We start from the raw sequence: 56,863 nt of genomic DNA on the forward strand, positions 1-56,863 counted from the left end.
GAGCGTCTGCCCGCGCAAACACTCCCCAAAAATGCAGAAAATCTCCTATCCCATGCTGGCGCTGCTGCTGGCGTTCCTGAATGCCATCGGTCCGTTCACGATCGATGCCTATCTGCCGGCCTTTCCGGCCATGCAGGCCTCTCTCACCACCGACGCAGTAGCCATGCAGCAATCGCTCACGGCTTACATGATCCCCTTCTCAATCATGATGCTGTGGCACGGCGCAATCTCCGATGCACTCGGACGCAAGCGGGTCATCCTCGCCGGCCTCTCGGTGTACGTGCTGGCCTCGGTCGTCTGTTCCCTCGCACCAAACGTTCACATGCTGCTGATCGGCCGTGCCCTGCAGGGCCTGTCAGCCGGCGCGGGGGTGATCGTCGGGCGCGCCATCGTACGCGACCTCTACGACGGCCCGGCGGCACAACGGCTGATGTCGCACGTCGCGATGGTCTTCGCGATCTCGCCCGCCGTCGCTCCGATCATGGGCGGGGCAATGGCCGAATGGTTCGGCTGGCGCTCGATCTTCGTCTTCCTGGCCCTGCTCGGGCTGGCCCAGATCTTCATGGCCTGGCGTCATCTGCCGGAAACCCTGCCCGCCGACAAACGCCAGCCCCTGCACGCCGGCAACATGCTGGCCGGCTATCTGGCCGTTCTCGGCAGCGGGCGCTTTGTGCTGATCGCGCTGTCGATGAGCTTCATCTTCCTCGGCTTCTTCCTCTACGTGATGTCGGCGCCAGTGTTCCTGATGCAGCATCTCAAGCTCGGCCCGACCGAGTTCGGCTGGCTCTTCGTGCCGCTGGTCACCGGCATGATCCTCGGCTCGCTGACCGCCGTGCGCCTGTCGCATCGCCTCAAGCCGCTGGCCATCATCCGTCTCGGCTTCGCCATCACGGCGGTGGCCGCGATCTGGAACCTCGCCATCAACTGGCTGCTGCCGGACAGCATCGGCAGCCGGATTCCCCAGCTGATGCTGCAGACCTTCGCCATGAATCTCGTCTTCCCCAGCCTGACCCTGCTGGCACTGGACATGTTCCCCGAGCGGCGCGGCATGGCCGCCAGTTGCCAGGGCTTCATCCACACCATGATCATGGCCGTGATGGCCGGCGTGGTGGCCCCGCTGCTGTGGGATTCGACATTCCAGATGGCCGTCGGCATGGCTATCATGTGGCTGCTGTCGGTCGGCTTCTTTGCATGGGGACGCAAGCTGGCCAGGGCAGGTGCCTGAAGATTTGACGTTGTAACGGCCGGCGCGCTTCCGCAGAGAGGCGCGGGGCCGCAGCCACACAAGGAGACTGGCATGGAATACCGTCGTCTGGGCCGCAGCGGCCTGAAGGTCAGCGCCCTGTCACTGGGCTCCTGGGTCACTTACGCCAATCAGGTGGATGTCGCCAACGCCCGCGAGATCATGGCGGCCGCGCGCGACCACGGCGTGAATTTCTTCGACAACGCCGAGACCTACGCCGCCGGCGAATCCGAACGGATCATGGGCGAAGCCCTGCGCCAGCTGGGCTGGCAGCGCGAGCACTACGTCGTTTCCAGCAAGTTCTTCTGGGGCCTGACCGACGACCCCAACGTGCACCACACCCTGAACCGCAAGTATCTGCTCGCCGCCGTCGACAATTCGCTCAAGCGTTTCGGGCTGGATTACCTCGACCTCATCTACTGCCACCGCCCCGATCCGAACACGCCCATCGAGGAAACCGTGTGGGCCATGCATGACCTCATCAATCGCGGCAAGACGCTGTACTGGGGCACCTCCGAATGGAGCGCCGACGAGATCCGCGCGGCCTGGGAAATCGCCGAGCGCCACCACCTGCACAAGCCGGTGATGGAACAGCCGCAGTACAACCTGTTCATCCGCAAACGCGTAGAACAAGAGTACAAGCGGCTTTACGAGGATATCGGGCTGGGCCTCACCACCTGGAGTCCGCTCGGCGCCGGGGTGCTCACCGGCAAGTACGTGAACGGCATCCCGGCCGGCTCGCGCGGCACCCTCAAGGGTTTCGAGTGGCTGCACGAGCGCCTGCTCGCGCCGGCCCGCACCGAAGCAGTGAAGAAACTGATGGTCATCGCCGAAGAACTCAACTGTACCCCCAGCCAGCTGGCCATCGCCTGGTGTGTGAAGAACCCGCGTGTTTCCAGCGTGATCACGGGCGCCTCGCGCCCGGAGCAGATCAGCGAAAACATGCGGGCGCTGGATGTCGTAGCGCAACTGAACGACGAAATCTGTGCCCGGATGGATGCCGCCTGCGAGGGTGTCGTTAACTGAGCGCTACAATCAAAGTCCGGTCATAAAAAAGTCTGTCATGACGCTGCTCTGGATTGCCGTTTTCTTCTTGCTGACTGGATTGATCGCAAACTTGCTGATGCGCCGGGAGCTGCGCTCCCTCCGCCGGCAGGGCATCTATCCACCGCCTGATCAAGCTTCTGACGCCGACGTGAGAAACTTGCTGGAAGCCGGCTACCCCGTGTTTGCCATGCGCTGTTTTCGTGACATCCACGGAGGCAGCCTGAAAGATGCCAAGACTGCTATCAACAGGTTGAAAGCCACGAATCCCGCCCCCTGACTCCTGCCGCCAGAGTCAGCCGCAACCGCCTGCAACCACGAACCTCAAGACCATGAAAAAACTCGTCCTCGCCTCAAACAACACCGGCAAGCTGCGTGAATTCCAGGCTCTCCTCGCCCCGCTGGGCTGGGAAGTGGTGCCCCAGGTGGAGCTGGGCGTGCCGGAGGCCGATGAGCCGCACTGCACCTTCGTCGAGAACGCACTGGCCAAGGCACGACATGCCTCCGAGCACACCGGCCTGCCCGCCCTGGCGGATGATTCGGGCATCTGCGTGAATGCCCTGCAAGGCGCCCCCGGGGTGTATTCGGCACGCTTTGCCGGCGTACCGAAGTCCGATGAGCGCAACAACGCGCTGCTCATCGAAAAGCTTGCCGGCGAAACGGATCGCCGTGCGCATTACGTATGTGTGCTGGCCTTCGTACGCAACGCCGAAGACCCGCAGCCCATCATCGCCGAGGGTGAATGGCACGGCGCCATCATCGACACGCCACGCGGTTCCGATGGCTTCGGCTACGACCCGTATTTCTACCTGCCGCAGATGGAGCAGACCGCTGCCGAGCTGGCTCCTGCCCTGAAGAACACCCTGAGCCATCGCGGCGCAGCCTGTCGCCTGCTGCTGGCGCGCCTGCAACTGGAAAGCTGAGCACCACCATGGCCGATCACAGCACCCTGCTCGCCGATTGCCGCACCCGCTTTGCGGACGCCCTGGTCACGGCGGTGACCGAGGTCGGCATCCGCAGCCCGGCGCTGATCGACACCCTGAGCCGCCACGCCGGTCTGGCTTTCGATGAGCTGGCCGGCCTGCATGATCAGGAGGAATTCAAACGCCTGCGCAGCATGACCGCCTCGCGCATCAGCCTGGTGCACCCCGAGGATATGGATCTGACGGTGGCCCTGATCAATCTGAGCCACACCCTGACGGATGCCTGCGAACGCGAGCTGCCGCGGCTGCACCTGCTGTTCATGCGCCTGCTCGGGCAGGACAGCTCCATCCTCGACCAGTTGCCGGTCGGCCCCGATGCCGCCTGCATCGCCCTGCGCGCGATGTGCGACGAAGGTGAGCTCACCGGCACGCTGCGTCTGGAGCTGCCGAACCGCGTCGAAGAAGCCCTGATCAAGGCGCTGCGGGCACTCTATTCCGCGCTGACCGACACCCTGCAGGCGGCGGGGGTGGAACCACAGTCCCTGCTAAGATCGGCCAGTGACGGGCCTCGCGGGGGCTATGCCTCGCCAGGCCAGGCTCCAAGCGGCTCTTCAGGCATGGGCTATGGAGAAGCAGGTCAGGAGTCGCTCTCCGAGGCACGCATTCCGGACAGCCCGCTCGGTCGCCTGCAGGGCGCCCTGCTGCGCCGGCGCGGCGGGAGTACTGGCGGCGGCAGTGGTGGCGGTGGCTTCGGCAGTGCCGGAGGCGGCGCCCAGATCGACCCGAGCCTGCTCGCGGCGATTCTCGAACGCGTGCTCATCTGGCTGAACGAGCGCCAGCAAACCGCCGCCGGCCTGCCCTACGGCAGCAGCGCCCCGGCCCCCGGCTTTGCCGAACTCAACAGCCTGCTGCCGGCTGACAACAATGCCGCGCTGGATGCCATCGGCCTGTCCTTCGACGTGCTGGCCGCCGACCCGCAGCTGTGCCCGGCCGTCAAACCCAGCCTGGAGCGCCTGCGCCTGCCCTTGTCCAAGCTCGCGCTGCTGGATGCCGGCGTGCTCATCGACCCGCAACACCCGGCCCGCCGCCTGATCGATGTGCTGCTGCGTCTGGCAATGAGCCTCGCCCCGGCCACCACGGCAGAGCATCCGGTCTGCCAAGCCATCGAGGAAGCCGCGCATCGCGTGCAACGCGAATTCGAGCGCGATGCCGGTGTGTTCGCCAGTGTCGGCGCCCCGCTCGAAGCTCTGGAAACGACCCGCAGCAACGACTTGGTGCAACGCATCGAAGCCCTGCTGCCACTGGCCGAGCAGGAAGCGCGACGCGAACATTCACGCAACCGCGCCGCCCGGGCGATCCGCGCCCTGTGTGCCGGGGATGTACCCGTGCCGGTCCGCGCCTTCCTTGAGCAACTGTGGGTCCGCGTGCTGGCCGCCATCCACCAGCATGCCGGCGAGAAATGCGAACCCTGGCTGCGCGCCCTGGCCACCGCCAACGAACTCGTCGACAGCGTGCAACCCAAGGCTGACGCCGCCGCACGCCAGGCTTTGCTGGGCAGCCTGCCCAAGCTGCTCAGCCAGCTGCGCGCCGGGCTGGATGCCATCGGCACACCAGAGCAATTGCGCGAACGCGCCTTCCAGAGCTTCGTTGATTGCCACACCGCCGTCATCCAGGGCAAGCCGCCGGCCATCAGCGGCGTGGACAAGCTGGAAGTCGCCACCGCCCCGCGCATTGAAACTGTCGCCGACACACCCGGCCTGCATGTGGTGCGCCTGGCACCGGATGGCGAACCGGAACGCGGCGTGCCGGAATGGATCAACCAGCTCGCAACCGGCAGCTGGCTGCAACTCACCTTGCCGGATGCAACGCAGCGTCGCCTGTGCGTCGCCTGGTGCGGCGGCACGCCCCGCCTGCTGCTGGCCGCCGAGCCGGGCAGCGATTTCGTGATCATCTTCCCGCAGCGCTGGCTCCAGGCTCGTGCGGCCGAGCATGCCGCGCAAGCCCTGCTGCCCGACGGCGTATTCGAACGCGCCGCCGAAGCCGCAATCGAACGCTATCATTGAATGACCGATTCCCTTCCCGGGAGCACATCATGAAAACCCAACTCCGCCTCATCCTTCTCGCCAGCACACTCAGCCTCGCTTGCAGCCTGGCCACCGCCCAAAAACGCGAGCCCCTGCCTGAGCCGCCACCTGCGCCGCCCAGCGCGCTGCCGGATCTTGGCGGCGTCGAACCCGAAGTCACCATTCGCAACCGCGGCGGCGATCGCTACGAGGAATACCGCGTCAATGGCCAACTCTACATGATCAAGATCACCCCACGCATCGGCAAACCTTATTACCTGGTCTCGAAAGAGCGCGGAGCCGGTTTCGAGCGCATCAACGACCTCGACCGTGCACGCTGGATTCCACAGTGGGTACTGTTCGAGTGGTAAGCGCTGCCACATGAAAAAAGCCGCCGATCTGGCGGCTTTTTCATGTCGGTGCGCCGGTCGGTCAATCGGCCCGGAAGCTATTTTCCGGATCCCGAATTGACGATCCCCAGGACAGAAATCCACAGACGCTACCGACACGTCCTCTCCCGAGCGGACGCGCGAAAGTCTGCTCATCGGCCTTTGCTGACGTTCGACTGTCTTCGCTACATCGACCGCTCTGTTGGATAAAGCAGCCCTCGGATGCTTCCACAAATTCAGCAGCGCCTGAAGCTCTAGAGCCCAACTCCCGGATTGTGTGTCCCCAGTGTTTCCGGAGCCTGCATCAGGCTTTCAGCCAAGTTATGGGCTTCGGCAAGCGAGCGTAGGGTGTTGCTGCCAGCAGACGTTTTCAGGGACGCACAGCTCGATTCGCTGTCAAGCCGGCAACCGCTGCTGAGCGGGCAGGCAGCGAAGAGCTCGGCCACCCAGTCGGCAAATACGCGCACTTTCGGCGACAGATGGCGGTTGTGCTGATAAAGCACCGAAATCGGCATCGGGGCCGACTGCAGATGTGGCAGCACCTCAATCAGCTCGCCGCGTTGCAGTTCGTGAAAGACCATGAACCGCGCCGGCTGGATCAGGCCGAAGCCCTGCACCCCGCAAGCGACATAGGCGTCGCCATCATTGACGGAGACAACTCCCCGCATCTTGATTTCGGTGGTTTCGCCATCGACCAAGAAATCCCAGTCGATGTTGCGACCGGTGCGGCTGGAGAAGTAATGCACCGCCTGGTGGTTTTCGAGCAGATCCTCGATCGAGGTCGGAATGCCGTGGCGTTCGATATATGCCGGGGCGGCGCAGACCACGCTGCGGAAGGTACCGATACGCCGCGCGATCAGGGAAGAGTCGCGCAGTTCGCCGATGCGAATCACGCAATCCACTGCCTCGCGCACCATGTCGACCGGGCGGTCGGTCATGCCGATCACGATTTCTACATCAGGATAGCGCTGGTGAAACTCGCAGAGGTTGGGAATGAGCATCTTGCGTCCAATAACGGGTGGTACATCGATGCGCAGGCGGCCACGCGGGCCGCGCTCTGCGTCAATGAAGGAAGCTTCGGTGTCCTCCAGCTCGTCGAGGATGCGCACGCAGCGCTCGTAATACGCCGCTCCATCCGGAGTAAGGCTCAGGCGGCGCGTGGTGCGATTGAGCAGACGCACCTTGAGACGCTTTTCCAGACTCTGGATGGTCGTAGTGACGGTCGCACGAGGAAGACCGAGGCTGTCTGCCGCAGCACTGAAACTGTTGGCATCCACGACCCGGGTGAAGACCTGCATGGCTTGGAAGCGATCCATTTCCTACTCCTGATAAAAACCCGAAGCCCCTGACAAGCCTTCAGGAAAAACGAATGATTATTCATTTTTAGCGAATAGTGTTGCCGTAATTTTAGTATTTATTCAAGCAATTTCCTGCTGCATCATTCACTCAGACCCTTGCCGCATCGCAGCAAGCGAGCACCGGACGGTCGATCCGTGCCGCTTTTTACACCCCCATATCCCAACAGTTTCAGGAGTTACCCCATGCCATCCCCTTCTCGTTCACAACTTGCTCTGGCCTTGACCGTGGCTGGCATGATCGCCCTGGTCGCTGGTCTTGGCGCGTTTAGTATCACGCGGGCCGAAGCAGACGAACCGGCTGCGGCCCCATCCGCTACGGCGGTCGAGGTAGCACGCGTCCCCAGCCGTAAGGTGCTCGACTGGCAGCGCTACTCGGGGCGCCTCGAAGCCGTGGAGCGGGTGGAAATCCGGCCGCAGGTGTCCGGCCAGATCACCCGGGTCCATTTTCAGGATGGCAGTCTGGTGAAGAAGGGCGATCTGCTCTTCACGATTGATCCGCGCCCCTTTCAGGCGACACTCGACCAGGCCCACGCCAGTCTGGCCGCAGCCGAGGCACGCCACGCCTTTACCGCGGCCGAACTGGCACGCAGCGAGCGCCTGTTGGCTGACAACGCGATTGCCCGGCGCGATCACGAGAGCCGTCAGAACGCCGCCCGCGAAGCCGATGCGAACCTGATGGCCGCCCGTGCGGCGGTCGAGGCTGCGAAGCTCAATCTCGCCTACTCGAGCATCGCGGCGCCAGTCTCTGGACGTGTCTCGCGCGCGGAAGTGACCGCCGGCAACGTGGTGGCGGCTGGCGCCGCTTCGCCAGCGCTGACCTCTGTGGTGTCGGTCGCGAAGCTGTATGCCGCTTTCGATGTGGATGAACAGACCTATCTGCGCAGCATCGCCGCCAACCGCGGCGGCAAGGCCGCACCGGTCTTCCTCGGGCTGGCCAGCGAAGACAGCTATCCGCGCCAGGGGCAGGTGAGTTCAGTGGATAACCGCATCGATGCGTCCTCCGGAACAATCCGCGTGCGTGCGGTTTTCGACAACCCCGATGGCATGTTGCTGCCGGGCCTCTATGCACGCATCCGTCTGGGCGGTACAGCTGAGCATGAAGCCGTGCTCGTTGACGAGCGCGCGGTGTCGACCGATCAGGACAAGCGCTTCGTTCTGGTGCTCGACGACAGCAATCATGCGCAATACCGCGAGGTACGGATGGGCGCCGTGCAGGACGGCCTGCGCGTGGTTGAGAGCGGCCTCAAGGCCGGCGAGCGCATCGTGGTCAACGGCCTGCAGCGCGTGCGTCCCGGTGCGCTGATCGCACCGACCGAGGTGCCGATGCAGGCGTCCGGCAGCGCCGCCCCGAAGCTCGCCAGCAACGCACGCGGCTGAGCCATGCGGCGATAACAAAAAGATTCCAGGGAAGCTCCAATGAATATTTCGAAGTTCTTCATCGACCGCCCGATTTTCGCGGGCGTACTGTCGGTGCTCATCCTGCTGGCCGGTGTGCTGGCGATGTTCAAGCTGCCGATTTCTGAGTATCCGGAAGTGGTGCCGCCTTCGGTAGTGGTGCGCGCGCAGTACCCCGGCGCCAATCCGAAGGTGATCGCCGAAACCGTGGCCTCGCCGCTGGAGGAATCCATCAACGGCGTCGAGAACATGCTCTACATGCAGTCGCAAGCCAACAGCGACGGCAACCTCGCGGTGACGGTCTACTTCAATCTGGGCATGGACCCGGACAAGGCCCAGCAACTGGTGCAGAACCGCGTTTCGCAGGCCCTGCCGCGTCTGCCTGCCGACGTGCAGCGCCTGGGCGTGACGACAACCAAGAGCTCGCCCACGCTGACCATGGTGGTGCACCTGCTCTCGCCGGATGACCGTTATGACATGACCTATCTGCGCAACTACGCGCTCATCAACATCAAGGATCGCCTCGCGCGGATTCCCGGCGTAGGCGAGGTTGCGCTGTGGGGCGGCGGCAACTATTCCATGCGCATCTGGCTGGATCCAGGCAAGGTGGCACAGCGCGGCCTGACCGCGAGCGAGGTGATTGCAGCGATCCGCGAACAGAACGTGCAAGTGGCGGCAGGCGTGATCGGCGCATCGCCCAGCGCGCCGGACGTGCCGCTGCAGCTCTCGGTCAACGCCCAGGGGCGGCTGCAGACCGAGGAGCAGTTCGCCGATATCATCCTGAAGACTTCCGCCGACGGCGGGGTAACACGCTTGGCCGATGTAGCCCGGGTGGAGCTTGCTGCTTCGGAATACGGCCTGCGCTCTTTGCTCGACAACAAGCCCGCAGTGGCGATGGCCATTCTGCAGTCGCCCGGCGCGAATGCGCTGGACGTGTCGGCGCGCGTGCGCGAAACGATGGCGGAATTGTCGAAGGAGTTTCCGGCTTCGGTCGAACACCGCATCGTGTATGACCCCACCCAGTTCGTGCGCGCCTCGATCAAGGCGGTAATCCATACCCTGCTCGAAGCTATCGCGCTGGTGGTGCTGGTGGTGATCGTGTTTCTGCAGACATGGCGGGCCTCGGTGATTCCGCTGCTGGCGGTGCCGATCTCCATCATCGGCACCTTCTCGCTACTGCTGGGCTTCGGTTACTCGATCAACGCACTGAGCCTGTTCGGCATGGTACTGGCGATCGGTATCGTGGTCGATGACGCGATCGTGGTAGTGGAAAATGTCGAGCGCAACATCGAAGCCGGCCTTTCCCCGCGCGACGCGACCTATCGCGCGATGCAGGAAGTCAGCGGGCCGATCATCGCGATCGCGCTGACCTTGGTGGCGGTGTTCGTGCCTCTGGCTTTCATGACCGGACTGACCGGGCAGTTCTACAAGCAGTTCGCGATGACCATCGCGATCTCCACCGTGATTTCGGCCTTCAATTCGCTGACGCTCTCGCCGGCACTGGCCGCCATCCTGCTCAAGGGGCATGATGCCGAGCCGGATTGGCTGACCCGAGTGATGAACCGAGTTTTCGGAGGATTCTTCCGCGCCTTCAACCGCTTCTTCGGCCGCGCCTCGGAGCGCTACTCGGCAGGCGTTGCCGAGGTCATCCGCCGCAAAGGTGCCAGCATGGGCGTGTATGCACTGTTGCTGGTCGCGACGGTTGGGATAGCCTGGATCGTGCCCGGCGGTTTCGTGCCAGGGCAGGACAAGCAGTATCTGGTGAGCTTTGCCCAACTGCCTAACGGCGCGTCGCTGGACCGCAGCGAGGCGGTGATCCGTCGCATGACCGACATCGCGCTGACCCAGCCCGGCGTCGAGAGTGCGGTGGCGTTCCCGGGGCTGTCGATCAACGGTTTCACCAACAGCTCAAGCGCCGGCATCGTCTTCGTCACGCTCAAACCGCATGAGGAGCGCCGTGCACCAGAGCTGTCGGCCGGTGCGATTGCGGGCGCCCTGAACCAGAAACTCTCGGTCATCCAGGAGGCATTCGTGGCGGTATTCCCGCCACCGCCGGTGCTCGGTCTGGGCACTCTGGGCGGCTTCAAGATGCAACTGGAGGACCACGACGCGCTCGGCTATGCCGAACTCGACCGCGCGACACAGGCCTTCCTCGCCGCCGCAGCAAAGACGCCCGAACTCGGTCCGTCCTTCTCCAGCTACCAGATCAACGTGCCGCAACTCGATGTTGACCTCGACCGCGTAAAGGCGCGCCAGCTCGGTGTGCCGGTGACGGACGTGTTTGACACCATGCAGATCTATCTTGGCTCGCTGTATGTGAACGACTTCAACCGCTTCGGCCGCGTGTATCAGGTGCGGGCCCAGGCCGATGCGCAGTTCCGCGCGCATCCGGAAGACATTCTTCAGCTCAAGACGCGCAACCGTGATGGCGAGATGGTGCCGCTCTCGTCTCTGGTGCAGGTGAAGCCCGGATTCGGCCCCGAAATGGTGGTGCGCTACAACGGCTACACCGCGGCCGACATCAACGGGGGCCCGGCGCCCGGCTATTCCTCGGACCAGGCCCAGAAGGCGGCCGAGCGCATTGCGGCGCAAACGCTGCCCAAGGGTATCCGCTTTGAATGGACCGACCTGACCTACCAGAAGATCATCGCCGGCAACGCGGGCATCTGGGTCTTCCCGATCAGCGTGCTGCTGGTCTTCCTGGTACTCGCCGCACAGTACGAAAGCCTGACCCTGCCGCTGGCAGTGATCATGATCGTACCGATGAGCATCCTCGCGGCGCTTACCGGAGTCTGGCTCACGCATGGCGACAACAACATCTTCACCCAGATCGGGCTGATGGTGCTGGTGGGCTTGTCGGCGAAGAACGCGATCCTGATCGTCGAATTCGCCCGCGAGCTCGAGCTGCAAGGCTCCACGCCGCTGCAAGCCGCGATCGACGCGAGCCGCCTGCGGCTGCGCCCGATCCTGATGACTTCGATCGCCTTCATCATGGGCGTGGTGCCGCTGCTGACCTCCTTCGGTCCGGGCGCCGAAATGCGCCATGCAATGGGTGTTGCAGTGTTCTTCGGCATGATCGGCGTGACCTTCTTCGGCCTCTTCCTTACGCCGGTCTTCTACGTCCTGCTCCGCACCCTCAACCGTCGCCATGCACTGCACTCGGCGAGTCACCACGAAGCACCGCTCACGCCGGCGCATACCGAGCGCTAAGCAGGAGAGTGAAAATGAATAAAACATATGCCGGTCGTGCGACCGGGCTGCTGGCTACACTGCTGATCCTCGCGGGCTGCTCGCTGGCGCCGCATTACGAAGTTCCCGACATGCAGCTGCCGGCGGAATGGAAGGAAGCACCGGTCACCGGCGCTGACAGCGCTTGGAAGACTGCCGAGCCCGCCGAAACTGCGGCGCGCGGTGAGTGGTGGAAGGTCTTTGGTGACAGCCGTCTGGACGCGCTTGAAGCCGAGGCGATGATGGCAAACCAGAACCTGCGCGCCGCTGCCGCCCGTCTGCAGCAGTCACGCAGTCTGCTCAGCACGGCCAAGGCCGACAGGATGCCGCAGGTCAATGCAGGCTTCGGCCCCACCCGCCAGCGCCCTTCACCAGTCTCACAAGGCCTGCCGTCGGATGCCGACACCGGCTTCAGCACGCTCTGGCGTGCGCAGGGCACGGTGTCGTACGAAGCGGATCTATTCGGCCGCGTTGCCGCCAACGTAGAGGCTGCAAGGGCCGATGCCGCGCAGAACGAGGCACTTTTCCGCTCGCTGCAACTCGCTCTGCAGGCCGACGTGGCCAACGCCTGGTTCCAGCTGCGCGAGCTGGATGCCGAGCAGGCACTCTTTGCCCGCACGCTCGAACTACGCGGCCAGAGCCTGAAGCTCGCACAGCAACGATTCGCGGCGGGGGATGTGAGCGAACTCGATCTTGCCCGAGCGCAGACCGAGCATGCGGTGGCGCAATCGCAGGCGCAGGGTGTCACCCTGCAGCGCGCGACCACCGAGCATGCGATCGCGCTGCTGCTGGGCAAGACGCCGGCCGAACTGGATCTGCCTGCACAACCGCTCGAGCGCATGAGCCTGCGCCTACCCGCCGGCCTGCCTTCCAGCCTGCTCGAACGGCGGCCCGACATCGCGGCAGCCGAGCGTGCCATGGCCGCCGCAAACGCACGCATCGGCGTGGCGCGCTCGGCCTTCTTCCCGAGTCTCGTGATCACCGGCAATGCGGGTTACGAGTCGGCCGGATTGGGCGATCTCTTCAACTGGACCAGTCGCAGCTTCCTGCTAGGACCTCTGGCCGGCACCATGCTGAACCTGCCGATTTTTGACGGTGGCCGACGCAGTGCCGCGCTGGACCGCGCCTGGGCTACGCATGAAGAACAGGTCGCGAACTACCGGCAGAGCGTGCTGAACGCTTTCCGCGAGGTGGAGGACGGGCTGGCCGGCCTGCGCCTGATCGACTCGCGCATCCAGGCGCAGGACGAAGCGGTGCGCGCCTCCCGGCGGGCGCTGACGCTCGCCCACACGCAGTATCGCGAAGGCTACACCAGCTCGCTGGAAGCGCTGGATGCCGATCGCAGCCTGCTAGAGCAACAGCGCCTTGCCGTACAACTCGATGGTGCGAGGGTGCGCACTGCTGTGAATCTCATCCGGGCGCTAGGTGGCGGGTGGCAAGGAGAGAAAGATAGCAAGGGCTAAGTCGCAAAGTCTCGAATGGAGCGTCATGCAGCAATCGGGACCCGACGAAGTAAGTGCTCATGCGCGCTCAATCTGAGCAATGAACGAGAACTTCATCAATACTCAATCAGGAATATTTGCCATGTACGCGCAGATCACGCAATTCAAGAAAATGCTACACACCCTTTCCCGTCTTCTGGATAAAGCGCAACAGCACGCTGAGGCGAACAACTTTGAGCCAGAGGTTCTACTGAACTCGCGCCTGTCGCCAGATATGTTGCCACTTACGAACCAGGTTCAGATGGCGTGCGATACAGCAGTGCTGGCCGCCGCGGTCTTGACCGGTGAAAAGGTTCCGGGTTTTGAAAATACGGAGAAAACCATCCCGGAACTCAAGGCTCGTATTGAAAAGACGATCGGCTATGTCGCGTCGATGAAAGAAAGCGACTTCGCCGGCTGGGAAGAAAGAATCGTTGCACCCGAGGGCTGGGCCGGCGCCTTTTTTGGAAAGGATTATTTCTACCAGCACGCGGTCCCGAACTTCTACTTTCATGTGGTGACGGCATACGCAATCCTTCGCCACAAAGATGTTCGGATCGGGAAAATGGACTATATCGGACAGCTGCCTTTCCTGAGATAAGGGCCCAAAACCAAGTCTTGGTGCGTACTTCTCATGATCATTTTTAACGTGTCGTCTAAGGCAATTCGACTCTGGAGTTTTTGCCAGGACGACAACCCGGTGGATGTCTGCATCCGGGTATCCACTTTATTTGGTAAAGGATTTCGACGATGAAGGCAGTTCGGTGGACATCTGAGCGCAAGCCGGGTTTGGCTTTGCATGATGAAGCGGTGCCAAGTCCTGGCCCCCATGAGGTTGTGGTGAAAGTCCATGCCGCGTCGCTGAACTTCCGCGACCAGGCGATTCTTGATGACGCCTACGGCGCTCCGACGAAGCCGAATGGTGTTCCCTTGTCGGACGGGGCCGGCGAAGTGGTGGCCGTCGGTCGCGCGGTCACACGCGCGAAGGTCGGTGACCGTGTGACCGCGTCCTGCTGCCAGCACTGGATTGCCGGTTCTGCGCGTCCGGAGTATCAGGCTGACAGCCTCGGAATCATGACGGACGGATGGCTTGCCGAGAACATTCTGTTGCACGAGAACGCCATCGTCCACCTGCCGGACTATATCTCCTACGCAGAGGCTGCATCGCTACCTTGCGCAGCTGTCACGGCTTGGACGGGTCTGAATCTTTCATCGCCTCTTCAGGCAGGTGAGACAGTATTGGTGCAGGGTACCGGCGGTGTGGCGCTGTTCTCGCTCCAGATCGCGAAGATGTTCGGCGCGAAAGTTCTCGCCATCACCTCGTCCGATGCGAAGGCCGAGCGGCTCAAGGCGCTGGGGGCCGCAGCCGTCGTCAACTACCGATCGCATCCTGACTGGGACACGGAAATCCTCGCCCTGACGGATGGACGAGGTGTCGACAAGACCATAGACATCGCTGGGGAAAAGACGATCGTGCAGTCGGCGGCTGCAACTCGGAACGGGGGCGACATCTCGATCGTCGGGTTCACCAGTGGCTTCGGTGGCGGGCTGCCGCCGATCAACATCCTCGCAAAGTCGCTCCACGTCGCTGGCACGGCAATCGGGTCCCGAGCAACCTTCGAGGCATTGTTGCGAGCCATGGCCTTGCACGAGGTGCGTCCTGTCCTTGATCAAGTCTTCCCGTTTGCCGACTACCAAGCTGCCTATCAGCGCCTTAAAAGCGGAGAACACGTCGGCAAGGTAGTGATCGATCTCACTTGATGACGCGCCTTTAGGCCGCCATTTCGAACGAGCGTCCCCAATCGAGGACAATTATCGTCTGGGCGTTCGGCGTAAGTGGCGATGAAGTGGCCAAAAGCTGCAATTCGAGGCCGCCAGAGGTTGAACGGCAGCTTACTGGCGGATAACTGCCCGACTCAGAATGACTGGCCAATGACCGGATTGGCCGAGATCCTGTCATTGGCTGACGCGGGCAAATGACCACTTTGTTTCAAAAACCGCCCGCCCGATAATTGAAGCTCCGTGGCTGCGGCAAACCGGTTTCCAAGGCTCGCGGCCATCAACATTCCGCCCACTCCCCCACATCGGAGCGCCGCCCTGTGATCATCGATTCCCATCCCGTCCGCAACTATCTGCTGAGCCTGCAGGACTGCATCGTCAGCGCACTGGAGGCCTTCGACGGCCAGACTTTCCGCACGGATCGCTGGCAGCGCCCCGAGGGTGGCGAAGGCATCACTCGCGTGATTGAGGGGGGCAATTTCTTCGAGCGTGGTGGGGTGAATTTCTCGCATGTCTTTGGCGACCGACTGCCGCCCTCGGCCACCGCCAACCGCCCGGATCTGACCGGTGCCGGCTTCGAAGCGATGGGGGTGTCGCTGGTGCTGCATCCGCGCAACCCGTATTGCCCGACGGTGCACATGAACGTGCGCTGCTTCATCGCCCGGCCAAAGGATGAAGCCCTCGCAAAGGCCAACGCAGACGCAGCCCCGGCAAACCCGCCGACATGGTGGTTCGGTGGTGGCATGGACCTCACCCCCTATTACGGCAACGAAGAAGACGTGCGCCACTTCCACGCGACCTGCCGGCAGGCCGTCGAGCCCTTCGGCCCGGATCTGCATGCGCGCTTCAAGGACTGGTGCGACCGCTATTTTTTCCTGAAGCATCGCCAGGAAGCACGCGGTGTGGGCGGGCTGTTCTTTGACGACTTCAACGAACTGGGCTTCGAGCAGAGTTTTGCGATGACGCGCAGCGTCGGCGATGCCTTTCTCAAGGCCTATCTGCCGATCATCGAGCGCCGCCGCGACACACCTTACGGCGAACGCGAGCGCGACTTCCAGGCCTACCGGCGCGGGCGCTACGTGGAGTTCAATCTGGTGTTCGACCGCGGCACGCTGTTCGGTCTGCAGTCCGGCGGGCGCACCGAATCCATCCTGATGTCGATGCCTCCTGAGGTGAAATGGCGCTACGACTGGCAGCCGGAACCAGGTAGCGCCGAGGCTGCGCTCTACACCAACTTCCTGCCGGTGCGGGAGTGGGTGTGAGCAGCATGCGCTGAGGCGCGCAGCCAGCGGTTCTCAGTCATACAGGCGCTGGCTGCGGGTGCTCACGGCGGGTTTCAGTTTCCGGCTTCGTGCCGGCCTGACCGAGCCCCGCACAGCCAGCAAACCATTCAGCAGCACGCTGCAGAAGGGCGCGGTCGGGCACATGATGCGGCGCTGCAGGATGCGCACAGCTTCGGCACCGAGTTCGTCACGCGGCACATGCACCGCCGTCAGGGGAACGTCGTGCACGACCGCGAGGTTGAAGCCATCGATGCTCATGACCGAGATGTCATCGGGCACCGACAGGCCGATATCCGAAATGGCATCCACCGCACCCGCGCTCATGAAATCGCCACAGGCGATGATGGCCGACGGGTACTCCTCCTTCGGACGTGTAGCGAAGAACTCCGCCATGGCCTTGCGTGACTCCACCGTGCCAAAGCCGGAGGTGGCAATCAGCTGCCGACGCTCATCGAACTCGATGTTGTGAGCAGCAAAGGCATCCTTGATGCCGGTCAGCCGCCGCTCCATGGTCGTGCGCCGCAGACATGCCAGAACCATTACATCGGTGTGCCCCTGGCGGATGAGGTGCTCTGCGGCGTATTCGCCGATCTGCTGGTGATCGGGAGAGACCGTGTCCAGGTGCATGCTGGTGTCCTTGCCGTTCACCAGCACACAGGGTTTGCCGATATCCGCCGCAAGCTCGTGGATGATCGGATCATCCACGCCGACGATGATCGCAGCATCCACCGAAGGGTCTGAAAAGCGTTTGACGAACAGCTGCGCGTCGCTGTTCGTTTCTTCGATCCCGCAGTAGGAAACCCTGACCTCTCCGTGCTCCACCGCCTGGGCAACGCTTTGCACCACCTTGTAATAGAAGACATCGGTGCGTCCGTTGAATGCCCTTGCGGGCGCGAACACGATCAGATGGTTGAACAAGAGGCGGTTCGTATGAACCTGGCCTAGGATTCCTTTTGACTGTGCGTACTCCATCACCCGTTTTTTGGCGTGTGCGCTGGTATTGGCCTTGCCGGCCAACACACGCGACACGGTGCTGACCGAAAGGCCGGTGTTTTCTGCAACTTCCTTGATGCGCAACTTTCCCGCCATGACGGCTCCCGAAAAATCGTATGCAAATTTTTGCACAGCCATTTTGTTTCATTTAATCAACCATTAACAATCATCGTTTGCCCTGCTCATGAATTGCCATGGAAGTATTTGCACAAAATCCGGTTGCAGTGCTCATCCGCGCTGGCTAGCTTTAGCAGCACATGCATGAAGACTGGCGAGCCAGATACTCATCAGCTTCAGGTCCCAATCGGGTGCATCGGCCACGCAGTCTGTGTGCCCATAACTAGAACGAGGAGATATTCATGTTTTTCAAGCTGAACAAAAGCGGACTGGCATGCCTTGTCAGCACGGCGGCAGCCCTGTCCCTGCTCGCCAGCCCCGCCATGGCTGCAGAGAAATTCCGGCTCGGCCACGGCCTGCAGGAAGACCATCCCGTGCATCTGGCGATGGTGCGCTTTGCCGATCTCGTGAAAGAGAAGAGCAAGGGCGACATGGAGGTCAAGATCTTCGCCAACGGTACGCTGGGCAGCGAACGCGAAATGCTTGAACAGGTGCAGAACGGCGTACTGGAAGCCACCAAGGCCAGCGCCTCTCCGCTGGAGACCTTCGCACCGGAATACAAGGTGTTCAATCTGCCCTTCGTGTTCCGTGACCGCACGCAATTCTTCAAGGTGCTGGAAGGCCCAATCGGTGAATCGATTCTGGCCGCTTCCAAGCCAAAGGGCTTCATCGGCCTGACCTTCTATGATGCCGGCCCGCGCAGCTTCTATGGCAAGAAGCCGATCAACACGCCGGATGACTTGAAGGGCATGAAGATCCGCGTACAGCAGAGCCCGACGACCATCAAGATGATCTCCGCGCTGGGCGCCTCCCCGACCCCGATGCCCTATGGCGAAGTCTATTCAGCGCTGCAGATGGGCGTGGTGGATGGTGCGGAAAACAACGTCTCGGCACTGACTGTCGGCCGTCACGGCGAGGTGAGCAAGTTCTACTCCGACACGGAACACCAGATGGTGCCGGACGTACTGCTGTTTTCCGCCACCAAGTGGGACACCCTGAACAAGGCCCAGCAGGACATCCTGCGTCAGGCTGCGCGTGAATCCTTCGCCTACCAGAAGAAGCTGTGGGCGGATTACGAAAAAGCCGAGCAGGCAAAAGCCGAGAAGCTTGGCGTGAAGTTCTCCAGCCCGGAAAAGCAGGCCTTCATCGCCAAGGTGAAGCCCATGATCGACGAAGAACGCAAGAATCCGAAGATCGCAGCCGTACTCGACCAGATCAACGCGACCAAGTAAGCCAGGTCGCCACCGTGCCGGGCCAGCCGGGTGCTGGCCCCGCCACAACCCCTCTTTCTGGGCGAACACATCATGGAATTTCTTTTCAAGATAAAGGGCGCGCTCGACCGTGTTTTGCAGACGGCGCTGATCCTCGCGTTTGCATCGCTGTCGATCTGCGTGATCTGGGGCGTCGTCACACGCTATGCACTGAACGACCCGGCCATTTTCACCGAGGAAGTCTCACGCTTCTCCGTCATCTGGCTGAGCCTGCTGGGCACCGCCTACGCCTGCGGCCGCCTCGAGCACATGGCTTACACGATGTTCGAAGACAAGCTGTCGCCGGCGCATCTGCGCCAGCACATGCGCGCCGTTGCGGCGATCGTGCTGGCCTTTGGCGCCGTCGTGCTGGTCTATGGCGGCGGCAAGCTGGTATTGCGCGCGCTGCAGGTCGAGCAACTCTCCGCCACGCTGGAAATCCCGATGGGCTACATCTACGCCTGCATCCCGATCTCCGGTATCGCCGTGGTGTTCTACCAGATTCTCATTCTCCTGGCACCGGAACGCTTCAAGGCCTTCGACGAAGTTGACGAGGCCATTGACCACATTGAACAGGAGCTCGGGTCATGACCGCCCTCTGGATTCTCGCCATCGTATTCACGGCCCTGCTGCTGTTCGGTGTTCCGGTCAGCTTCTGCATCGGCATCGGTACGCTGCTGGCGCTGTTTACCGTCACACCCACCATCGACTCGGCACTGATCGTTTCCGCTCAGCGGATTGCCTCCAGTCTGGACAGCTTCACCCTGGTGGCCATTCCGCTGTTCATCCTCGCCGGCAGCATGATGAACACCGGTGGCATCGCCTTGCGACTCATCGAACTGGCCAAGGTGCTGGTCGGCCGTCTGCCCGGATCGTTGGCGCAGATCTCGGTTGTCGCCAATGCCCTGTTCGGCGCGATCTCCGGTTCGGCCGTGGCCAGTGCCGCCGCCGTCGGCGCAACCCTCTCGCCGCTGCAACGCAAGGCCGGCTACAACATGCCCATCTGCGCAGCGGCGAACGTGGCCGCCTCGCCCTGTGGCTTGCTGATTCCGCCCTCGGGTGCACTGATCGTGTACTCGCTGATTTCCGGCGGCACCCCGGTCGATGTGCTGTTCGTGGCGGGTTACGTCCCCGGCATCCTGATGGCCTTGTCCGTCATGATCTGGCTGGCTTACATCGCCAAGCGCGGCGACCTGCCGAATGAAGTCCGCCGCTATTCGGCGCAGGAAGCCTTCGTCATCTTCTTCCGGGCCCTGCCTGCGCTGGCGCTGATCCTGATCATCATGGGCGGCATCATCGGCGGCATCTTCACCGCCACCGAAGCGGCCGGCGTGGCAGCGCTGTACACCTTCATCCTCGGCAAGTTCATCTACAGGAGCCTGAGCTGGCAAACCCTGGCCAAGAGCATGCTGGATGCAGCGGTTGGCACGGCGGTGGTGATGCTGATGGTCGGTGTGTCGATGACCATGTCCTGGCTGCTGGCCAGCACCGGCTCGGTGCAGATGCTCGCGGATTCGATCATCGGCTTCTCCAGCAATCCGTATGTGCTGCTGACGCTCTTCAACATCCTGCTGCTCCTGCTCGGCACCTTCCTCGACATCACGCCGGGGCTGCTGATCTTCACCCCGATCTTCCTGCCCATCGCGATGAAGCTCGGCATCTCGCCGGTGCACTTCGGCATCATCATCACCTTCAACCTGTGTATCGGGATCGCCACCCCGCCAGTGGGCAGCACCCTGTTCATTGCCGCCCGGGTAGCCAAGGTGAATCTCGCCGAGCTCACGCGACCACTGCTACCGATGTTCGCTTTTGAAATCCTTGCCCTGTTCCTGGTGACCTACATCCCGGCCCTGTCGTTGTGGCTGCCGGGCCTGCTGCTGGGAAAAGTCGGCTAGACCTGCGCGCCTTGAATCCGGATGCGCGCGGCCTCCGCCGCATCCGGAACCAAACAACCCAAACATCAACAACACACGTCCGGCAGCCATGGCTGCAGCGGAGTGGAACCCTTACGTCATGACATTTCGGTCCGCCTGAGCTTGCAGCACCGAAGTCACATCAGGAAACCAGGAGAATCATCATGCCTCTAGACAAGAATCCGGAATTTTCCCTGAGCGCGCAGCAGCGCGGCCAGCTGACCCTGAGCTGTGCGGAAAAGCATGTCGCACATGTTTTCGTGCTGGAAGAAGATATTGTCCGCGTCATGCTGCTGCCGCTGGGCGAGTTGCGTTTTCCGCAGACCTGGGCCATCGCGCCGGGGGCTGAAGATGTGCCCCCCGAAGGACGCGACCGTTTTGACCTGAGCGGATTCAGCCTGCCTGACTTTCAGCTGGAACAGACACCGGAAGAACTCTGCATCGAGACGAAACAGATCCGCCTGCGCATCCGTCTCGCCGGCTTCTTCTGCAACTGGGAAGTCCGTCGCAACGGGATCTGGCAACAGGCCGCAAGTGACCGCCCGACCCAGAGCTACAACTTCGCCTGGTGGGACGAGAAGGTTTATCACTACCTCCAGCGCTCGGCGGACGAAATGTATTTCGGCCTCGGCGAACGCGCGGGAGAAGCCGACCGCCACGGCAAGAGCTACCGCATGTGCAACCTCGATCCGATGGGTTACAGCGCGCGCAGCAGCGACCCGCTCTACAAGCACATTCCCTTCTACCTGACCTGGAAGAAAACCAGCCACGTTGCCTTTGGCCTGTTCTACGACACCCTGTCGGACTGCAGTTTCGACATGGGCCGCGAGATGGACAACTACCACGGCCATTACCGCAAGTTCGTCGCCGATCACGGCGATCTGGATTTCTATTTCATCGCGGGCGACACCATCGCCGCGATCACCCGACGCTACACATGGATGACCGGACGCCCGGCCTTCATGCCGAAGTGGAGCATCGGCTACTCGGGCTCGACGATGACCTACACCGACGCGCCGGACGCCCAGGCGCAGATGAACAAGTTTCTCGAAGGTTGCGAGAAGCACGACATCCTGTGCGACTCCTTCCACCTGTCATCCGGTTACACCTCGATCGGACCGAAGCGTTACGTCTTCAACTGGAACCGGGAGAAATTCCCCGACCCGGCGCGCTTCGTTCACGACTTCCTCGACCGCGGCGTGAAGCTGTGCCCCAACATCAAGCCCTGCCTGCTGCGCGACCATCCCCGCTTCATTGAAGCCGAGGCCAAGGGCCTCTTCGTGCACGAAGCCAACGGCACGCCGACGCAGGTGCAATTCTGGGACGAAACCGGTGCCTATCTTGATTTCACCAATCCGCAGACCATCGCCTGGTGGAAAGCCCGCGTGACCGATGCCCTGCTGACTTACGGCATCGCCGCGACCTGGAACGACAACAACGAATTCGAAATCTGGAGCGACAGCGCCCGCATCACCGGCTTTGGTACGCCGCGCGCCGCGCGCGAGGCAAAGCCCTTGCAGACGCTGCTGATGCTGCAATCCTCGCGTGCCGCGCAAAGCGAATTCGCCCCGGCCAAGCGCCCCTTCCTGGTCTCGCGCTCCGGCGCCGCCGGCATGCAGCGCTACGTGCAGACCTGGTCGGGCGACAACTACACGAGCTGGGAAACCCTGCGCTACAACATCAAGATGGCATTGGGCCTGGCGCTCTCCGGCGTCTCGAACACCGGCCACGACATCGGCGGCTTCGCCGGCCCGGCCCCCGAACCGGAACTGCTGCTGCGCTGGGTGCAGCATGGCATCTTCCTGCCGCGTTTCAGCATTCACTCGTGGAACGACGACAAGACCGTCAACGAACCCTGGATGTATCCGCAGATCACGCCGCACATCCGCCAGCTGATCAAGTTCCGCTACACCCTGCTGCCGTATTTCTACGACCTGCTGTGGCGCTCGCACAGCGCGTTCGAGCCGATGATCCGCCCAACCTTCTACGATTTCCCGGAGGATGAGCGCTGCTACGCCGACACGGACGACACGCTGCTCGGCGCCAACATGCTGGTGGCTTCAGTGGTCGAACCCGGTGCCCGCACCCGCGCGGTGTATCTGCCGGCGGGCGCCGGCTGGTACGACTTCTGGAGCGGCGATCATTTCGCCGGCGGCCAGACCATCACCCTGCCCGCCCCCTGGGATCGCCCGCCTCTGCTGGTGCGCGAAGGCTCGGCAATTCCGCTGAACCTGGCCGAACAGCACTTCGGCAAGCCGGCGGATGAACGCGGATTCGCGGTGTTCCCGCTGCGCGGAGAAGGCGTGTTCGAGGACCGCTTCTTCGAGGACGACGGCGAAAGCCAGGCTTATCGCGACGGCCAATATGGGCACTGGGTTCTGCGTGTGCAGGGCACGGCCGAGACCATCAGCCTGAGCGTACAGGCCGACGGCCAATGCCCGCCGAGCCGGATTCACCACGAAGTCCGCGTGCTGCTGCCGCGTCAGGAAATCCGGGCGATCCGCGCCACGCACGGGCAGATCGTGTCAGACCGGGAAACAGCCGACTGGCGTGAGCTGCGTCTGGCGCTGCCCGTCTGACTCTCGCAACGACCCGGCCAGAGAGCCGCGTCCGTCCTGCCTCTTCAGCCATGCAGACTGGAGAATAAGGCCGGGCGCGGCTCTTCGGGCGCCTCTGTTTGCGCGGACAACACCAGGTGCAAGGCCGCCGATATCCGGCAGGCCGGAATCAGTCTTTGCGCACGTCGGCCCAGGCTGCTCCGGTCAGCCCGGCGAGCTGCAGGGGCGTCAGCGGGAAAACAGAAAAAGGCGTGCCGGCCGCGGCCCACAGCCGCTCGAAGCGCTGCAGATCCGCATCCATCACCAGCCGCACCGGCTGCGCATGGCCCAGCGGCGCAACGCCACCAATCACGTAGCCGGTGGCCTCACGCACGAAATCCGCATCGGCCCGGCCCAGCGCCTCGCCCATCAGGCCGGCCACCTTCTTCTCGCAGACGCGGTTCTCGCCGCTGGCAATCACCACCACCGCCTGCCCACTCTGCTTGCCGCGGAAGACGATGGATTTGGCAATCTCCGCCACGCTGCAGCCCACCGCTTCGGCCGCCTCGGCGGAGGTGCGGGTGGGTTGCTCGAATTCGACAACGGTGGTCACGACGCCGGCCTGATCGAGCAGTTGCTGGATGCGGCAGGCATTCGGGTGGATAGCGGGTTTCATGCGAGGAGTTCCGGGCTGCAGATGAAGAAGGCTCGTTTATACGCCCAAGCATGTTCACGCGGAAAGCCTGCCTGCACAGCAGCATGCAGCCTTGCTGTGCAGGCAGGCATGCTGAAGAGGCAGGCGGGACGCTGGTTTCCAGAGAGCACGCCGGAAGACGCCCGCCCATTGCGACTGTCGCGAGCATGCAGAAAATCCTGCGTGGCGGGGGCGCGCTGGGTAAGATGGGCGGCGCTTCCCCTGTATGAAGCGCGTCTTTCATTTCATCCCCGGTTTCCCCTCCATGAGCACCCGCGATTCCCGCCACCTGGCACAGACGCTCGCCACCGCCGCCGCGGCCTACCAGACCAGCGCCGTCATCCCGCATTGCCCCAGTTGCGCCGCGCCCTGCTGCAAGCTCGACAAGCTCGTCCTCGAACTGGACTGGGCGCAGGTCAAGGGCCTGTGGCAGCTCGGCGAATCGCGCAAGGAGTTCGACAAGCGCCTGGCAGCGGGCAAAGGCCCGATCGAGATCCGCCCGGCCAACGGCCTCTACTACGCCCACAGCAAACCCTGCCCGGCTTTTGACGCAAGCTGCGGCTGCACGGTCTACACCACGCCGCTCAAACCCGTGGGCTGCAGTGATTTTCCGGTGTACGAAGACGGTGGCGAAATCACCGCCGACCTGCGCTGCGAGGCCGTGGATCTGGATGCACTGAAGGCCACGCTGAACAAGGCGCTAGGCCCGGATGCCCGCATCCGCCAGACTGCCGACCGGGATTTCCCGTTTCTCGTCACGCTGTCGGTGAAGCGCTATTGATCCGGCCTGGCGAAGTTTGAAGTCCGTTCGGCCCGAGTGCGCCCGCAGGGCGTGTATCGAGGGCGGGGCCAAGCCTCGATACAGCCGGCGTTGCCGGCCACTCGGCACGAACGGTTTTGGGGGCACAAAGTTCAAACAAAATCGGCCGGATCAATAGGTATCGGTAAGAGTCCGCATGTGCAGTGCGCTCCCTGCCAAGACTGTTTCAAGCCAGAATCCCGCCATGCCCATACCACCACGCAAAGTCATCATGTCGCTGAGCATCCTGCTGGTCCTGACCCTGGTCGCCGCGGTCCTGTTCTTTCGCTCTGCGCCGCAGACGCCGGAACAGGCCGCGCAGCAAACGCAGGCACCCGGCATTCCGGCTGAATGGCCGCAGATTCAAGCCCTGCTTGAGCAGAACGCCCTGCCGGCCATCCACATCAAACTGCTCGACGAGAAACCGGTACGCGCCTATCAGTCAAAGTTTGGCGGTCAAGCCTGGTGGCCGGCAGGCAAACCATATCCGACCGGCAAGAATGGCCAGCCACTGGTGTTTCTGGCGCAGATCAATTTTTCAGAGCTGAACGGCCAGCTCGTCGACTACCCGGCCACGGGGCTGCTGCAATTCTTCATCGGCAGTGATGATCTGTATGGCATGGATTTCATCGACAAATCGCTCCCGCTCGAACGCTATCTCACGATGAAAAAGAACTTCGCCGTGATCTATCACCGCGAAGTTGATGCGTCCGCCCCCACCCGATCTGCTCCGCTCCTTGCGACAAGTGCGGATGATCTCCTGCCGCACCGGGGCGAAACTGCCATTACCCTCTCGCTGGGTCGCGATATCGCCAACCCTGCGGACTACCGCTTCAGGAAAATTCTGGCGCCATTGGGCGACCTGAGCGAAGCCGCCGACGAATACGCCTTCGAAACGCTCGGCCAGTCACCGAGCCACAAACTCGGCGGTTACGCCGCCTTCACCCAGGAAGACCCGCGTGGCTATGAAGGCAAGAGCGAAGAATGGCTGCTGCTATTCCAGATGGACACCGACTCCAACGAACGCTTCGAGATTATGTGGGGCGACGTAGGCATCGCGAATTTCTTCATCCGCAGAGCAGATCTGAAGGCGCTCGATTTTGACAAGGTCTGGTACAACTGGGATTGCCACTGATCTCCCCCGGCATTCGTGATCGCCTCCTTGCTCTGCGCGGGAGCGTGTGGCGGAGAGTTATCCGCGCGGGTCAAATGATCCGGTTCAGGCTTCGCCCTGCCTGAGCCAGGGATAGAACTGGCGGTCGGCCTGCAGCATGTGATTGGCGACGACTTCGACAACCACGAAGCGTGCCAGGCGCAGGGCGTGGCCGGCTTCCGGAGTCTGCTCAAGGGCAGCACGCCTGGCCGCAACCTCGCCGAGCAGGCGTTGATGATCAGCCTGATGAGCCGCCAGGCCGGGCCAGGCAAGTGCGCCCAGCACCTGTTCCTCACTCGTGAAATGGCTCGTGACGTCGGCCATGAGCCGGTCGACGGCGAAACGCAGCTGCTCCAGGGAGACGGCGGCGGGATCAGCCAGCAGGCTCTGCAGCTGATCGACGCTCTCGAAGAGCTGACGGTGCTGCGCATCGATGAGGCCATGTCCGGATTCGAAATGCCGGCGCCATAGCAGGCGCACCACGCGCAGTTCGGCATTGCCATCCACGTCGCGGACTTCCGGGTAATGAATCTCCGCGCGATTGCGTCCCAGGGCCTTGGCCCGATATAGCGCCTCGTCGGCCTTGGCCAGCGCCAGCTCTACGCTCTCTCGGCTCACCTGCCACTGCGCGGCGCCGATGCTGACGCTGATCTGCAGGCCGTCCACGAACAGCTCGCGAGCGATGGCACTGCGAATCTTCTCGGCCGCTTCGGTGGCGTGTTCGATATCGGCATGTGGCATCAGAACGGTGAATTCGTCGCCGCCCCAACGCGTGAGAAGGTCCGAGTCGCGCGTGCAGCCCTTCACCGCCAGAGCCACCTGCTGCAGCACGCGGTCGCCGATTTCATGGCCGCAGCCATCGTTGATCGACTTGAAGTGATCCACGTCGAAAATCAGCAGGCTGATAGGGTGGCCGTAGCGTTGCGCGCGCTCGCACTCGGTGGCGGCTACCTGCTCGAAGTGGCGGCGATTGCACAGCCCGGTCAGGGCGTCGGTCTCGCTCTGGCGACGCAGTTGCAGCTCCAGTTCATGGCGGGCGGTGATGTTGCTGGCCACCCATACCACGGCCTCCTCGCCTTCGATGGCAAAAGGCAAAGCCTGGACGCGGCCTTCAAACCAGATTGTCTGTTGCGGCCCCTCGCTGGTCAGGCCCTTCACGTCGTCCGACGCCAGACCATATTCGATTACGTGCAGCTTGCCGGACTGCAGCGCCTGCGCAATCTGGTCGAGGAACCAGCCAGCTTTCTCCGGCATCAGCACCTCGCTGATGGTCTGACCGACGAGAAAGCTGCCGTCGTGGTAGTAGCGTGTGTCCGCGCCGCCCAGCACCGCGACATAGCGGCCGCCCCGGGTCAGGACGAAGACCGGGTCAGGCAGGGCGGCGAAAATGGCGGTGAGCTGGGTCAGCGAAAACATGGGGAGAAGATGCCAGGGCGGTCGGCTGCGCGACAGGAGCTTCAAGCATAACGGCCGGAAAGCCTTTTGCGTTGAGCACCCGAAAGTCCGGCCCGCTCCTGCCGCCCCGTGGCCTCAATGCCCCGCAAAATCGACCAGCGTAAACAGCTTCAGGCCGGAGTCACGCAGCAGCTTCGAGCCACCCAGCTCTGGCAGGTCGACAATCGCCGCGCCTTCCACCACCGTGGCGCCGAGGCGCTCCAGCAGCTTCTTGCCGGCCATCATGGTGCCGCCGGTGGCGATCAGGTCGTCGATGAGCAGCACGCGATCGCCGCACTTGCAGGCGTCGGCATGCATCTCGACCGTGGCGCTGCCGTATTCCAGCTCGTATTCCTCGGCGATGGTGGTGTAGGGCAGCTTGCCCTTCTTGCGGATCGGCACGAAGCCGACGTTGAGCTCGTAGGCGACGATGGAGCCAATGATGAAGCCACGCGCATCCAGCCCGGCCACTACGTCGATCTTCTGGTGCATGTAGCGCAGCACGAAATGCTGGACCAGCACGCGCAGCGCGGCGGGGTCCTGCAGCAGCGGGGTGATGTCGCGGAACTGGACGCCGGGCTGGGGCCAGTCGGGCACGGTGCGGATGTGGTCGCGCAGGTCATTCGGGTCAAGCAGCATGGTTTCCTCCTGAAATCGGGGGGGATTCTAGCCCGCCAGCCGGAAAGGAGGCCGCTGCTATACTTTGCCCTTGATCGGGCGCAGACCCGACGCCCCGTTCCAACCCGTTTGCACAGCCCGACAAGGGCCCGAAAACAAGAGAGATCATGAAAAAAGACGCATCGCACCACCTCGAAGCCTTCCTCTTCGGCAGCCGCTGGCTGCAGGCTCCGCTCTACCTCGGCCTCGTCTTCGCGCAAGGCGTGTATGTCTTCAAGTTCCTGCAGGAACTGATCCATCTCGTCGGCCATGCGGTGAGCTTCACCGAAGTCGACATCATGCTCATCGTGCTGGGCCTGATCGATGTGGTGATGGTCGCCAATCTGCTGCTGATGGTGATCGTGGGCGGTTATCAGACTTTCGTGTCCCGCCTCGATCTGGACGGACATCCGGACCAGCCGGAATGGCTCTCACACGTGAATGCGGGTGTGCTCAAGATCAAGCTGGCCACTGCACTGATCGGGATTTCGTCGATCCATCTGCTCAAGACCTTCATCGAAGTAGGCAGCAAGATGGCGCAGGCGGCCGACCCCTTCGCGCTGACCCGGCTGGAGCATGGTGTGCTGTTCCAGATCGGAATTCATCTGACCTTCGTGGTGTCCGCCCTGGTGATGGCCTATACCGACAAGGTGATGAACAGCACCCTGGTGTTGAGCAAGGATCTGGAACACTGACCCGCATTCCCGCCCCGGACAAACAAGAGAGACCCCACATGGCCACCATCAAGCAAGCCGATCTGATCGACAGCGTCGCCGCCGCACTCCAGTACATCAGCTACTACCACCCGGTTGATTACATCAAGGGCCTCGCCCGCGCCTACGAAATGGAGGCCAGCCCGGCCGCCAAGGATGCGATGGCGCAGATCCTGATCAACTCGCGCATGTGCGCTGAGGGCCACCGTCCGATCTGTCAGGACACCGGCATTGTCTCGGTTTTCCTCAGGGTGGGCATGAACGTGCGCTGGGAAGGCTTCAGCGGTTCGCTCGAAGATGCGGTGAATGAAGGGGTGCGCCGCGCCTATCTGCATCCCGACAACGTGCTACGCGCCTCGGTGCTCGCAGACCCGGCCGGCAAGCGTGCCAACACGAAAGACAACACCCCGGCGGTGATCAACATGAGCATCGTGCCGGGCGACAAGGTGGACGTGATCGTCGCCGCCAAGGGCGGTGGCTCGGAAGCGAAATCCAAGTTCGCCATGCTGAATCCATCGGACTCCATCGTCGACTGGGTGCTCAAGACCGTGCCAACCATGGGCGCCGGCTGGTGCCCGCCCGGCATGCTCGGCATCGGCATTGGCGGCACCGCCGAGAAGGCGATGCTGCTGGCCAAGGAAGCGCTGATGGAGCCGATCGACATCCTCGACCTGATCGCCCGCGGCCCCAAGACCCGCGCCGAAGAGCTGCGCATCGAGCTGTATGAAAAGGTCAATGCGCTGGGCATCGGCGCCCAGGGCCTCGGCGGCCTGACCACCGTGCTGGATGTGAAGGTGCTGGACTACCCGACTCACGCCGCCAACCTGCCGGTGGCGATGATCCCCAACTGCGCGGCCACCCGTCACGCTCACTTCGAGCTGGATGGCAGCGGCCCGGTGTATCTGGATCCGCCTTCGCTCGAAGACTGGCCGAGCCTCACCTACGATGCCTCCAAGGGCAAGCGCGTGAATCTCGATACCGTGACGCGCGAAGAAGTCGCCTCGTGGAAACCGGGCGACGTGCTGCTCCTGAACGGCAAAATGCTCACCGGCCGCGATGCCGCGCACAAGCGCATGACCGACATGCTCAACAAGGGTGAAAAACTGCCGGTGGATCTGGCCGGCAAGTTCATCTACTACGTCGGCCCGGTCGATCCGGTGCGTGATGAAGTCGTCGGTCCGGCCGGCCCCACCACCGCCACGCGCATGGACAAGTTCACCGAACAGGTGCTGGCACAAACCGGCCTGCTCGGCATGATCGGCAAGGCCGAACGCGGCCCGGCCGGTCTGGATGCCATCAAGAAACACCAGTCGGTGTATCTGATGGCCGTGGGCGGTGCTGCCTACCTCGTTTCCAAGGCAATCAAGGCGGCCAAGGTGGTCGGCTTTGCCGATCTGGGCATGGAAGCGATCTACGAATTCACCGTGCAGGACATGCCGGTGACCGTGGCCGTCGATTCCACCGGCATCTCGGTGCATGAAACCGGTCCGAAGGAATGGCAGGCGAAGATCGGCAAGATTCCGGTCAAGGTGGTCTGAGTGACGAATGTAAAAAGCCCGCTGCACAGCGGGCTTTTTGTTGCGATGGCAGAATGCCCGCATGAAACGCTTTGAGTTCCGCCTGCACATTTCAGCCGAGCAATACCTGCCGTATTACCGGGGTCAGGTGACACAGGTCCTGATCCGTCTGGCGGAGGGGCAGACCGTGAGCTTTCCGGCGAATCTGCTGCGCCCCTTCGTGCAGGCCGATGGCATTCAGGGCGACTTCATCCTGAGCTGTGACGAACACAACAAGGGCGCCAGCCTGCAGCGCAAAGCCTCGCGCTGAAGCGAGGTTTCATTTTCCATCGGCCCGAACAGCCGCACCCGGCGGGCCTCTGCAGCATGCCTTGCTGCAGATCCAATATTGACAAGGGTTTCGAGGCATTCAGGCCGAAGAGGCTTGCTGCATGCGCCTCTTCAGACAAGCTGAACCGTGCGCTCAAGGTCGCAGACAGGCAGGGTCGGCGTCACAGGCCCGACTCTGTGCCAGCCGGGCCTGCTGGCGATCACGCTCCTGTTCGCGGCCGACCATGCAGCCTGCGGTATAGGCGGCGATCAACAGGCCAAGCAGCAACGCGATACCGCCCAGCCAGCTCCAGTTGCGCCACAGTTGGCCCGCGCGGGGCAGGCTCCGGGTGCGTTGCGCTTGCAACGGGAATCCGGGCTCATCCACCAATTGATTCGGGTTCATGGGTTTTCCTCCAAAAATTCTGTCGGGGCGGGTCGGGGCGAAACGAATCCGCTTTCCCGACAAGGGGCATGGATTACAGATTCTTCAATGCGAGGCCGAGGGATCCACCGCACGCGTGGCACGCGGAGCCAGCCAGATGCTGCAGGCCGCCGCGAAGAGGATCACGGCAATCAGCATGAACAGCTGGTTGGTGGCGAGCATCACGCTCTGGCCTTCGACCAGACGTTCAAGCGCGCCGAGGATGCCGGGGTCCTGCAGGGAACTGGCAGCCGAACCGAGCGGGTTGAGCTGGCTGGCGACGCCGGCCTGATTCACCGGATCGAGCGTGGCCACGATGTCCGCGCGGTTGAACTGGATACGGTCTTCCCAGCTGGCGGTGGTCAGCGAAGTGGCGAAGGCGCCTGCCAGGGTGCGCAGGAAGTTCATCAGACCGGCGGCCGAAGCCGTTTCGCGCTCCTCCACGCTGCCCAGAATCTGACCGGTGAGCGGCACGAAGAAGAAGGGCATGCCGATACCCATCACCAGCAGCGGCAGGGCGACTTGCCAGTAGGTCATGTCGGTGGTGCCGAAAGCGCGCCACAAGGTGATCATGCCCAGCCAGGAGACACCGAAGAAGACCAGCGGACGCGAGTCGATCTTGCTCGAGAGCATCGCCGCGAAAGGCGCGCACAGCACGGCCAGCACACCACTCCAGGCCGTCGCCATGCCCGACCAGGTGGCGGTGTAGCCCATGTGTTGCTGCAGCCACAGCGGGGTCAGCACGTTGGCACCGAAGAAGGCGCCGAAAGCCAGCACCAGCGTGAGCACGCCGAAGGAATAGCCGCGGTGGCGGAACACGCGCAGGTCCACGATCGGATGGCGCTCATTGAGCTCCCAGATCAGGAAGGCGGCGAAGCCGACCGCAGCCACGATGGCAAGCGTCACGATGGTCGGTGAGGCAAACCAGTCGAGGTTCTTGCCTTCGTCGAGCATGATCTGCAGGGCGCCGACCCAGATCACCAGCAGTGCCAGGCCGATCTTGTCGATGGGTGCGATTTCGAGTGGAGTTTCATAGCGCTTGAGCAAGCCCCAGCCGAACCAGGCACAAAGCAGCGCAATCGGCACGTTGATGTAGAAGATCCAGGACCAGTGGCTCTGATCGCAGATCACCCCGCCCACGATGGGGCCCAGGATCGGCGCAATCAGGGTGGTCATGGCCCAGATGGCCGTGGCTGCCGCGGCCTTGTCCTTCGGGAAAATGCGCAGCAAAAGCGTCTGCGACAGCGGCATCAGCGGGCCACCGGCCAGCCCCTGCAGCACGCGCCCAGCAATCAGCATGCCGAGCGAATTCGAGAAGCCGCAGAGCAGAGAGGCGAGGCCAAACAGGGCCATGGAAATCACGAACACGCGTACCGCACCGAAACGCCCGGCCAGCCAGCCGGTGAGCGGTACGGTGATGGCTTCGGCCACTGCGTAGGAGGTGATCACCCAGGTGCCCTGGCTGCTGGTAACGCCGAGACTGCCGGCGATGGTGGCGACCGACACGTTGGCGATGGTCATGTCCAGCACGGCGATGAAGTTCGCCAGTGCCAGCACCAGTGCGCCGACGATCAGCATGCCCCCGCGCAGGGGCTGCTCGCCGTTGGGGAGAAGAGCCTGATTCATGGGACGGTGCTCAGTTGGTGCTGCTGCGAGTGTCGATGGTGGCGTGCATGGAGAGGCCGACCTGCAACGGGTGAGCGGCCAGATCGGTCGGGTCGAGCTGAATACGTACCGGCAGGCGTTGCACCACCTTGATCCAGTTGCCGCTGGCGTTCTGCGCCGGGATCGCGGCGAAGGCTGCGCCGGTGCCGCCGGAGAAGCCGGCCACGGTGCCGTGGTAAGTCACCTTGTCGCCGTAGATGTCGGCGCGCAGCTCGACCTTCTGGCCGACGCGCACGTCCTGCAGCTGGACTTCCTTGTAGTTCGCATCGACGTGCATGCGCTCGACCGGCACCACCGAGAGGAGGCTGGCACCGGCCTGCACACGCTGGCCCACCTGCACCGCGCGGCGTGCCACCACGCCATCCACCGGCGCGCGCACCACGGTGCGCTGCAGGTCGACCAGAGCCTGATCGCGGCGGGCGCGAGCGAGAGCCACTTCGGGGTTGGTGTCGAGCGTGCTGTCGTCGATCAGCACCGAATTCGCTTCACGCGAGCCGACGGCGGCGGCGCGGTTGGCGCGGGCCTGAGCGGCACCGGCCTTGGCAGCCGCCAGCGCCGCCTGAGCCGCATCAAAGCTGTTGCGGGCACGGCTCAGCTCTTCGCCGGAAACCGAGCCGGAGCCGGCCAGCGCTTCGCGGCGCTGCAGATCGATGCCGGCGCGTTCGAAATCGGATTCGGCCGAAGCGAGCTGGGCGGCAGCACGCTGTTCGTCGGCCGCCCGCGCCGCGATCTGAGCCGAGAGGCCGCTATCGGTGGCCTGGTAGCCGCGCACCTTGCGCACCGCGCGGCCATATTCGGCTTCGGCCTGAGCCAGCGCCAGGCGAGCATCGGTGTCGTCGATCACGATCAGCACATCACCGGCCTTCACGGCCTGGGTATCGCTGACCTTCACTTCGCGCACGGTGCCGCCGACGGCAGGCGTGACCTGAGCAATCTCGACGGCAGCATAGGCATTGTCGGTGCTGACGAAGTGCGAGGCGTAGAGGCCGTAGTAGAGGCTGTAGCCGACAGCGGCCAGTGCCACGACACTGCCGAGCGCGGTGAACAGGGTCTTGCGGCGCTGGCCGTTGCGGGTATCAAGGGCGAGGTCTTCTTCGCTGACGGCGTGGATCTTGGCGGTGGAGGTCTGGGACATGATGGTTTTCCTTGAATTCGGGTCGGGGGAGAGGATCGGGTTCAGTTGTGCTGGTAGCCGCCGCCAAGGGCACGCACCAAGGCCACGTCGAGGCTGAAGGCGCGGGACTGCAGATCGGTCAGGCCGCGCAAATTGGTGAGCATCGCGTCTTCGGCTGTCAGTACATCGAGGTAGTTCGAGAGGCCGCCGTCATAGCGGTTGCGGGCGATCTGCCAGGCCTGTTTGGCAGCACCGAAGGCGGCTTCGCCACGCTCCAGACGCGGCGCCAGAGCGCGCTGGCTCACCGCCGCATCGGCAACTTCGCGCAGCGCCTGGGTCACGGTGCTGTCGTAGTTCGCCACGGCTTCTTCGTAGTCGGCACGGCGGCTTCTGTACTGCGCTTGCAGGCGGCCGCTGTCGAAGATCGGCAGGGAGATCGCCGGACCGACCGAACCGATGTCCGAGCCAGACTTGAAGAGCTTGTCCAGCCCCAGGGACTGAACGCCGATGAAGGCGGAGAGATTCACGTTCGGATAGAACTCGGCCTTGGCCGAATCGATGCGCTTGGCCGCGGCTTCAGCGCGCAGACGGGCAGCAATCACATCCGGGCGACGCCCCAGCAATTCCAGCGCGAGCTGATCCGGCAGGCCCGGTGCGTTGTCGAGACGGATTGTCGGGCGGACGATGGCGAGGCCGCGATCCGGCCCGGCGCCAAGCAACGCGGCGAGGTAATTGCGCTGCAGGGCGATGCTCTCGTCAGCGGCCAGCAGGTCGCCTTCAGCCGCGGCCTGGCGCGCTTCGGCGCCACGCACGCTGCCCAGCGTTTCGAGACCGTTGGTGTGGCGTTCCTGGAACAGCTGGGCGGTCTTGCTGCGCACTTCCAGCGCGGCGGCGGCGGTGTCGCGGGCGGCGTGCAGGCGAGCCAGTTCGGCGTAGCCGCTGGCAATCGAGCTCGACAACAGCAAGGCGGCCTGAGCGGCATCCGCGGCGGCGGCTTCGCGCTCGGAGGTGGCAGCGGCCAGGGCGCTGCGGTTCTTGCCCCAGAAGTCCAGCTCCCAGCTGAAATCCAGACTGATCCGGCCATAGTCGTTCCAGCCCTGCGGCGACATGCTCTTGGGCGTGAGGTAGTTGTAACTCTGCTTGGCCTCGGACGCCGAGGCATTCGCCGTGAGTTGTGGCCCGTTAGTGGCCTGGCGAGTCTGCACACCCGCATCGGCGCGCTGCAGACGGGCAGCAGCAACACGCAAGCTGGGGGCACCGGCGAGCGCGTCACCGATCAGACGATCAAGCTGGGCGTCGGCATAGCCATTCCACCAGCGTTCCTGTGGCCAAGCCTGGGAGGGACCGTTCAGACTTTGCTCTGCAGACCAGTCACTGGACGGCTTGAGCGCACTGAACGGGTCTGTTTGCGGGATCTGGGCACAGGCCGCGAGGCCCATCAGGCTGGCCAGCGCCAGCAGCGCGAGCGGGCGTGAAACGCGTGCTGCAGCGGGGGAGTTGGGGAGTGAGGGCACGACGACTTCCTTATTAACTGTACTGTACGGTACAGTATTAAGTTGACACCCCCGGCTTGTCAAGCAAAACTGTACGGGTTAGTTCAGAAAAGGTTCAGCCATGCGGATCAAGTGCGAAGCACGTCGCCAGAACATCGTGGAAGTCGCCGGCGAAGTCTTTCAGGAATTCGGTTTCGAAGCCGCCTCAATGTCCGAAATTGCAGCGCGGGTGGGCGGCTCCAAGGCCACGCTGTACAGCTACTTCAGCTCCAAGGAGGAGTTGTTCGTGGCCGTTGTGCGCCAGTTCGCCGAGGCACACATGCGCGAGATATTCGCCCTGCTCGATGCCGAAGCCGATCTGGCCGACACGCTGCAGAACTTCGGTGAGCGCTTCCTGACCCGGATCAGCCAGCCAGACATGCTTTGCGCGCATCGCAACCTGTTCGCCGAGGCAGGCAAGAGCAGCGTGGGCAGCCTGTTTTACGAACGCGGGCCACTCGAAGGCCTGCAGGTGCTGGCCGAGTTCATGCAGCAGGCAATGACACTGGGCAAGCTGCGGCCTGAAGACAAGATGATCGCGGCCCACCACTTCCTCGGCCTGCTCAAGGCAGAAAGCCTGGAACGCCTGCTTCTGGGCGTGCAGGACTCGATTGAGGCAACCTGCATCGCGCCAATGGTGGCGCGGGCGGTGGACGTTTTCCTGCGCGCTTACGCCATTCCGAGCCCTGCCTGAAGAGCCGCTCCGCGCCTGCCTCACAGAGCAGGCAGGCCGGAGAACAAGGCGGGATGAGGTTCTGCGGGCAGATGCCTGAATATGCGCATCCAGCCCGTGCATATAACCGCCGGCTTGGCGGACAATGGAGGCTGTTTCGCCATGTTGAACAGGGCTGCCAGATGAACACAAAAGGTTTCACCACTTCCATCCTCCACAGCGACCGCGCCGGTGGCATCGAGCATGGCTCGCTGCACAAGCCGGTGCATTTCTCCACCACCTTTGAGCACGCCAGTTCGGCCGACATTGCCGCGGTGTTCCAGGGCAAGCAGGCGGGCTACACCTACGCGCGCCAGATCAATCCGACCGTGGTGGCGCTGGAGAAGAAGCTCAACCTGATGGAAGACGGGCTGGCCACCTGCTGTTTCGCCAGCGGCATGGCCGCCATCAGCGCCACCTTCCTGTCCTTGCTGAAAGCCGGCGACCATCTGGTGTCCAGCGCCTTCCTGTTCGGCAACACCAACAGCGTGTTCCAGACCTTCCAGAACTTCGGCATCGAGGTCACTTTCGTCGACGCCACCGACGCGGCGAACGTGGCTGCCGCGCTGCGTCCGAACACCCGCGCGGTGTTTGTCGAAACCATCGCCAACCCGTGTACACAGGTGGCCGATCTGGCCGCCATCGGCACGCTGTGCGCCGCGCGCGGCCTGCTCTACGTGGTCGACAACACCCTGACCGGGCCGTGGAGTTTCCGCCCCAAGGCAGTTGGCGCCGGGCTGGTGATCAACTCGCTGTCCAAGCACATCGGTGGCCACGCCAACGCGCTGGGCGGCTCGGTCACCGAAGTCGGCAATTTCGACTGGAGCACGTTCCCGAACATCATCGAAGCCTACAAGACCGGCAACCCGCAGAACTGGGGCCTGGTGCAGATCCGCAAGAAAGGCCTGCGCGACCAGGGGGCCTGCCTCTCGCCGGAAGCCGCGCATCACATCAGCATCGGCTCCGAGACGCTGGTGCTGCGCCAGCGGGCCGTCTCCAGCAACGCCCAGCAGCTCGCCGAGTGGTTCGCCGCACGCCCCGAAATCAGCCGTGTTTACTTCCCCGGCCTGCCCGGCCACCCGCAGTACGAACGCACGCGGAGCCTGTTCCGCCATGCCGGTTCGCTGATGAGCATCGAGCTCAAGCCCGCGTACGACGTGTTCCGCTTCCTTGATGCACTGGAACTCACCATCCTCACCACCAACCTCGGCGACAACCGCACCCTGGCGATCCCGGTGGCGCACACCATCTACGCCGAGATGGGCGCGGCCCGCCGCGCCGAGATGGGCATTGCTGACGGCACGGTGCGCCTGTCGATTGGCATCGAGGACATCGAGGATCTGATCGCGGATTTCGCACAGGCGCTGGACAAGGCACGCTGAGCGCAACCCGGCAACCACAACAATCCCGCCCATGAGGCGGGATTTTCATTTCAGCGCAGGTAAGAGCGCAGCGCCGTCAGCACTTCGGCCACGTCCTCCTCGCGCTCGGCCGGGCTTGCCTCCGGGTTACCCAGATGCTCGCGGATGTGGCCTTCGAGCACCTGATTCATCAGCCCGGCCACCGCGCCACGCACGGCGGCGATCTGCTGCAGCACGGCCGCGCAGTCGCCCCCTTCGTCAAGAGTCGTCTCCAGCGAACGCAGCTGCCCCTGAATGCGGCGCACGCGGGTCAGCAGCGGTTTGCGATCGCGAATGGTGTGAGCCATGGCTTGTCTCCGGCTTCATGTTTATACTGGGGGGGAGTATATACACCAGCACGAGTCAAGCATGCAATCCACATTCGAACACCACTGCAGCGCCGCCGGCCGTTTCGACGCAGGCAACCCGCTGGCTGAACACAAGACGCGCTGGGCGGTGATCCTCACTGCACTGATGATGGTCGCCGAAATCACCGGTGGCTGGCTGTTCAACTCGATGGCCTTGCTGGCTGACGGCTGGCACATGAGTTCGCATGCCCTGGCGCTGGGCCTGTCACTGCTGGCGTATGCGCTGGCACGGCGCTTTGCGCAGGACGCACGCTTCTCCTTCGGGGCATGGAAATTCGAGGTGCTGGGCGGCTACACCAGTGCGCTGTGCCTGATCGGCGTAGCCGGAGTGATGGCCTGGGAATCGGTGGCACGCCTGCTCGCGCCACAGGCCATCCACTACGATGAAGCCATCCTGGTTGCCATCATCGGCTTGCTGGTGAATCTGGCCTGTGCCTGGCTGCTGCGCGACGAACACCATCACCACGATCACGGCCATGCACACGACCACGATCATTCGCATCAACACCACGACCTGAATCTGCGCGCCGCCTACCTGCATGTGCTGGCCGATGCGGCAACCTCCGTCGCCGCCATCGTGGCGCTGTTCGGCGGCAAGCTGTGGGGTGCGGCCTGGCTTGATCCGGTGATGGGGATTGCCGGCTCGCTGCTGGTAGGCAGCTGGGCCATCGGCCTGCTGCGCCAGACCGGCCGGGTGCTGCTGGACGCGGAAATGGACGCGCCGGTGGTCGCCGAAATCCGCGAAGTGATCGCGGCCAGCCCAATCCCTGCGACGATCCGTGACCTGCACGTGTGGCGCATCGGCAAGGGTAGTTATGCCTGCGTGCTGAGTCTGGTCACAAACGAAGCCGCCAGCCCGGATTATTTCCGCACCCAGCTGCAGATCCACGAGGAACTGGTGCACATCACGGTTGAAGTGCAAGTGAGCTGAGGAGATGTTTGCAACCCTGAAGCGTTATGGCCTTGATGGTTTCATCCTCGCCCTGCTGGCTGCCGTGGCGCTCGCCAGCCTGTGGCCGGATCTGCTGCGCAGCGGCGGGCTGATCCATATTGATGTGTTCACCACCTACGGGGTGGCCATCGTCTTCCTGCTCTACGGCCTGACCCTGTCGCCGGCGAAGATGCGTCAGGGCATCCTCAACTGGCGCCTGCACGTCGTGGTGCAGCTGGCGACTTTCCTGCTCTTCCCGCTGGTCGGCATCGCCTTTCACTGGCTGGGCGGCGCCCATCTTGATCCGGCGCTGGCGCTGGGCGTGTTCTACCTGTGCGCCCTGCCTTCAACGGTATCGTCCTCAGTCGCAATGACCTCGATTGCCCATGGCAACGTGCCCGGCGCGATCTTCAACGCCAGCCTGTCGAGCCTGATCGGCGTGTTCATCACGCCGCTGTGGGTGAATGCCTTCCTGCACACGCAAGGCGTCAATCTGCCGCTTGGACCGGTGATCCTCAAGATCGTACTGCTGGTGTTGCTGCCCATCGTGATCGGCCAGATCCTGCGCCCCTTCGTGTTGCGCTGGATCGAGGCGCACCTCACCGCCGCCAGGCTGCTCGACCGTGCCACCATCCTCGCCATCGTCGCCAATTCTTTCGCCGACTCGGTCGCCGAAGGCGTGTGGGCAGCGCACGGACTCAGCACTTTGCTACTGATCGCAGTTATCTCCGTGCTGCTGTTCTGGGTAATGTTCGCGCTGATGAGCGGGCTCGCCCGCGTGCTGGGTTTTTCGCGTGAAGATCGCATCACGGCGCTGTTCTGCGGCTCGAAGAAATCGCTGGCCAGCGGGGTGCCGATGGCACGCATCATGTTTGGTACGAATCCGGCACTGGGCCTGATCATCGCGCCGATCATGATCTTTCACCTGCTGCAGCTGGTGATGGTCAGCGTGATTGCCCGACGCTTCGCGAAGAGCCACGCCACGCCTTGATCTGGCGGCAGACTGCCGGAAGAAGGCCGCCCGGCGCGGCTCTCAGCGCTGCCGCCGCAGGCGGCGCGGCCAACGTAACCAATGCCAGCCCAGACCGCGGCCGCTGGCCAGACGCACGATCAGGCGCAGACCGAACCAGCCGGCAATCGTCATGCCGATCACGAGCAGGCCATAGGACACCCGCCAGTCCAGCCCGGCCGTCCATGCGCTGAATTCGGACATGCCGCCGATGCTGGCCACCAGATTCAGCGGCAGGAAGATCACGCTGATCAAGGTCAGGTTCTTGAGCAGCGTATTGACGTTGTTGTTGATGATTGCGCCGCGCGCATCCATCAGGCCGGACAGCACGCTGCTGTAAATGGCTGCCTGGCGGGCGCATTGCTGCATGTCGAGCACGATGTCGTGCAGCGCATCGGTCTGCACCGGATTGAGCTCCAGCCGGTGGGTGGAGGCGCGCAGCTTGGTCAGCACGGCCACATTGGCCTCGATGCCATCGACGTAGTAGATCAGGGACTCGGACAGCGCCAGCATCTGCAGGTAGTAGCGATTTTCCATCGACACGCTGATCTTGCTGCCCAGCTCGGCATTGATCTGCTTGATGACTTTCAGGTGGCCCAAGTAGTGGTGCACGGTGTGCAGCAGCAGCTTGAGCAGCAGATCATTCAGGGTGTGCACGCCGCGAAAGTCGCGCTCGCCGAAATCCGGCTCGCTGTCGGCGGTGACCAGCACCACCGTATAGGGGCGGATGAACATGCCCATCGACGACACGTCAAAACGCAGCTGCGCTCCGATGGAAACATTCTTCGGCCGTTTCCAGATGATGTTGGCCGCCCCATGTTCGCCAAACTCCAGCCGCGGGATTTCCTCCGGGTCGAGTGCCGCGTCCAGATCGTAATCATCCAGATTCAGCGCATAGCGCAGCTCTTCACGTTCCTCACGGGTCGGCGCGGAGTACACGCGGATCGGCGCCGAATCGTCGTCGACGCGGTGAACTTCCCCCTGGCGGAAACCGTAGTTGATTTTCAAGCCGTGCTCCTGCGCTTCTGGTCCTGCCAGAAAGGCAGGCATTGCCCGATTCTAGCGTGTTGCCGGGGCGGGTGCCGCCTGATTCGGCCCAACCTCCGGGCATTTCCCATGGCCAGGCTTTGCGCATCCGGCATAATCACTTCCTTCTCATCCCGTTCAGGCAGGAGCCGGCAATGAAAATGCATCTTTGGGGTCTGGTCCTCGTGTCCGCCATGCTGCTGGGTGGCTGTGGCTCGAAGGGAACACCGCAAGGCGCTGAAGGAGCTACTGCGCCAGCCGCCACCGAGCCGGCTCCCACGCCCAAGCCGGATGTCAGCTGCCGGCCGCTGAAAGCAAAAACCGAGGCCGCCAGACCGGCAACCCAGGGCAAACCTGCAACCACCAGCAAGCCTGCAGCAAAGCCAGCCGCCAGAACAGCCACGAAGCCTGCCAGCAAAGCCGGCAGCAAGCCTGCGGCGGAGACGGCAGCACCAGCCAGCACCGTCACCCCCAGCGGCCCGGTCAGCCCGAATGCCGATGGCAGCTGCCCGGCAGGCTACGAAGCGGTGCTTATCCAGCCTGCCCCGGCTCCTGCGGCCAAGGCTGCGCCGGAGCCTGCCGGCAAGGACACCGGCCCGCGCATGGTCAAGTCAAAAGACGGCAGTTTCGAAGGCGAAGTCTTCGGCCACCCCGCGCCGAGCAGCAAGCTGGCGAAAATCCAGATCGGCATGACCCAAGGGGAAGTCGAGGCCGCCATCGGCCGCCCGAACGACTACCGCAGCTACGTCACCGGCAAAGCCTTCAACCCCTTCTACTTTGGCAGCGACGCGGCGCGCATCGAATGGATCTATCGCGGCTATGGCAGCGTGGCCTTCGATGCCGGTCGCTGGGGTGGTGGCGGGGTGGTGATGATGATCAACCACGATCCGAAGATTCAGTAACCCCCCCCCCCCAGGATTTCTCGTCCGGCATTTCCCGCCTCCCCTCGCCGGGGGAGGCGTGTAAATCCGGTTCACAATCGAGGCGAGACGCGAAGACAAGCCGCAGACAGTGCTGTAGCACGGCAAGGCGAAGTCGACAAAGTATCGGCTCGATTGCGGACCAGATCTCAGAAGCCGGCGGTAATGCCGGTAAACACCACCGTATCGGCGTGGCTGTTTGCGTTGCGCACCTTCTCGCGGTATTTCTGCAGCACCGCCAGTTGCAGGCCGAAATGGGCGTTGATGCGGGTCGTCAGATCGCCCTGCATGGCATAGCGCGTGCCGCCACCGACGGAATCCGGATACACGACCATGCGGTGAGTCACCCGGCTGGTGGGCGAGAGCTGATAACGGAACTCCGAGCCCAGCAGGGCTTCCACGCCGCGCGCATCGGACTCAGTTCGATAGCGTTCCCAGCTATAGGCCAGACCGCTGTAAACGTTCAGGGTCAGGTCCTCGGTGTTGTACCAGCGCACCCCGACCCCGCTGGAGAGGCTGCCGCGCAGGCTCAGGTCCTGCAGGCCGTCACGCTCGGCATTCAGGCCGGCAAAGCCGAACATCTGCTCGCTCAGGTTTCGCTCACCACGAAAATCGGCATCGGCGGTGTCGCCACTGCGCTCACCGTTCTCCGAACTGCGCACGGCAATCGCGTTGGCCAGCAGACGACTGTCACGCATCTCGCGTACCGCATCGAAGGACAGACTGCCTTCGGTGGAATTGCTGCTACCACGCCGGGCCGTCAGGCCCAGGCCGAGCGAGCCCTCCCACTTGCCGGAGCTTGTTTTCAGCTCGGGCGGCTGCGCCAGCTTCTTGAACAGGGGATCTGCCACCGCCTTGGGCAGCTCGGGCTGGTCCTGCGCCTGTGCCAGCGGCAGCCCGCCGACGAGGCTCAGAGCGGCGAGCACAGCGAAAATCTTGTCCTGCATTGAATCCACCTTGTCGTAATGATCATGGTCAGACGCATCGCGCCAGACTTGGGTTCCTCATGCCCGTAAACCGGCGTATGGCGGTCCTTTTCAGGCATATTGCCCGGACAGGCCCGCTGCGCTTGAGTCTGCAGCATGCCCTGCCGCAAAGGCAAGCCACAGGCGGCTGTCAGAGGCAACAAAAAAGCCTGCCGGAACGGGCAGGCCTTTTCTCACGGATACAGCCCGACTCAGGCCGTCGCCTTCTTCGCCCGGGTGGTCTTCGCTGCTGCCGGTTTTTTCGCAGCCGGCTTCTTGGCAGCGCTGGCCTTGGCAGGCTTTTCCGCGGCGGGCGCCTTTTCTGCTGCAACCGTCTTCTTCTCGGCCGCTCCCGCCTTCGGTGCCTTGGGTGCGCGCGGCTCGAACTCGAAGCCGACCTTACCGGCCTTGGCGTCCCAGGCCAGCATCGCGGAGAACTTGCGGTGCGTGCGCGAAGAGACGAAGTTGCGCAGCAACTCGGTCTTGCCGGTACTGAGCAGCTTCTGCATCTGCTCGGGCTCGATCGGCTGCTGCAGGATCACCTTGCCGGAACGGAAGTCGCAGCTCTTTTCAGGGCCGACGGCCTTCTCGCAAACGTAAGTAGTGCCGTGCTCGAACACGCCACCGCCGCACTTGAGACAGGCGCCCAGCGAGGTCTGTGCCGAAAAGTCCGGCGCCTCGGCGGCCTCGCCCTCGCGCGGCTGGCCGAAATCGAACTCGGGCAGCTTGTCGTCGTTGAGGCGAATCTCGGCGTTGAAGGCGCGGCCCATCTTGTTGCGGAAGCCCAGCAGCGGCCCGACCTTGCCCACCGTCAGCAGGGTTTCGATCTCATGCGGTTCGAACTGACGGCCAGCCACGATCTTCCACAGCGAGTATTCGCAATCCGAGCACTGGAATTTCTTGTAGTTCTCGCGTATCAGGCCGCCACACTTGGGACACGGTGCCGTGAGAATGCCGAAATCACCGGGAATGGTGTCCGAGTCATAGGTCTTGGCGCGTTCGACGATCTCGCGCGTCATGGCCTCGATGTGGCTCATGAAAGCGGCGCGGGTGATTTCGCCTTTTTCGAGCTGGGCGAGCTTGTATTCCCATTCGCCGGTCAGTTCGGCAGAGGCCAGTTCCGAAATGCCGAGACCACGCAACAGCACGATCAGCGAGAAGGCCTTGGCCGTTGGGATCAGCTCGCGACCTTCGCGCAGCACGTAGGTTTCGGCGATCAGATTCTCGATGATCTGGGCACGCGTGGCCGGTGTGCCGAGACCGCGACCACCCATGGCGGCGCGCAACTCTTCGTCATCGACCAGCTTGCCCGCACCTTCCATGGCGGACAGCAACGTGGCTTCGTTGTAGCGTGCGGGCGGCTTGGTGACGCTGGCCTTGACGTGGATCTCTTCCGTCGTCGAGCCCTCGCCCGCCTGCACCGGCACCAGCGAACCCGTGGCCTCTTCGCCCTCGATCGCCGCTTCCTTGCCGTAGATGGTCAGCCAGCCCGGCGCTACCAGCACCTTGCCTTCGGTCTTGAAGGCTTCGTTCTCGACACGCGTGATGCGCGTGGTCAGCTGGTATTCCGCAGCCGGGAAGAACACGGCAAGGAAACGCTTGGTGACCAGATCGTAGATCTTGTATTCGGCCTCGCTCAGACTCTTCGGCTCGGTGCCGGTCGGAATGATCGCGAAGTGATCGGAGATCTTGGCGTTGTTGAAGATGCGTTTGTTCGGCTTGACCCAGCCACGCTTGAGGATCTGCGTGGAGAAGGCCACGTAGGCGTCCGGCAGCGCGCCGAGGATGCCCGGCACGGTCGCCACGTAGTCTTCCGGCAGGCAGCGGGCGTCGGTCCGCGGATAGGTCAGGACCTTATGCTTTTCGTACAGGGCCTGTGCCAGTTGCAGGGTGGTACGCGCCGAAAAGCCGAAGCGGCCATTGGCCTCGCGCTGCAGCGAAGTCAGGTCAAAGAGCAGCGGCGAGAGCTGGGTGCTGGGCTTGGACTCTTCCTCGACCTTGCCCGGCTTGCCCGCGCATTTCGTGCGGATCGCATCCGCCCTGGCCTTGTCCCAGATGCGCGGCGCAGTGGCGTGCTCGTCGTCTTCCGGCTTCTTGAAATTCTCGTCGAACCAGCGGCCGCCATACTCACCGGCGGAAACGCCAAATGTGGCTTCAACTTCCCAGTAATCGCGCGATTTGAAGGCGCGGATGCGCTCTTCGCGTTCGACCATGATGGCCAAGGTCGGCGTCTGCACGCGGCCCACGGTAGTCAGGTGAAAGCCGCCGCTCTTGGAGTTGAAGGCGGTCATCGCGCGGGTGCCGTTGATGCCGATCAGCCAGTCGCTCTCGGCGCGGCACATTGCGGCTTCGCGCAGGCCGCTCATTTCGTTGGCGGTGCGCAGGTTCAGGAAGCCGTCACGGATCGACTGCGCGGTCATGCTCTGCAGCCACAGGCGCTGGATCGGCTTGGCCGTGCCGGCATGCTGGGCCACGTAGGTAAAGATCAGTTCGCCTTCACGTCCCGCGTCACAGGCGTTGATCAGGCCGGTCACATCCTTGCGCTTGATCAGCTTGGTCAAGAGGCGCAGGCGCTCGGCGCTTTTCTCGATCGGGTTCAGCGCGAAGTGCGGCGGAATCATCGGCAGATGGGTGAAGCTCCACTTGCCACGCTTGACCTCGAACTCCTCCGGTACCGCGAGTTCCAGCAGATGGCCGACAGCCGAGGACAACACGAAGTCATCGCTCTCGAAGTAATCGCCCTGGCGGGTGAAGCCGCCCAGCGCCCGGGCAATATCCTGAGCAACGGAGGGTTTTTCGGCGATGATGAGCTGTTTGGTCATTGGCTTGAGGTCAGGGACAAAATAAATCGCGGCTGGTCAGCCGCGATGAAACTGCTGTGGATAATAGAAGCGCCAAGCCTGCCGGCGCAAGCTTTGGCGCCCAATGGGGCTGACGGGCAAGGCTTTTATCCCTGAGCGACATCCCTTAATGAACAGTTACGGCTTCCTGCCAGGTGTCTTCGGCCTCCGGCACTTCGTCCGTCAGCAGCTCGTCGAGAATCAGCGCATCCACGCTGGCACGCTCCTGCCACAGCACCATCAGCACGATCACCTTGAACTGCGACAGGGTCACTTCGGTATCCGGCAAGGCCAGGGCACGCTCGATGATCAGCTCGCGCCGGCGCAAGTCGATCACGCCCGCCGCTTCCAGAAACGCCAGAAAGCCGCGTGCGGCCACATCCAGACGGGCAAATTCAAAATCAGTGAACACCCGGATGGAGCCCACGCCGGCCGGCAATTGCGGCGCCGGCTGACCTGCCGCCAGACGCAAGCCACCCAGCCATTCGATGGCTTCCTGAATGTCTGCTTCTTCAAAGCCCACGGCAGCCAGCTTGCGCGCCAGTTGCTCAGGCTCGTCGGGGCAGGCATCGGCGTATCCGTAGGTTTCAAACAGATAAACCAGTATGTCGATCATGGCTGTCCCGTATGGCGGCCCCGCAGGCGCCGCTCAGTTGATACGTTGGAACCGGCCACCCGGCAGGCGTGCAACGCGCCCGTCGAGTTCCAGCACGGTCAGGATGGCGAAGAGCGCATCCGGCGTCAAGCCTGCGCGCGCAACAAGTGTGTCCGGATCAACCGGGTCGAAGCCCATGTGCAGCAGGAATGCGGTGCTTTCATCGTCTGCCTGAAGAGCCGCTTGCGGCGCGGCTTTCCCGGCAGCGTGGCTGGAAAGGCCCGTCCAGCGCAGCTCTTCAAGCACGTCCTGAGCACTTTCGACAAGCTTGGCGCCCTGCTTGATAAGCATGTGGCAGCCCTTGGCCTGGGGCGAATGAATCGAGCCCGGGATCGCGAACACCTCCCGGCCCTGCTCGGCCGCCATGCGGGCCGTGATCAGCGAACCACTGCCAACCGCAGCTTCGACCACCAGCACCCCGCGCGCAAGGCCTGAAATGATCCGGTTACGGCGCGGAAAGTTATAGGCAGCCGGCGGCGTGCCAAGCGGGAATTCGGACAGGATCACGCCACGCTCGGCGATCTCGCGTGCCAGTTTGTCGTTACGCGCCGGGTAGATGCGGTCCGCCCCGGTGCCGACCACCGCGACGGTGCTGCCCTGCCCCTTGAGTGCCCCACGATGAGCCGCGGCATCCACACCCAGCGCCAGCCCGCTGACGATGGTCAGGCCGGCTTCAGACAGGGTGCGGGCAAACGCTTCGGCGTTCTCCGCGCCTTGTGGCGTAGCACTGCGCGCGCCCACCACCGCCAGCGCCGGAGAATTGAGCAGTTCCACGCAGCCTTTTGCGTAGAGCAGCGTGGGGGGATCGGGAATCTGCAGCAGTGCCTGCGGGTAGGCCGCATCGGCCAAGGTCAGGAGATGATTGCCGGGCTCCCGGGCCCAGGCCAGCGCCGCCTCGATCTGCGCGGCGTTGTCGTGCGTCTGGAGGGTTTTTGCGAGGCGCTCGCCGATGACCTGCGCCAAAGCAAACTGCCCGGCGGCAAAAATCCGCGCGGGCAGTCCGAAGGCAGCCAGCAGCTCGCGCTGCCGCTCCGGGCCAACGCCTGGCACAAGGCACAGGCGCAGCCAGTAATGAAGGTCAGGCGCGCTCAATCAGGGGTTGGCAACCTTGTCGCCGATCCTGACCGGGCCGGAAGCATCCATGACCAGGCCGTAAGCCACGCGGTTGAAGACCCGGAAGACATACAGCAGGCCGGTACGCGTATCCGGCTTGTTGATCACCTCGGCCTTGCCGTCGCCGCGATAGATCTCGGTGCCGTTGTTGCGGCTGATCGCCAGCACGTGGCCGGGCTCCAGACCCATGTTCTTGCCGGCGCTGACTGCAATCACCGAATTCTTGCCGCCGAATTCCACACCACCGTAGATCGAGGCCACCGCGGCGGTCACGCCGGACATCGGCGCATGCGGCGGGATCGCCAGCAGTTCGGACTTGCCAGCGGGCAGCATGCGGTCGGACGGAACGATCTCGTGCTTGGACGAAAGCACGCGCATTTCGGCCGCCTTGTTGTCCTTGGCCGGCACCGACACACGTGCCGTTGCCACATACTGGGCTTCGTAACCCAGGATGTTCTTCGGATTGACGGGGTCCTTGAGCGCCTTGGCGCGGCGATACACGTGCCAGGTGTCGGTTTCTTCGGTCAGGTTCTTGCCGTAGATCACATCGCCCATGCCGGCAATCACGCGTTCCTGATCGATCGCCACCACCGTCGGTTCAAGCGGCGAATCTTCGGTTTCGGAAACCAGTGGTTCGGTCAGGAAGGGACGGATTGCATCCAGCGGAATGCTGGCAATCGGCGACACCACATCCTTGGAATAAATCTGCGGCGAAAGCTTTTCGACGCCATTCACCCCGACCTGGCGCCCCATGGACAGGGTGCCGCTGTTGCGGTCGAGCACCACAACCTGACCAGGATAGATCAGGTGCGGATTGCGGATCTCGTCCTGGTTCATCTTCCACACTTCCGGCCAGCGCCAGGGTGTTTTCAGGAAGATGCCGGAAATACCCCACAGGGTATCGCCCTTTTTGACGACATAACTGTCCGGGGCATTGTCAGCCAGTTGCACCTTGTCGGCCGCATCGGCGGCAAAAACGGTTGTTGCCATGACGGCCAGAGACAAACCGAGAACTGTCCTGCTGAAAGCTTTGATCATTGCGAACCCCGTCGGTGGTTGATCGCGACCCGGTTACATCCAGCGCAAAGCGCTAAACTCCGTAGCCTGGCGGCAAGCCGATCTGCAGCACGCCCGATACCTTTGAGGATGGCCGGTAGCTGCAGATATTCAAGTTTTGCGTTAGATTCTGCCCGTAGCATACTCATACATCAAGGTTTTCTGACAAATGGCGCTGTTGCCTATCCTCCATTACCCCGATCCCAGACTGCATACCCGCGCCACGCCGGTAGCGGTTGTGGACGACCGCATCCGCCAGCTGGTGAGCGACATGGCCGAAACCATGTACGCCGCGCCGGGCGTCGGGCTGGCCGCCAGCCAGGTCGATGTGCATGAGCGCGTGATCGTCATCGACGTATCCGAAGACAAGAGCGGGCTGCTGGCCCTGATCAACCCGGAAATCATCGAGCGCGACGGCGAACAGACCTGCGAAGAGGGCTGCCTGTCGGTGCCCGGCATCTATGACACGGTAACCCGCGCCGAACACATCAAGGTGCGTGCCCTCAACGAAAAGGGCGAAACCATCGAATTCGAGGCCACGGAGCTGCTGGCCGTCTGCGTACAGCACGAAATCGATCACCTCGACGGCAAGGTCTTCGTTGAATACCTCTCGCAACTCAAGCAGAACCGCATCAAGGCCAAGCTCGCCAAACGGGCAAGGATTACTGCGTAACCGGTCGCTGGAAGTAGAAAAGGGGACGGCGGAGATCCACTCTCCGCGCCCTTTTCCCACACCTGGCGCCTCATCCCCGACTCCCCATGAAAATCGCCTTCGCCGGAACTCCGGAATTCGCTGCCGTCGCCCTGCGCGCCATCCTTGACGCAGGCTTCGAGGTGCCGCTGGTCCTCACCCAGCCGGATCGCCCGGCCGGGCGCGGCATGCAGTTGCAGCCCTCGGCGGTCAAAGCAGTCGCGCTGGCACACGGCATCGCCGTCGATCAGCCCGAGCGCCTGCGCACGCCCGAGCAGCAGGCCGCGCTCACCGCCTGTGCGCCGGATGTGCTGGTGGTCGCCGCCTACGGCCTGATCCTGCCGCAGGCGGTACTGGATCTGCCGCGCCTGGGTTGCCTGAACATCCACGGTTCGCTCCTGCCGCGCTGGCGTGGCGCGGCGCCGATCCACCGCGCCATCGAGGCCGGTGACACGGAAACCGGCATCACCATCATGCAGATGGAAGCCGGGCTGGACACCGGACCGATGCTGCTCAAACGTGCCATCCCGATCCTGCCGACCGACACCACCGGCGGCCTGCATGACCAGCTCGCCGCGCTGGGTGGCGAGATGATCGTCGAGGCCCTGCGCGCGCTGGAGCAAGGCCCGCTGCCGGCGACTGTCCAGCCCGAAGAAGGCGTGACCTACGCCCACAAGATCGACAAGGCCGAGAGCCAGTTCGATTTCCGCCAGCCTGCCGAGGTGCTCGCCCGCAAGCTGCGCGCCTTCGATCCCTTCCCGGGCGGCGCGGCGAACATTGCAGGCACCACGCTCAAGTTGTGGGCCGGTGACGCCATCAGTGCCGCCGGTGAGCCGGGTACAGTGCTGGCGGCGGATGCAGGCGGCGTGGTGGTGGCCTGCGGCGAAGAGGCGCTACGCCTCACCGTGCTGCAGAAGCCCGGCAGCAAACGCCTGCCAGCCGGCGACTTCCTGCGCGGCTTTGCCCTGGCAGCTGGTGCCCGCTTCGATCTGCCGGGCTGACATCTGCCCGGCAAGCCGCATGGGGCGGGCCTCTTCAGGCATGCCTCTGGCACAGCAAGGCGGGGCGCGGCTTGCCTGCATGGCTGGCTGAAGAAGTCCGTCGGATGCAGCGCTGCGGACAGGATTGAATCTTTTCGCCCGAGCCCCATCTAAGCCCTGCGTGCATCTGCACGGATAACAAGGAAAGGCAGGCTTCCCCAATGTTCAACTGGCTCAAGACTTCGATCCTGATGGCAGGCATCGTGGCCTTGTTCGGCGTCGTCGGAATGATGATCGGCGGCGAACGCGGCATGATCCTCGCCCTGCTCTTCGGCGGCGCGATGAATGTGTTCTCGTACTGGTTTTCCGACAAGATGGTCCTGCGCATGTACAACGCGCAGGAAGTCGACGCGGCCAGTTCGCCCTATCTGTACAACATGGTGAAGCAACTGGCGCAACGTGCCCAGCTGCCGATGCCGCGTGTCTACATCATCGACGAAGCGCAACCCAACGCCTTCGCCACCGGGCGCAACCCGGAGCATGCTGCGGTGGCCGCCACCAGCGGCATCCTGCAGATGCTCACCGAGCGCGAACTGCGCGGCGTGATGGCGCACGAGCTGGCCCACGTGAAGCACCGCGACATCCTGATCTCGACGATCTCGGCGACCATGGCCGGCGCGATTTCGGCTCTGGCCAACTTCGCGATGTTCTTCGGCGGACGTGACGAGAACGGCCGTCCGGCCAACCCGATCGCAACGATTGCCGTGGCCCTGCTCGCCCCGCTGGCCGCCAGCCTGATCCAGATGGCGATTTCGCGCGCCCGCGAATACGAAGCCGACGCTGGCGGCGCGGCGTTCTGCGGCGACCCGGATGCCCTGGCCGACGCGCTGCAGAAGATCGACTACTACGCGCGCGGCATTCCGATGCCGGTGGCGGACGATCACCCGGCCACCGCACAGATGATGATCATGAATCCGCTCTCGGGCGGTGGTCTGGCCGGGCTGTTCTCAACCCACCCGCCGACCGAGGAACGCATCCGCCGGCTGCGCGCGATGACGCGCTGAGCGCCGATCCGGCCCGAACCGCAGTTTGATGACACGACGAAGCCCGGCCAATGCCGGGCTTCTTTTTGTCCGTTCAGCCGCGCATGCACACGGGAAAATCCACTCTGCCGGAAAGCCGCATGGGGCGGGCCTTTCCAGACATGCCACGTCAGGATCAAGGCAGATCGCGCCTCGTCGGGACGACCTGCTGAAGAAGTCCGCCAGAAGCGGCTTTGCAGACAGGCGTCCGGGGAAAAGCTAGCTCGCCCAGGCTCGGATCTTCTCCGCGATGCGGTACAGCGGCAGCACCTCGCGCACGCCTCCGCGCTTGACGGCCGCCCTGGGCATGCCGAAGACCACGCAGGTTTCCTCGGACTCGGCCACCGTCATCGCTCCGGCATCGAACATCTCTTTCATGCCCAGTGCGCCGTCGTCGCCCATGCCGGTCATCAGCACCCCGATGGCATTGCGCCCGGCGGCCCGGGCGACGGAGCCAAACAGGCAGTCCACCGACGGCTTGTGGCGGTTGATCACCGGCCCGTCGATGACCTCGACGGTATAGCCCGTGCCATTCTTCTGCAGGCGCATCTGCTTGCCGGCCTCGGCCACCAGCGCGAGGCCACGCTCCACTCGCTGCCCGTTCTGCGCTTCGCGCAGTTCGAGGCGCACATCATGATTGAGGCGGTCAGCGAATTTTTTCGAGAACCCGATCGGCATGTGCTGCACGATCACGATGCCCGGCAGATCCGGCGGCAAGGCTGTCAGCACGGTTTCGAGCGCCTGCGTGCCCCCGGTGGAGGCGCCCAGCGCGATGATGCGGCCGTCACTGACACCCGCCGGGCGAATCATCTTGACCACCGGCGGCGCTGCCGGACGCAGCGCCTGGCTGGCAATCTGGTGCAGACGTGCCAGATTGGTCTGCGCCGCAGCACGCACGGCCGCCACAATGCTGTCGCTCTCGTCCTCGAAGAAATTCGCCACGCCGGCACGCGGCTTGGTGATCAGGCTGAGGGCTCCGGCCGCCAGCGCGTCGACCCCGGCCTGCGCGCCGTCGCCCACCAGCGTGGAGCAGATCACCACCGGCGTGGGGCGCTCGGCCATGATCTTCCTGAGGAAGGTGATGCCATCCATACGCGGCATCTGGATGTCCAGCACGATGACATCCGGCCATTCCTTTGCCATCCGCTCCATGGCGTGAATCGGGTCTATCGCCGTATCCAGCACCCGAATGCCCGGCTGCTGCTCCAGGATCTGTTTTGCGGCCTCCCGCACCAGGGCGGAATCATCGACGATCAGGACCTTGATCATGGCGTCTCCATCGGGGTGAATCAGCTCAGACGACGGGCTGCGTGCCGGCGGACGCCTGCAGCTGCGCACGGCCTCCCGGAAAGACGGCAGGCAGACGGATTTCAAAACGGCAGCCCAGCCCCGGCGCACTGCTGACGGCCAGCGTCCCGCCCAGCGCCTGGACGGCATCCCGCACGACATCAAGGCCGACCCCGCGTCCGGAAAAGTGCGTGGGCGTTCCGACGGTGGAGAAGCCCGGCTCGAACAGCAGCGGGTAGAGCGCATGCGCCTCCGGCCGCAGCGTGTCACTCAGCAAGCCTTGTGCGACAGCGACTGCGCGCACGCGCTCGCAATCGATGCCAGCACCATCATCACTCACTGCAAACACCAGCCAGTCGCCCGTTTCGCCAAAGTCCTCGCGTGCCTCCACGCTGAGCGTGCCATGTGCCGGCTTGCCGACCCGCTGGCGCTGATCGGGCAACTCCAGACCATGATCAATGGCGTTGCGCAGCAGATGCATCAATGCGTCGCCCAGCAGATCAACCACCGTCCGGTCCAGCAGGATTTCACCGCCACTCAGGCGCAGATCGGCGTGCTTGCCAAGCTCCTGCGCCGTGTCACGTACCACCCGGTGCAGGCGTCGGGAGAGTTCGCCAAAACGGCTGCAGCGCAAGCTGTCGGCACACTTCCGGGCCTTTGTCATTTCGTTCTGCAGGCTCGCCAGCTCACCGCCGGAAACCGGCGCATCACGCCGGCACAGCCCCTCGATCGTGCGCTGCAGCACCCCCATGCTGGCGATCAACCCGTCCAGCTGTTCCGTCGAAACGCGCAGCTGCTGGCTCACGCGCACCTGCTCGCGCTTGATTTCATCCTGGCGCTGCAGCACTGCGGTGACGACTTCCGGCGGCACGAAGCCTTCATCCACCAGAATGCTGCCCAGCGGTTTGCGCTCGCCACTTTCGCTGCGCTGCGTGCGCAGCCCGCTGTCGAGCTCCGCCGGCGTCAGCGCGCCGACGCGCATGAGCATTTCACCCGCGTGCAGGTCATCATCCGGCAGCGCCTGAATCCGCCCCAGATAGCCTTTGACCCGGGTGGCGGGCGGCGTGAGCTGCAGATCGCAGCGGTCGCGCACGAAGGAAAAAACGTCTTCGATGGCCTGCTTGTCAGCCATCGTATCGAGCAGCACGACAAACTGCAGATAGCACAACTCGGGGTTGTAGACGGGCGGCTCGGGCAGATCGTCAATGCAGGTGTGCAGGCTGAAAATGCGTCCCAGCGAAGTCAGATGGCGCAGGAAATACACCGGGTCCATGCCCTCCCGCAGAACCTCCGGAGCAAAACGCAACTGCAGACGCCAGCACTCTTCGGCACAAGCGGCCCCGGCTCTTGCAGGCGCAAGCCCGGGTGCCGGCAAGGCGTGCAGCTCTTCACCTTCCAGATAAGGCACCAGCAAGCCGATCAGGCGTGCCCGGTCAGCGTCGGCAAACGCCGGGCTGTCTTCTGCCTCCATCCCGGCCAGACCGATCAGGAAGCGCAGATGATCGCAACACGCCAACAGCACCGTGATCAACCCGGCATCCGCCTGCAATGCGCCATCGCGCAGGCGTGCCAGCACGCTTTCGGCCACGTGCGCAAACCACTCCACTTCGCCGTGCTGCATCACCGTCGCGTTACCCTTGATGGTATGGGCGGCACGAAACACCGCATCAAGCGCGCTACGCCCCTGCGGCTCGCGCTCCAGCGCCAGCAGCTGGCTCTCCAGCTCATCGAGCCGGACACTGCAGTCGGCGACAAAAAGAGCGATGGCTTCATCCATGCCTGCGTCTCCTGGCGGAGTCAGACCGGCAGCAACGGCGCATGCGCCTGCAGCAGGCCATCAAGCTGGTAAAAGCTCACCATCTCACTGACCACCGCACTGGGATTGGCAAACTCCAGCTGCGTCAGCGCACTGTTTGCCTCGCGCCTCACCGTCAGCAGGAGCTGGATGCCTGCCGTGTCGATATGGCTGACGGCGGAAAGGTCCAGATTCAGCCGCTCGCCACTGCGCGCAGCTTCGATCAGGCGGGGGGCGAGTGTGCGCACGTGATGCACAGTCAATTCCTCGGGAACAATCATCGGCTGGACCAGCATGTTTTCCTCATCTTGGCAGGGTTTACTGCCCGCTGGTCGTGCGCACGGAGCGGGCGGATCGTGTTCTTATTACGGCTCATGTGCGCCGGACTTTCGAGCCCGCGACCGCCGATTTCCCTTGTGGACAGACTTGTCCAGTGCTACCGGATCATGACCAGAGAATTTGCCGAACAACCGTCAGACGGCTTCGTCGAGCACCTCGCCCCGGCACTCGAACTGCGCTGCAGCGGCCGTCTGCTGGCCGGCGGGCACAGCGATTTCCAGAACTGGGAAGTGTGGGACACCGCCGCCTTCGGCCGCCTCTACCGGCTGGACGGGCGCAGCATGGCCAGCGAACGTGACAGCTTCCTGTGCCACGAACCGCTGGTGCACATCGCCGGGCTGGCTCACCCCGAGCCCCGCCATGCGCTGATCCTCGGTGGCGGCGACGGTGCTTCAGCCGCCGAACTGCTCAAGCACCCCCGCATGCAAGAGATCGTGATCGCCGAACTCGACCCGGCAGTCGTGCAACTCACCCGCGAATTCCTGCCCGACCTGCACGACGGCGCGCTGGATAGCCCGCAAGTCACGCTTAACTTCGGCGATGCAGCAGCCTACGTGCGCAGCTGGCAGCCAGAAGAAGGCTCATTTGACCTGATCGTCTTCGATCTGACCGATCCGGACACAGCTGCTGCCCCGCTTTTCAGCGTCGACTTCTTCCGCGCCTGCAAACGCCTGCTCAACAAGCAGGGCGCGCTCAGCCTGCATCTGGGCTCGCCGCTGTGGCAGCGTGAGCAGGTAGAGGCCCTGCTGGGCCACCTGCGCGAAGTGTTCGCGCTGGTCACCCCATGCTTCCCGACGATCCCGCTGTATGGCGGGCTGTGGAGCATGGCGGTCGCTTCCGATGCGCTCGACCCGACCGCCCTGCCCGGCAGTACACTCGCCCCCCGCATCGAAGGCCTGCTCGGCAATCTGCGCCTGATCGACGCCAGCCAGTATCATGCGCTGCTCGCCTGCCCGCCGTGGCTGGAACAGTTCGAAGGCTTCTGAAGCGCTATGCCCCGCACCATCCCCATCATCCCGCGCGCCGCTGCGCTCAAGACCCACGCGCCGGCGCTGACGGCTCCGCCGCCGCTGTCGCTGTACATCCACTTCCCGTGGTGCGTGCGGAAGTGCCCGTATTGCGATTTCAATTCGCACAACATCAAGGACGCCGGCATCCCCGAGGCGGCCTATATCGACACCCTGATCGCCGATCTGGAGGCCAGCCTGCCGCGCGTATGGGGGCGGCGCGTGCATAGCATCTTCATCGGTGGCGGCACGCCCAGCCTGATGTCGCCGGAAGGGCTGGATCGCCTGCTGACGGCCGTGCGCAGCCTGCTGCCGCTGGAGCCGGGCTGCGAGATCACGCTGGAAGCCAACCCGGGCACGGTCGAGGCGGGGCGTTTTGCGGCCTTTCACGCCGCCGGGGTCACGCGTGTGAGCGTGGGCATCCAGAGTTTCAATGAGGCCCACCTGAAGGCGCTCGGACGCATTCACGACCGCGGCGAGGCCATCCGTGCCCTGGAAGCCGCCGCAACCTATTTCACGACCTGGAACGCCGACCTGATGTACGCCCTGCCGGGGCAAACACTGGCCGAAGCCGAGGCTGATCTGGCTCAGGTGCTGGAATTTGCGCCACCGCATCTGTCCTGCTACCACCTCACCCTGGAGCCAAACACCCTGTTCCACCGCGATCCGCCGCCGCTGCCGGACGACGATCTGTCCGCCGACATGCAGGAGATGATCGAGGCGCGCCTGGCTGCAGCGGGCTACAGCCACTATGAAACCTCGGCCTTCGCGCGCCAGGGGCACAAATGCCTTCACAACCTGAACTACTGGCGCTTCGGTGATTACCTTGGCATCGGCGCGGGCGCGCACGGCAAGCTCTCGGATCACCTCGGCGTGCATCGCCAGATGCGCCACAAGCACCCGAACACCTATCTGGAGCAGGGCGCGCGCGGCGATTTCATCCAGGAACAGCACACCGTGGAAGCCCACGAACTGCCCTTCGAGTTCATGATGAACGCCCTGCGCCTGACCGAAGGCGTGCCGCGCACGCTGTTTCAGGAACGCACCGGCCTGCCGCTGGAAGTGATCGAAGAAAAACTGCTCGCCGCCCGCCAGCGCGGCCTGCTACAGATTACGGAGACGGCATTGGGCCCCAGCGAGCAGGGCCGGCGCTTTCTGAACGATTTGCTGGAGCACTTCCTGGCGAACTGAAAGGCAGCCCGTGGAACAACTGGCCGACCCTGCTGTCGCATCTGGACATGCCATTCAGGGAGGCCTCTTTCATGACCCCTTTGCACAGCCTGCTCGTTGCCACCGATTTTTCCGCGCCTGCCCGCCTCGCCGCACAGCGTGCGGCGCACATTGCCCGCGACACCGGGGCACGCCTCGAACTGCTGCATGTCATCGAAACCCGTGGCCTGCCACAGTTGCGGGAATTATTCGGTGAAGCCAGCGAGGCACTTTCCAGCCGCCTGGAAAGCGGCTTCCGCAGCGAACTGGATGAACTCGCCACCAGTATTGGCGAGCCGGTGGGCATCAGTGCCGGCCAGCATTTGCGCAGTGGCAAGGTGCTCGATGAAATCTGCAGCGTGGCCGACGCCATGGACACCAGCCTGCTGGTGCTTGGCGCTCACGGAGCCGGCTTCATCCGCCAGTTCCTGCTCGGCACCACCGCCGAACGCCTGTTGCGGCGAGCCCTGC

General features: G+C 63.5%; 51 protein-coding genes (1 of these 51 cut by a window edge). 32 read left to right on the plus strand and 19 right to left on the minus strand.

Going from position 1 to position 56,863, the window contains the following annotated elements:
- Positions 1-31: 31 nt before the first annotated feature.
- From Q9Q94_RS04800 to Q9Q94_RS04825, 6 genes are all read left to right on the plus strand, one after another.
- On the plus strand, positions 32-1,225 hold the full coding sequence (locus Q9Q94_RS04800; RefSeq protein WP_305978881.1) for a multidrug effflux MFS transporter: 1,194 nt from the start codon (positions 32-34) through the stop codon (positions 1,223-1,225).
- A 72-nt stretch (positions 1,226-1,297) separates the two neighbouring features.
- Complete coding sequence (locus tag Q9Q94_RS04805) at positions 1,298-2,269, plus strand: aldo/keto reductase (RefSeq protein WP_305978882.1); 972 nt, start codon at positions 1,298-1,300, stop codon at positions 2,267-2,269.
- A 37-nt stretch (positions 2,270-2,306) separates the two neighbouring features.
- The gene (locus tag Q9Q94_RS04810) at positions 2,307-2,567 is read left to right on the plus strand and encodes a hypothetical protein (protein ID WP_305978883.1); all 261 of its coding nucleotides are present in this window, start codon (positions 2,307-2,309) and stop codon (positions 2,565-2,567) included.
- A 52-nt stretch (positions 2,568-2,619) separates the two neighbouring features.
- Entirely contained in the window at positions 2,620-3,210 is a 591-nt protein-coding gene (gene rdgB / locus Q9Q94_RS04815; protein ID WP_305978884.1) for an RdgB/HAM1 family non-canonical purine NTP pyrophosphatase, read from the plus strand.
- 8 nt (positions 3,211-3,218) lie between these two features.
- Positions 3,219-5,273, plus strand: a complete 2,055-nt coding sequence (locus Q9Q94_RS04820) for a DUF1631 family protein (RefSeq protein WP_305978885.1) — start codon at positions 3,219-3,221, stop codon at positions 5,271-5,273.
- A 29-nt stretch (positions 5,274-5,302) separates the two neighbouring features.
- Complete coding sequence (locus Q9Q94_RS04825; protein ID WP_305978886.1) at positions 5,303-5,644, plus strand: DUF2782 domain-containing protein; 342 nt, start codon at positions 5,303-5,305, stop codon at positions 5,642-5,644.
- 272 nt (positions 5,645-5,916) lie between these two features.
- Here the strand turns inward: Q9Q94_RS04825 and Q9Q94_RS04830 are convergent, their stop codons facing one another.
- Positions 5,917-6,978 (minus strand): LysR family transcriptional regulator, encoded by a 1,062-nt coding sequence (locus Q9Q94_RS04830; protein ID WP_305978887.1) that lies wholly within the window; start codon positions 6,976-6,978, stop codon positions 5,917-5,919.
- Between the two features lie 225 nt (positions 6,979-7,203).
- On the opposite strand from Q9Q94_RS04830, the gene Q9Q94_RS04835 reads away from it, so the two are divergent.
- The 6 genes from Q9Q94_RS04835 (at position 7,204) to hemF (ending at position 16,165) form a co-directional block, all read left to right on the plus strand.
- The gene (locus Q9Q94_RS04835; protein ID WP_305978888.1) at positions 7,204-8,397 is read left to right on the plus strand and encodes an efflux RND transporter periplasmic adaptor subunit; all 1,194 of its coding nucleotides are present in this window, start codon (positions 7,204-7,206) and stop codon (positions 8,395-8,397) included.
- Between the two features lie 39 nt (positions 8,398-8,436).
- Entirely contained in the window at positions 8,437-11,625 is a 3,189-nt protein-coding gene (locus tag Q9Q94_RS04840) for an efflux RND transporter permease subunit (RefSeq protein WP_305978889.1), read from the plus strand.
- Between the two features lie 14 nt (positions 11,626-11,639).
- Positions 11,640-13,106 carry an efflux transporter outer membrane subunit gene (locus tag Q9Q94_RS04845; protein WP_305978890.1) on the plus strand — a complete coding sequence of 489 codons (1,467 nt, stop codon included), beginning with the start codon at positions 11,640-11,642 and terminating at the stop codon, positions 13,104-13,106.
- A gap of 79 nt (positions 13,107-13,185) precedes the next feature.
- Positions 13,186-13,725: a DUF1993 family protein gene (locus Q9Q94_RS04850; RefSeq protein WP_305978891.1), complete on the plus strand. Its 540-nt coding sequence runs from the start codon at positions 13,186-13,188 to the stop codon at positions 13,723-13,725.
- A 149-nt stretch (positions 13,726-13,874) separates the two neighbouring features.
- Positions 13,875-14,885, plus strand: a complete 1,011-nt coding sequence (locus Q9Q94_RS04855) for an NAD(P)-dependent alcohol dehydrogenase (protein ID WP_305978892.1) — start codon at positions 13,875-13,877, stop codon at positions 14,883-14,885.
- A 344-nt stretch (positions 14,886-15,229) separates the two neighbouring features.
- The gene (hemF, locus tag Q9Q94_RS04860; RefSeq protein WP_371929828.1) at positions 15,230-16,165 is read left to right on the plus strand and encodes an oxygen-dependent coproporphyrinogen oxidase; all 936 of its coding nucleotides are present in this window, start codon (positions 15,230-15,232) and stop codon (positions 16,163-16,165) included.
- Positions 16,166-16,198: 33 nt separating this feature from the next.
- Here hemF and Q9Q94_RS04865 read toward each other — a convergent pair whose 3' ends face one another.
- Positions 16,199-17,275: a LacI family DNA-binding transcriptional regulator gene (locus tag Q9Q94_RS04865; RefSeq protein WP_305978894.1), complete on the minus strand. Its 1,077-nt coding sequence runs from the start codon at positions 17,273-17,275 to the stop codon at positions 16,199-16,201.
- 263 nt (positions 17,276-17,538) lie between these two features.
- Between Q9Q94_RS04865 and Q9Q94_RS04870 the strand changes: the two genes are divergently transcribed.
- From Q9Q94_RS04870 to Q9Q94_RS04885, 4 genes are all read left to right on the plus strand, one after another.
- A complete protein-coding gene (locus Q9Q94_RS04870; protein ID WP_305978895.1) occupies positions 17,539-18,528 on the plus strand; it encodes a TRAP transporter substrate-binding protein in 990 nt (329 codons plus the stop codon).
- A 72-nt stretch (positions 18,529-18,600) separates the two neighbouring features.
- Positions 18,601-19,137, plus strand: a complete 537-nt coding sequence (locus tag Q9Q94_RS04875) for a TRAP transporter small permease (RefSeq protein ID WP_305978896.1) — start codon at positions 18,601-18,603, stop codon at positions 19,135-19,137.
- Complete coding sequence (locus Q9Q94_RS04880) at positions 19,134-20,441, plus strand: TRAP transporter large permease (RefSeq protein ID WP_305978897.1); 1,308 nt, start codon at positions 19,134-19,136, stop codon at positions 20,439-20,441. Before Q9Q94_RS04875 ends, Q9Q94_RS04880 begins: the two co-directional genes overlap by 4 nt.
- A gap of 182 nt (positions 20,442-20,623) precedes the next feature.
- Entirely contained in the window at positions 20,624-23,038 is a 2,415-nt protein-coding gene (locus Q9Q94_RS04885; RefSeq protein WP_305978898.1) for a glycoside hydrolase family 31 protein, read from the plus strand.
- Between the two features lie 148 nt (positions 23,039-23,186).
- On the opposite strand, the gene Q9Q94_RS04890 is transcribed toward Q9Q94_RS04885, so the two are convergent.
- Positions 23,187-23,672 (minus strand): YbaK/EbsC family protein, encoded by a 486-nt coding sequence (locus tag Q9Q94_RS04890; RefSeq protein WP_305978899.1) that lies wholly within the window; start codon positions 23,670-23,672, stop codon positions 23,187-23,189.
- Positions 23,673-23,955: 283 nt separating this feature from the next.
- Between Q9Q94_RS04890 and Q9Q94_RS04895 the strand changes: the two genes are divergently transcribed.
- Together Q9Q94_RS04895 and Q9Q94_RS04900 are read left to right on the plus strand one after the other, a co-directional pair.
- Positions 23,956-24,471: a hypothetical protein gene (locus tag Q9Q94_RS04895; RefSeq protein ID WP_305978900.1), complete on the plus strand. Its 516-nt coding sequence runs from the start codon at positions 23,956-23,958 to the stop codon at positions 24,469-24,471.
- 223 nt (positions 24,472-24,694) lie between these two features.
- Positions 24,695-25,624: a YwqG family protein gene (locus tag Q9Q94_RS04900; protein WP_305978901.1), complete on the plus strand. Its 930-nt coding sequence runs from the start codon at positions 24,695-24,697 to the stop codon at positions 25,622-25,624.
- Between the two features lie 84 nt (positions 25,625-25,708).
- Here the strand turns inward: Q9Q94_RS04900 and Q9Q94_RS04905 are convergent, their stop codons facing one another.
- Positions 25,709-27,058, minus strand: a complete 1,350-nt coding sequence (locus tag Q9Q94_RS04905) for a sensor domain-containing diguanylate cyclase (RefSeq protein ID WP_305978902.1) — start codon at positions 27,056-27,058, stop codon at positions 25,709-25,711.
- Positions 27,059-27,172: 114 nt separating this feature from the next.
- A complete protein-coding gene (locus Q9Q94_RS04910) occupies positions 27,173-27,715 on the minus strand; it encodes an adenine phosphoribosyltransferase (protein ID WP_305978903.1) in 543 nt (180 codons plus the stop codon).
- 146 nt (positions 27,716-27,861) lie between these two features.
- On the opposite strand from Q9Q94_RS04910, the gene Q9Q94_RS04915 reads away from it, so the two are divergent.
- The 3 genes from Q9Q94_RS04915 (at position 27,862) to Q9Q94_RS04925 (ending at position 30,273) form a co-directional block, all read left to right on the plus strand.
- Positions 27,862-28,428: a TIGR00645 family protein gene (locus Q9Q94_RS04915; protein WP_305978904.1), complete on the plus strand. Its 567-nt coding sequence runs from the start codon at positions 27,862-27,864 to the stop codon at positions 28,426-28,428.
- Positions 28,429-28,466: 38 nt separating this feature from the next.
- A complete protein-coding gene (locus tag Q9Q94_RS04920) occupies positions 28,467-29,984 on the plus strand; it encodes a fumarate hydratase (RefSeq protein WP_305978905.1) in 1,518 nt (505 codons plus the stop codon).
- 61 nt (positions 29,985-30,045) lie between these two features.
- Positions 30,046-30,273, plus strand: coding sequence for a DUF2835 family protein (locus Q9Q94_RS04925; protein WP_305978906.1), 228 nt, complete (start codon positions 30,046-30,048; stop codon positions 30,271-30,273).
- 153 nt (positions 30,274-30,426) lie between these two features.
- On the opposite strand, the gene Q9Q94_RS04930 is transcribed toward Q9Q94_RS04925, so the two are convergent.
- The 4 genes from Q9Q94_RS04930 to Q9Q94_RS04945 all read right to left on the minus strand — a co-directional run bounded on the left by Q9Q94_RS04930 (position 30,427) and on the right by Q9Q94_RS04945 (position 34,989).
- Complete coding sequence (locus tag Q9Q94_RS04930) at positions 30,427-30,678, minus strand: hypothetical protein (protein WP_305978907.1); 252 nt, start codon at positions 30,676-30,678, stop codon at positions 30,427-30,429.
- Between the two features lie 84 nt (positions 30,679-30,762).
- Entirely contained in the window at positions 30,763-32,322 is a 1,560-nt protein-coding gene (locus Q9Q94_RS04935) for a DHA2 family efflux MFS transporter permease subunit (RefSeq protein ID WP_305978908.1), read from the minus strand.
- Positions 32,323-32,332: 10 nt separating this feature from the next.
- Positions 32,333-33,496, minus strand: a complete 1,164-nt coding sequence (locus Q9Q94_RS04940; RefSeq protein WP_305978909.1) for an HlyD family secretion protein — start codon at positions 33,494-33,496, stop codon at positions 32,333-32,335.
- A 41-nt stretch (positions 33,497-33,537) separates the two neighbouring features.
- Positions 33,538-34,989 (minus strand): efflux transporter outer membrane subunit, encoded by a 1,452-nt coding sequence (locus Q9Q94_RS04945; protein ID WP_305978910.1) that lies wholly within the window; start codon positions 34,987-34,989, stop codon positions 33,538-33,540.
- Between the two features lie 100 nt (positions 34,990-35,089).
- Between Q9Q94_RS04945 and Q9Q94_RS04950 the strand changes: the two genes are divergently transcribed.
- The gene (locus Q9Q94_RS04950) at positions 35,090-35,701 is read left to right on the plus strand and encodes a TetR/AcrR family transcriptional regulator (protein ID WP_305978911.1); all 612 of its coding nucleotides are present in this window, start codon (positions 35,090-35,092) and stop codon (positions 35,699-35,701) included.
- A gap of 161 nt (positions 35,702-35,862) precedes the next feature.
- A complete protein-coding gene (locus Q9Q94_RS04955) occupies positions 35,863-37,101 on the plus strand; it encodes a cystathionine gamma-synthase family protein (protein WP_305978912.1) in 1,239 nt (412 codons plus the stop codon).
- A 50-nt stretch (positions 37,102-37,151) separates the two neighbouring features.
- Here Q9Q94_RS04955 and Q9Q94_RS04960 read toward each other — a convergent pair whose 3' ends face one another.
- On the minus strand, positions 37,152-37,427 hold the full coding sequence (locus Q9Q94_RS04960; protein ID WP_305978913.1) for a metal/formaldehyde-sensitive transcriptional repressor: 276 nt from the start codon (positions 37,425-37,427) through the stop codon (positions 37,152-37,154).
- A 61-nt stretch (positions 37,428-37,488) separates the two neighbouring features.
- Between Q9Q94_RS04960 and dmeF the strand changes: the two genes are divergently transcribed.
- Positions 37,489-38,418: a CDF family Co(II)/Ni(II) efflux transporter DmeF gene (dmeF, locus tag Q9Q94_RS04965; protein WP_305978914.1), complete on the plus strand. Its 930-nt coding sequence runs from the start codon at positions 37,489-37,491 to the stop codon at positions 38,416-38,418.
- A gap of 4 nt (positions 38,419-38,422) precedes the next feature.
- A complete protein-coding gene (locus Q9Q94_RS04970; RefSeq protein WP_305978915.1) occupies positions 38,423-39,409 on the plus strand; it encodes a bile acid:sodium symporter family protein in 987 nt (328 codons plus the stop codon).
- Positions 39,410-39,451: 42 nt separating this feature from the next.
- Here the strand turns inward: Q9Q94_RS04970 and Q9Q94_RS04975 are convergent, their stop codons facing one another.
- A complete protein-coding gene (locus tag Q9Q94_RS04975; RefSeq protein WP_305978916.1) occupies positions 39,452-40,435 on the minus strand; it encodes a magnesium transporter CorA family protein in 984 nt (327 codons plus the stop codon).
- Between the two features lie 173 nt (positions 40,436-40,608).
- Here Q9Q94_RS04975 and Q9Q94_RS04980 point away from each other — a divergent pair, with 173 nt between their 5' ends.
- Entirely contained in the window at positions 40,609-41,355 is a 747-nt protein-coding gene (locus Q9Q94_RS04980) for a hypothetical protein (protein ID WP_305978917.1), read from the plus strand.
- A gap of 167 nt (positions 41,356-41,522) precedes the next feature.
- Here the strand turns inward: Q9Q94_RS04980 and Q9Q94_RS04985 are convergent, their stop codons facing one another.
- The 5 genes from Q9Q94_RS04985 to Q9Q94_RS05005 all read right to left on the minus strand — a co-directional run bounded on the left by Q9Q94_RS04985 (position 41,523) and on the right by Q9Q94_RS05005 (position 47,984).
- Positions 41,523-42,320: a YdiY family protein gene (locus tag Q9Q94_RS04985; RefSeq protein ID WP_305978918.1), complete on the minus strand. Its 798-nt coding sequence runs from the start codon at positions 42,318-42,320 to the stop codon at positions 41,523-41,525.
- Between the two features lie 230 nt (positions 42,321-42,550).
- Positions 42,551-45,160, minus strand: a complete 2,610-nt coding sequence (locus Q9Q94_RS04990; protein WP_305978919.1) for a DNA topoisomerase III — start codon at positions 45,158-45,160, stop codon at positions 42,551-42,553.
- Positions 45,161-45,305: 145 nt separating this feature from the next.
- Positions 45,306-45,794, minus strand: a complete 489-nt coding sequence (locus tag Q9Q94_RS04995; RefSeq protein ID WP_305978920.1) for a DUF494 domain-containing protein — start codon at positions 45,792-45,794, stop codon at positions 45,306-45,308.
- Between the two features lie 33 nt (positions 45,795-45,827).
- Positions 45,828-46,925, minus strand: coding sequence for a DNA-processing protein DprA (gene dprA / locus Q9Q94_RS05000; protein ID WP_305978921.1), 1,098 nt, complete (start codon positions 46,923-46,925; stop codon positions 45,828-45,830).
- Complete coding sequence (locus Q9Q94_RS05005; protein WP_305978922.1) at positions 46,926-47,984, minus strand: LysM peptidoglycan-binding domain-containing protein; 1,059 nt, start codon at positions 47,982-47,984, stop codon at positions 46,926-46,928.
- Between the two features lie 187 nt (positions 47,985-48,171).
- Here Q9Q94_RS05005 and def point away from each other — a divergent pair, with 187 nt between their 5' ends.
- The 3 genes from def to htpX all read left to right on the plus strand — a co-directional run bounded on the left by def (position 48,172) and on the right by htpX (position 50,737).
- The gene (gene def, locus Q9Q94_RS05010; RefSeq protein WP_305978923.1) at positions 48,172-48,675 is read left to right on the plus strand and encodes a peptide deformylase; all 504 of its coding nucleotides are present in this window, start codon (positions 48,172-48,174) and stop codon (positions 48,673-48,675) included.
- Positions 48,676-48,761: 86 nt separating this feature from the next.
- On the plus strand, positions 48,762-49,694 hold the full coding sequence (gene fmt, locus Q9Q94_RS05015; RefSeq protein ID WP_305978924.1) for a methionyl-tRNA formyltransferase: 933 nt from the start codon (positions 48,762-48,764) through the stop codon (positions 49,692-49,694).
- A gap of 200 nt (positions 49,695-49,894) precedes the next feature.
- Complete coding sequence (gene htpX, locus Q9Q94_RS05020; RefSeq protein WP_305978925.1) at positions 49,895-50,737, plus strand: zinc metalloprotease HtpX; 843 nt, start codon at positions 49,895-49,897, stop codon at positions 50,735-50,737.
- Between the two features lie 237 nt (positions 50,738-50,974).
- Here htpX and Q9Q94_RS05025 read toward each other — a convergent pair whose 3' ends face one another.
- The 3 genes from Q9Q94_RS05025 to Q9Q94_RS05035 are packed head-to-tail and all read right to left on the minus strand — an operon-like array spanning position 50,975 to position 54,133.
- On the minus strand, positions 50,975-52,024 hold the full coding sequence (locus Q9Q94_RS05025) for a chemotaxis response regulator protein-glutamate methylesterase (protein WP_305978926.1): 1,050 nt from the start codon (positions 52,022-52,024) through the stop codon (positions 50,975-50,977).
- A gap of 25 nt (positions 52,025-52,049) precedes the next feature.
- The gene (locus Q9Q94_RS05030; RefSeq protein ID WP_305978927.1) at positions 52,050-53,819 is read right to left on the minus strand and encodes a chemotaxis protein CheA; all 1,770 of its coding nucleotides are present in this window, start codon (positions 53,817-53,819) and stop codon (positions 52,050-52,052) included.
- A gap of 20 nt (positions 53,820-53,839) precedes the next feature.
- Positions 53,840-54,133, minus strand: coding sequence for a lipid asymmetry maintenance protein MlaB (locus Q9Q94_RS05035; RefSeq protein WP_305978928.1), 294 nt, complete (start codon positions 54,131-54,133; stop codon positions 53,840-53,842).
- A gap of 150 nt (positions 54,134-54,283) precedes the next feature.
- On the opposite strand from Q9Q94_RS05035, the gene Q9Q94_RS05040 reads away from it, so the two are divergent.
- The 3 genes from Q9Q94_RS05040 to Q9Q94_RS05050 all read left to right on the plus strand — a co-directional run.
- Entirely contained in the window at positions 54,284-55,162 is an 879-nt protein-coding gene (locus Q9Q94_RS05040) for a polyamine aminopropyltransferase (RefSeq protein ID WP_305978929.1), read from the plus strand.
- Positions 55,163-55,168: 6 nt separating this feature from the next.
- A complete protein-coding gene (hemW, locus tag Q9Q94_RS05045) occupies positions 55,169-56,374 on the plus strand; it encodes a radical SAM family heme chaperone HemW (protein WP_305978930.1) in 1,206 nt (401 codons plus the stop codon).
- Between the two features lie 71 nt (positions 56,375-56,445).
- Positions 56,446-56,863, plus strand: the beginning of a protein-coding gene (locus tag Q9Q94_RS05050) for a universal stress protein (RefSeq protein ID WP_305978931.1). Its footprint extends 467 nt past the window's final position; the window shows 418 of its 885 coding nt (coding positions 1-418); it begins with the start codon at positions 56,446-56,448; its stop codon lies beyond the right edge, outside the window.

The organism is Uliginosibacterium sp. 31-16 (assembly GCF_030730865.1).
Taxonomy (GTDB): domain Bacteria; phylum Pseudomonadota; class Gammaproteobacteria; order Burkholderiales; family Rhodocyclaceae; genus Uliginosibacterium.

Bases quoted from the DNA above. Each gene is read 5' to 3' on its own strand.
- Q9Q94_RS04800 (WP_305978881.1), top strand. From the start codon at position 32: ATGCAGAAAATCTCCTATCCCATGCTGGCGCTGCTGCTGGCGTTCCTG.
- Q9Q94_RS04805 (WP_305978882.1), top strand. From the start codon at position 1,298: ATGGAATACCGTCGTCTGGGCCGCAGCGGCCTGAAGGTCAGCGCCCTG.
- Q9Q94_RS04810 (WP_305978883.1), top strand. From the start codon at position 2,307: ATGACGCTGCTCTGGATTGCCGTTTTCTTCTTGCTGACTGGATTGATC.
- rdgB (WP_305978884.1), top strand. From the start codon at position 2,620: ATGAAAAAACTCGTCCTCGCCTCAAACAACACCGGCAAGCTGCGTGAA.
- Q9Q94_RS04820 (WP_305978885.1), top strand. From the start codon at position 3,219: ATGGCCGATCACAGCACCCTGCTCGCCGATTGCCGCACCCGCTTTGCG.
- Q9Q94_RS04825 (WP_305978886.1), top strand. From the start codon at position 5,303: ATGAAAACCCAACTCCGCCTCATCCTTCTCGCCAGCACACTCAGCCTC.
- Q9Q94_RS04830 (WP_305978887.1), bottom strand. From the start codon at position 6,978: ATGGATCGCTTCCAAGCCATGCAGGTCTTCACCCGGGTCGTGGATGCC.
- Q9Q94_RS04835 (WP_305978888.1), top strand. From the start codon at position 7,204: ATGCCATCCCCTTCTCGTTCACAACTTGCTCTGGCCTTGACCGTGGCT.
- Q9Q94_RS04840 (WP_305978889.1), top strand. From the start codon at position 8,437: ATGAATATTTCGAAGTTCTTCATCGACCGCCCGATTTTCGCGGGCGTA.
- Q9Q94_RS04845 (WP_305978890.1), top strand. From the start codon at position 11,640: ATGAATAAAACATATGCCGGTCGTGCGACCGGGCTGCTGGCTACACTG.
- Q9Q94_RS04850 (WP_305978891.1), top strand. From the start codon at position 13,186: ATGAACGAGAACTTCATCAATACTCAATCAGGAATATTTGCCATGTAC.
- Q9Q94_RS04855 (WP_305978892.1), top strand. From the start codon at position 13,875: ATGAAGGCAGTTCGGTGGACATCTGAGCGCAAGCCGGGTTTGGCTTTG.
- Q9Q94_RS04865 (WP_305978894.1), bottom strand. From the start codon at position 17,275: ATGGCGGGAAAGTTGCGCATCAAGGAAGTTGCAGAAAACACCGGCCTT.
- Q9Q94_RS04870 (WP_305978895.1), top strand. From the start codon at position 17,539: ATGTTTTTCAAGCTGAACAAAAGCGGACTGGCATGCCTTGTCAGCACG.
- Q9Q94_RS04875 (WP_305978896.1), top strand. From the start codon at position 18,601: ATGGAATTTCTTTTCAAGATAAAGGGCGCGCTCGACCGTGTTTTGCAG.
- Q9Q94_RS04880 (WP_305978897.1), top strand. From the start codon at position 19,134: ATGACCGCCCTCTGGATTCTCGCCATCGTATTCACGGCCCTGCTGCTG.
- Q9Q94_RS04885 (WP_305978898.1), top strand. From the start codon at position 20,624: ATGCCTCTAGACAAGAATCCGGAATTTTCCCTGAGCGCGCAGCAGCGC.
- Q9Q94_RS04890 (WP_305978899.1), bottom strand. From the start codon at position 23,672: ATGAAACCCGCTATCCACCCGAATGCCTGCCGCATCCAGCAACTGCTC.
- Q9Q94_RS04895 (WP_305978900.1), top strand. From the start codon at position 23,956: ATGAGCACCCGCGATTCCCGCCACCTGGCACAGACGCTCGCCACCGCC.
- Q9Q94_RS04900 (WP_305978901.1), top strand. From the start codon at position 24,695: ATGCCCATACCACCACGCAAAGTCATCATGTCGCTGAGCATCCTGCTG.
- Q9Q94_RS04905 (WP_305978902.1), bottom strand. From the start codon at position 27,058: ATGTTTTCGCTGACCCAGCTCACCGCCATTTTCGCCGCCCTGCCTGAC.
- Q9Q94_RS04910 (WP_305978903.1), bottom strand. From the start codon at position 27,715: ATGCTGCTTGACCCGAATGACCTGCGCGACCACATCCGCACCGTGCCC.
- Q9Q94_RS04915 (WP_305978904.1), top strand. From the start codon at position 27,862: ATGAAAAAAGACGCATCGCACCACCTCGAAGCCTTCCTCTTCGGCAGC.
- Q9Q94_RS04920 (WP_305978905.1), top strand. From the start codon at position 28,467: ATGGCCACCATCAAGCAAGCCGATCTGATCGACAGCGTCGCCGCCGCA.
- Q9Q94_RS04925 (WP_305978906.1), top strand. From the start codon at position 30,046: ATGAAACGCTTTGAGTTCCGCCTGCACATTTCAGCCGAGCAATACCTG.
- Q9Q94_RS04930 (WP_305978907.1), bottom strand. From the start codon at position 30,678: ATGAACCCGAATCAATTGGTGGATGAGCCCGGATTCCCGTTGCAAGCG.
- Q9Q94_RS04935 (WP_305978908.1), bottom strand. From the start codon at position 32,322: ATGAATCAGGCTCTTCTCCCCAACGGCGAGCAGCCCCTGCGCGGGGGC.
- Q9Q94_RS04940 (WP_305978909.1), bottom strand. From the start codon at position 33,496: ATGTCCCAGACCTCCACCGCCAAGATCCACGCCGTCAGCGAAGAAGAC.
- Q9Q94_RS04950 (WP_305978911.1), top strand. From the start codon at position 35,090: ATGCGGATCAAGTGCGAAGCACGTCGCCAGAACATCGTGGAAGTCGCC.
- Q9Q94_RS04955 (WP_305978912.1), top strand. From the start codon at position 35,863: ATGAACACAAAAGGTTTCACCACTTCCATCCTCCACAGCGACCGCGCC.
- Q9Q94_RS04960 (WP_305978913.1), bottom strand. From the start codon at position 37,427: ATGGCTCACACCATTCGCGATCGCAAACCGCTGCTGACCCGCGTGCGC.
- dmeF (WP_305978914.1), top strand. From the start codon at position 37,489: ATGCAATCCACATTCGAACACCACTGCAGCGCCGCCGGCCGTTTCGAC.
- Q9Q94_RS04970 (WP_305978915.1), top strand. From the start codon at position 38,423: ATGTTTGCAACCCTGAAGCGTTATGGCCTTGATGGTTTCATCCTCGCC.
- Q9Q94_RS04980 (WP_305978917.1), top strand. From the start codon at position 40,609: ATGAAAATGCATCTTTGGGGTCTGGTCCTCGTGTCCGCCATGCTGCTG.
- Q9Q94_RS04985 (WP_305978918.1), bottom strand. From the start codon at position 42,320: ATGCAGGACAAGATTTTCGCTGTGCTCGCCGCTCTGAGCCTCGTCGGC.
- Q9Q94_RS04990 (WP_305978919.1), bottom strand. From the start codon at position 45,160: ATGACCAAACAGCTCATCATCGCCGAAAAACCCTCCGTTGCTCAGGAT.
- Q9Q94_RS04995 (WP_305978920.1), bottom strand. From the start codon at position 45,794: ATGATCGACATACTGGTTTATCTGTTTGAAACCTACGGATACGCCGAT.
- Q9Q94_RS05005 (WP_305978922.1), bottom strand. From the start codon at position 47,984: ATGATCAAAGCTTTCAGCAGGACAGTTCTCGGTTTGTCTCTGGCCGTC.
- def (WP_305978923.1), top strand. From the start codon at position 48,172: ATGGCGCTGTTGCCTATCCTCCATTACCCCGATCCCAGACTGCATACC.
- fmt (WP_305978924.1), top strand. From the start codon at position 48,762: ATGAAAATCGCCTTCGCCGGAACTCCGGAATTCGCTGCCGTCGCCCTG.
- htpX (WP_305978925.1), top strand. From the start codon at position 49,895: ATGTTCAACTGGCTCAAGACTTCGATCCTGATGGCAGGCATCGTGGCC.
- Q9Q94_RS05025 (WP_305978926.1), bottom strand. From the start codon at position 52,024: ATGATCAAGGTCCTGATCGTCGATGATTCCGCCCTGGTGCGGGAGGCC.
- Q9Q94_RS05030 (WP_305978927.1), bottom strand. From the start codon at position 53,819: ATGGATGAAGCCATCGCTCTTTTTGTCGCCGACTGCAGTGTCCGGCTC.
- Q9Q94_RS05035 (WP_305978928.1), bottom strand. From the start codon at position 54,133: ATGCTGGTCCAGCCGATGATTGTTCCCGAGGAATTGACTGTGCATCAC.
- Q9Q94_RS05040 (WP_305978929.1), top strand. From the start codon at position 54,284: ATGACCAGAGAATTTGCCGAACAACCGTCAGACGGCTTCGTCGAGCAC.
- hemW (WP_305978930.1), top strand. From the start codon at position 55,169: ATGCCCCGCACCATCCCCATCATCCCGCGCGCCGCTGCGCTCAAGACC.